Below are 52,643 nucleotides of genomic sequence, written 5' to 3'. Positions count from 1 at the left end.
TCCGACCGTCCGGGGATCGCGTGCGTTCAGCTCCGCTTGAGGGCGCCGACGAAGCTCGCCCAGGCGTCGGCGCCGAAGAGGACTGCGCCGCGCTCGGGGGCCTTGCTGTCCCGGACGGGGACGACGGCGGGCGCCTGGTCGGCGACTTCGAGGCATTCGCCGCCGGTAGTGTTGCTGTAGCTGGACTTGCGCCACGTCACTTGACTCAGGTCGAGGGGTCGCACGGCACTTCCTCCAACATCCGCGTGATGAACTTCTGCGACTCGACCGGAGAAAGCGCCAGGTCGCGCACCGAATCGTACGCATGCTGCAGCTCCTCGACCGAGCCGATTTCCTCGATCAGTTCGCCGCGCACGTCATTCTCCGTGTAGGCCACGGTACGGGCGTCGGGCATGCGAAGGAACATCATCGATGTGTTCATCAGCGGGTGAGGACCGGCGCTGAACGGCAGGACGTGCAGGGTGATTTGCGGCCGCTCAGAGACCCCTACCAGGTGTTCCAGCTGACCCCGCCACGCCAGTGCGTCTCTGAGCTGGGTGCGCAACACCGCCTCCGAAAGGATGGCGCGGAACTTCGGCGCGCCCTTCTCCTCCAGTAACTTCCGTCGCCCCATGCGTGCTTCGACCTGCTGATCCAGCTCCTCCCCCAACAGGCCACCCGCGGTGAGCGCCTCGCGCGCGTAGGCCGGCGTCTGGAGCAATCCAGGCGGCGCGGACACCGCGTAGTGCCACAGGCTCGCCGCCTCGGCCTCCAGGTCCATGTATCTGCGGTACTGCTCCTTGAACTGGCTGTTGTCGCCCATCGCGACTTCCCACAGGGCCAGCAGCAGTCCCGGCGTTCCGTAGTGGGTGTCCAGTGCCTCGACGACCTCCGGGCTGCCCAGGTTCGTTCCGCTCTCCATCTTGCCCAGCGTGGACGCGTCCCAGCCGAGGCGCTCGGCGAGTTCCCGCAGGCTCTCCCCGCGGCCGGTGCGCAGCAGCCGCAGCTCCTCCGCGAAGCGTTTGCGGGGTTGCTGGCTGCGGCCGGTGACCACTCGTCTCGCAGGCATGGGGCGACTCCTTCGCGGCTCTGCGTGGCAGCAGGGACACGAAGAGTAATTCAACTCTCTGTTGACTTCAGCCCACTCGGCCATCCCGGTACTATTTGTCCATTTATGCACTCAAGTTCCGTGACGCGAGGCACTTTCGGCCGCGAATTGCGCATGCAATCCGAGGTGGGGGGCAGGTGGACGCGGTCCCCCGGGTCACCCGGGGGTGACACAGGGGGACGGAACAGGAACGGAAGGCAACGCCGATCATGGCCGACAGGACCGAACCGCTGCACACGCCGGAGCTGCGAGAGCACCGGACGATTCACTCGGGCGGAGAGTGGCTGGAAGCAGTCTCCGGCGGCGTCCGCGAGATCATCGACCCCGCGGACGGCCGCCCCTTCGCCGTGGTCGCCGAAGGCGACGAGAAGGACGCCGACCTGGCGGTCGCGGCCGCCCGTGCCGCCTTCGACGAGGGCGAGTGGCCGCGCACCCCCGCCGCCGACCGCGCCGCCCTGCTGCACCGCGTCGCCGACCTCCTCGTCCGCGACCGCGAACAGCTCGGTCTGCTGGAGAGCCGTGACGCGGGCAAGACGCTCGAAGAGGGCCGCGTCGACATCGACTGCGTCGCCGACGCCTTCCGCTACTTCGCCGGTCTGGTGGCCGCCGAGTCGCCGGGACGGGTGGTGGACGCGGGATCGGCCGACGTCCACAGCGTCGTCGTCCACGAGCCGGTCGGCGTGTGCGCGCTGATCACCCCCTGGAACTACCCGCTGCTCCAGGCGAGTTGGAAGATCGCTCCGGCGCTGGCCGCCGGCAACTCCTTCGTCGTCAAGCCGAGCGAGATCACGCCGATGACGACGGTCGCGCTGATCGGCCTGCTCGCCGAGGCGGGGCTGCCCGCCGGTGTGGCGAACATCGTCACCGGTCCCGGGCACACGGTCGGGGCCCGGCTCGCCGAACACCCCGACGTCGACCTGGTGTCGTTCACCGGCGGCCTGGCCAGCGGCACGAAGGTGGCGCAGGCGGCCGCCCCGACCGTCAAGAAGGTCGCCCTCGAACTCGGCGGCAAGAACCCCAACGTGGTCTTCGCGGACGCCTGCGCCACCGACGAGGGCTTCGACACCGCCGTCGACCAGGCCCTCAACGCGGCGTTCATCCACAGCGGCCAGGTCTGCTCGGCGGGCTCGCGGCTCATCGTCGAGGAGTCCGTCCGCGACCGCTTCGTCGACGAACTCGCCCGCCGGGCCGGGAAGATCCGGCTCGGGCGCGGCACCGAGGACGGCGTCGAGTGCGGCCCGCTCGTCTCCGAGCAGCAGCGCGCCAAGACCGAGGAGTACGTGGCCTCCGCGCTCGCCGAGGGCGCCGTGCTGCGGTCCGGCGGCCGACGGCCCGAACCCTCCCCGCAGCGGCCCGAGTCGGGCTACTTCTACGAGCCCACCGTCCTCGACGGCTGCCACCGCGAGATGCGCGTCGTGCGGGAGGAGGTCTTCGGACCGGTCCTCACCGTCGAGACCTTCCGCACCGAGGACGAGGCCGTCGCCCTCGCCAACGACACCGACTACGGCCTCGCCGGAGCCGTCTGGACCGCCGACGCCGGCCGCGCGCGGCGGGTCGCCGGCCGACTGCGCCACGGCACCGTCTGGATCAACGACTTCCACCCCTATCTGCCGCAGGCGGAGTGGGGCGGCTTCGGCAAGAGCGGCGTGGGCCGCGAACTCGGCCCCGCCGGACTCGCCGAGTACCGCGAGGCCAAGCACGTCTACCAGAACCTCGCGCCGAGGCCCGTCCGCTGGTTCGCGGGCTGATCCGCCCGCAGGCCCCGCCTCTCGCCCCGAACGCACTTCGCACAGACTTCGCACGCCCCTGGAGTACCCCCCATGCCACAGACCTCACCTGTCTATGACTACGTGATAGTCGGAGGCGGAACCGCCGGTTCCGTCATCGCGTCGCGGCTCACGGAGAACCCCGACACCACCGTCGCCGTCATCGAGGGCGGCCCGAGCGACGTGGGCCGCGACGACGTCCTCACCCTGCGCCGCTGGACGGGCCTGCTCGGCGGCGAGCTGGACTACGACTACCCCACCACCGAGCAGCCGCGCGGCAACTCCCACATCCGGCACAGCCGGGCGCGCGTCCTCGGCGGCTGCTCCTCCCACAACACCCTCATCGCGTTCAAGCCGCTGCCGTCCGACTTCGACGAGTGGGAGGCGGCCGGCGCCCAGGGCTGGGGCGCGGTCCCGATGGAGGCGTACTACGCGCGCCTGCTGAACAACATCGTCCCGGTCGACGAGAAGGACCGCAACGCCGTCGCCCGCGACTTCGTCGACGCCGCGCAGCAGGCGACCGGAGTCCCGCGCGTCGAGGGCTTCAACAGCAAGCCCTTCGACGACGGCGTCGGCTTCTTCGACCTCGCCTATCACCCCGAGACCAACAAGAGGTCGTCCGCCTCCGTCGCCTACCTCCACCCGGTGATGGACGAACGGCCCAACCTGACGATCCTCCTGGAGACCTGGGCGCACCGGCTGGAGCTGGAGGGCGCCCGCGCGCGGGGTGTGCACGCACGCACCGCGGACGGCGAGGAGATCCTCGTCCGCGCCCGGCGCGAGGTCGTGCTGTGCGCCGGCGCGGTCGACTCGCCCCGGCTGCTCCTGCACTCCGGCATCGGTCCCAAGGCCGACCTGGACGCGCTCGGCATCCCCGTCGTCCACGACCTGCCCGGCGTGGGCGAGAACCTCCTCGACCACCCCGAGTCGGTGATCGTCTGGGAGACCCACGGGCCGCTCCCTGAGAACTCCGCGATGGACTCCGACGCCGGTCTGTTCGTGCGCCGCGACCCCGACCACGCGGGCCCGGACCTGATGTTCCACTTCTACCAGGTCCCCTTCACCGACAACCCGGAGCGGCTCGGCTACGAACGCCCGGCGCACGGCGTGTCGATGACCCCCAACATCCCCAAGCCGAAGTCCCGCGGACGGCTCTACCTGCAGAGCGCCGACCCGGGCGTCAAGCCCGCCCTGGACTTCCGCTACTTCACCGACGAGGACGACTACGACGGCCGCACCCTCGTCGACGGCATCCGCATCGCCCGCGAGATCGCGCAGACCGAGCCGCTGGCCGGCTGGCTCAAGCGCGAGGTCGCCCCCGGCCCGCACATCACGGGCGACGAGGAGCTGAGCGCGTACGCGCGCAAGGTCGCGCACACCGTCTACCACCCCGCCGGCACCTGCAAGATGGGCGCCGCCGACGACGAACTCGCCGTCGTGGACCCCCAGTTGCGCATCCGTGGACTGGAGGGCATCCGCATCGCGGACGCCTCCGTGTTCCCGACCATGACAGCCGTGAACCCGATGATCGGCGTGCTGATGGTCGGCGAACGGGCCGTGGACCTGATCGGAGGCGATGCCCGATGAGCACCGACGCCAACACCGACGCCGGTACCGACACCGACACCGACACCGACACCGGTACCGACACCGACGCCGGTACCGACGCGAGCGCCCACACGACCATCGAGGAGCGCCCGCCGGTCTTCTCGGTGGACGGCCTGTGGAAGGTGTTCGGCCCGAAGGCCGAGGCCGTCCCCGCCGACCCCGAGCTGACCTCCCTGCCCCCCGCCGAGCTCCGCTCCCGCACCGGCTGCACCGCCGCCGTCCGGGACGTCTCCTTCGACGTGCGCAAGGGCGAGGTCTTCGTCGTCATGGGGCTGTCCGGCTCCGGCAAGTCCACCCTCGTGCGCTGTCTGACCCGGCTGATCGAGCCGACCGCCGGGCACATCGCCATCGACGGCGAGGACGTCCGCGCCATGGACAAGAACCGGCTGCGCGAACTGCGCCGGCGCCGGGCCGCGATGGTCTTCCAGCACTTCGGCCTGCTCCCGCACCGCACCGTCGTCGACAACGTGGCCTACGGCCTGGAGATCCAGGGCGTCGGCAAGGCCGAGCGCCGCGCCCGGGCCCGGCAGGTCGTCGAGAAGGTCGGCCTGGAGGGCATGGAGCACCGCAGGCCCGGCGAGCTCTCCGGCGGGCAGCGCCAGCGCGTCGGACTGGCCCGCGCGCTCGCCGTGGACCCCGAGGTCCTGCTCTTCGACGAGCCGTTCAGCGCCCTCGACCCGCTGATCCGCCGCGACATGCAGGAGGAGGTCGTCCGGCTGCACCGGGAGGAGGGCCGCACGATGGTCTTCATCACCCACGACCTCAGCGAGGCCCTCAAGCTCGGCGACCGCATCGCGCTGATGCGCGACGGCCGGGTGGTGCAGCTCGGCACCCCGGAGGAGATCGTCGGCTCGCCCGCCGACGACTACGTCCGCGAGTTCGTCCGCGACGTGCCGCGCGAGCAGGTCATGACGGTCCGCAGGGCCATGCGGGCCGGCGAGTGCGCCGGCCCCGGCCACCCGGGCGCGATAGCCGCCGACGCGGTGGTCGCCGAGGCGATCCAGATCGTGTCGCGCAGCCACAGGCCCGCGTGCGTCATGGAGGACGGCCGGTGTCTGGGGGTCGTCGACCACGAACGGCTCCTGGACGTCGTGGCCGGAACGGAGCTCCGCAGGGAGGCGGTCTGACATGGCTACCGTCACCGCACCCGCCCCCCGTGTCTGGCTGCCGGGGCTCCTCAAACACCGCTCGGTCGCCAAGCTGGCGCTGCTCGCGCTCGCCGCTGCGGTCCTCGTGCCGCTCGCCGACGCCCAGTGGGCCAGCGGCAGCTGGCCCGCCGCCCTCACCGTCGACCTCACCCAGCCGCTCGGCAGGGCCAGCGACTGGATCATCGACAACCGCGACAGCCACCCGCTGTTCCTCTACGGCTTCGGCTACGTCAGCAACGCGGTCGTGCTCTGCGTGCGGGCCGTCTACCTGGTGCTGCTCGCGGCCGGCTGGGCGGGCGTCACCGCCGCCGCCTCGCTGGTCGCCTGGCGGGTCGCCGGAGTGCGGCTTGCGCTGGGCGCCGCCGTCGCGTTCCTGGCCTGCGGACTGCTCGGCATGTGGATCCCGACCATGCAGACGCTCGCGCTGATGATCGTCGCGGTCCTCGTGTCGGTCGCCGTCGGCGCCGTGCTCGGCCTCGCCGCGGGGCTCTCGGACCGGATGGACCGCATCCTGCGCCCCGTCCTGGACACCATGCAGGTGCTGCCCGCGTTCGCCTACCTGCTCCCGGTCGTCCTGATCTTCGGCATCGGCGTCCCCGCGGCCGTCCTGGCCACCGTGGTCTACGCCGCGCCGCCGATGGCCCGGCTCACCTCGCTCGGCCTGCGCGGCGCCGACAAGGAGGTGCTGGAGGCCGTCGACTCGCTGGGGGCCACCGCCCGCCAGCGCCTGCTCACCGCGCGCCTCCCGCTGGCCCGCAAGGAGCTCCTGCTCGGCCTCAACCAGACGATCATGATGGCGCTGTCCATGGCGGTCATCGCCTCGGTGATCGGCGCGGGCGGCCTCGGCGACCGCGTCTACCAGGCGCTCGCCTCCGTCGACGTCGGCGCGGCCCTCGCCGCCGGCATCCCGATCGTCCTCCTCGCCGTCGTCCTGGACCGGGTCACCGGCGCGGCCGGCGAGTCCGACTCCGCCTCCGACGCCGGATCCCGCGCCGCGACCGGGGGCGGCCTCTCACGGCGCGCCGGCTGGGCGGCCGCGCTCGCCGCCACCGTCGCGGTCGCGGTCGCCGCACGGCTCGCGGGCCGCCTCGACTGGCCCGACGGCTGGACGCTGAACATCGCCGAGCCGGTCAACCGGGCCGTCGACTGGATGACGAACCACCTCTACTCCGGCGTGCCCGTGATCGGCGGCACCGCCGACTGGGCCGGCCACTTCACCACCTGGGTCCTCGACCCGCTGCGCGACGGCCTCCAGGCCCTGCCCTGGTGGTCGGTGCTGCTGATCGTCGCCGCGCTCGCCTGGGTGATCGGCACCTGGCGCACCGCGCTCACCGCCGTCCTCGCGATGGCCGCGATCGGCGTCCTCGGCGTGTGGAAGCCGTCCCTCGACACGCTGTCGCAGGTCCTCGCCGCGGTCGCCGTCACCCTCGTGCTGGGCTTCGCGACCGGCATCGCCGCCGCCCGCAGCGACCGCTTCGAACGGCTCCTGCGGCCCGTCCTCGACGTCTTCCAGACGATGCCGCAGTTCGTGTACCTGATCCCGGTCGTCGCGCTGTTCGGCGTCGGTCGCGCGCCCGCCGTGGCCGCCGCGGTCGTGTACGCACTGCCGGCCGTCGTCCGCATCACCGCCCAGGGCCTGCGCCAGGTCGACCCGGCCGCCCTGGAGGCCGCCCGCTCGCTCGGCGCGAGCAGCGGCCAGCAGATCCGGCAGGTGCAGCTCCCGCTGGCCCGCCCGGCCCTGCTGCTCGCCCTCAACCAGGGCGTGGTGCTGGTCCTCGCCGTCGTCATCATCGGCGGACTGGTCGGCGGCGGCGCGCTCGGCTACGACGTCGTCTTCGGCCTCGCCCAGGGCGACCTCGCCACCGGTCTGGTCGCCGGCGCCGCCATCGTCTGCCTCGGCCTGATGCTCGACCGGGTGACCCAACCGACGCAACGCCGTACGAAGAAGGGGGCGTGACATGCGCATCCGTACCACCGCGACCGTGGCCGGCGCGTCCGCGCTGCTCCTGCTGACCGGCTGCGGGGCCGCCGACATGACCAAGCAGGCCTCGCCGTTCGCGAACGCGCAGGGCGCCAAGAGCCTCACCCTGTCCGTCCAGTCCTGGGTGGGCGCCCAGGCCAACGTGGCCGTCGCCCAGTACCTCCTGGAACACGAGCTGGGCTACCGCGTCGACACCGTGCAGGTCGACGAGGTGCCCGCCTGGGACGCGCTCAGCCAGGGCCGGGTCGACGCGATCCTGGAGGACTGGGGCCACCCCGAGCAGGAACAGCGCTACGTCAAGGACAAGAAGACGATCACGCCGGGCGGCGACCTCGGCGTGACCGGGCACATCGGCTGGTTCGTGCCGACCTACTTCGCGAAGCAGCACCCGGACGTCACGAACTGGAAGAACCTGAACAAGTACGCGGCGCAGTTCGCCACCGCGGAGAGCGGCGGCAAGGGCCAGCTCATGGACGGCTCGCCCTCCTACGTCACCAACGACAAGGCGCTGGTGAAGAACCTGGACCTGGACTTCCAGGTCGTGTTCGCCGGTTCGGAGGCCGCCCAGATCACCCAGATGCGGCAGTTCGCCAAGGAGAAGAAGCCCTTCCTCACCTACTGGTACGCGCCGCAGTGGCTGTTCAAGAAGGTCCCGATGACCGAGGTGAAGCTGCCCCCCTACAAGGAGGGCTGCGACGCCGACCCGCAGAAGGTCGCGTGCGGCTACCCGCACACCCCGCTGCAGAAGTACCTCAACGCCGGCTTCGCGAAGGACGGCGGGAAGGCGGCCGCCTTCCTGAAGAAGTTCCGGTGGACGACCGAGGACCAGAACGAGGTCTCCCTCGCCATCGCCGACCAGAAGATGACGCCGCGGGAGGCGGCGAAGCAGTGGGTGGACGGCCACGAGTCCACCTGGAAGGCGTGGCTGTCCTGAGCGTCGTCCCGGAATTCTTTATCCCGGATAGATTTCCTGGAATTTCCCGGATACAGTCCCACCATGACGAACAGCAATTCCGTGTCCCGCGTGGCGCTCAAGAAGATAACCCCCGACGTCTCCGCCGCGATGGGTTCGCTGCACGCCGCCGCCGTTTCCGCCGCGCGGGACGCCAAGGTCGAACCCGAGATCCTGGAGCTGGTCAGGATCCGCGCCTCGCAGCTCAACGGCTGCGCGTTCTGCCTCGACATGCACACCAAGGACGCCCGCGCCGAGGGAGAGACCGAGCAGCGCCTCTACGCGCTGAACGCCTGGCGGGAGACCCCCTTCTTCTCCGGACGCGAGCGCGCCGCACTGGCGTTGACCGAGGCCGTGACGCTGGTGCACGACGGCCATGTGCCGGACGCGGTGTACGCCGAGGCGGCGGAGGTCTTCGACGAGGCGCAGCTCGCCGCGCTGATCTGGGCGGCCACCGTCATCAACGCCTACAACCGCATCGCCGTCGCGACGCGCATGGTCCCGGGCGCCTACCAGCCGGCGAAGAAGTAGCGAGAAAACCGTCAGCCGACGGAAACGACGGATGACGACGGGGGCGACGGGAAATGACGGCGACGGCCCGGAGAATGGCGAGATAATTCGAGAGAACGCGTGAATGCGGGCGTCGGACACATTGTCCGGCGCCCGTATTTCCGTTCCGTCGGCCGTCCGATTTCTCTCCCTCACACCAGGGGCAGCGATTCCCCCTGCGCATCCAGCCACCGCCGCCATTCGTCCGCCCGCACGGCCGGCCCGGGGGTGAGCGGACCTCCCGCCCAGGCCGTCACCGGGCGGATGCCGTGCAGCGCGTTCACCAGCCACACCTCCCGGCCGTCCAGCTCGGCGGGCGTCCGCTCGCGGTGCACGACACGGACGCCGAGGCGGTGGGCCCGCTCCTGGATCAGCTGTCCGGTCACCCCGGCCAGCACCGGCAGCCGCGGCGGCGGCAGGCACAGCGTGTCGTCCTCCCACCACAGGACGCTCGCGGTGGCCGCCTCCAACACCGCGCCGGAGGGCGCGACCAGCACCGCCTCCGTCGCGCCCGCGTCGGACGCCCGGCGGCGCACCCGGGCCAGCGCGTCGAGGTCGGGCCCCTTGCGGCGCGGCATGGTCCGCGGATCGGGCTGGCCCGCGGCCCAGACCCGGACGTCGGGCTCGAGCTGCGGGGCGTGGCGCAGCAGCAGCCGCAACTCCAGTGAGCCGGCGGTGAGTTCCACCCGGGGGAACCACTCGCCGGTCCGCGGCAGGGCGGCCGTCATGTCCCGCCAGAACTCCACCAGCCGGCGCAGCGGCGGACCGCTGCACTCGCCGCAGGCCCGCAGGAACCGCTCCCGGTGCCGCTCCAGACCGCGCACCCGGCCGTCGCGCACCAGCCACGAGTCCGCGACGAGCAGCCGTCCGCCGGCCTCCGCGGCGGGCGTCAGCCCCCCGGCCGGCGTCCACCCCGACAGCCCCTCCACCGCCGTCGCCCGCGTCATGGTCCGCGTCATCGCCCGTGTCATGGCCTGCGTCATCGCTGTTCCTCTCCGGACGTCCCGCTCAGTACTTGCCCGCGGCCGCCGGCGCCCCGCCGCGGGGCCCGTACGGCGCGTACTCCAGCCATGACCCGCACGAGGGCAGCACCGGTGCGAGGGCCGCCGCCGCCCGCTGCCGGAGCCGTACCGTCCGGCGTCGGGGGCGCAGATGCTCCAGCGCGAGCCCGGCGGCGGCGCTGTTGAACAGCCCCGCCTCCCGGCGCGTCCCGGCGAACTCCTCCACGGCCCGCTCCGTGCCCGCGGCGACGGCGGCGGCCGCCGCCACCGCGTCGGCGATCCCGCTGTTCATGCCGCGCGCCCCGAACGGCGGGAACAGGTGCGCGGCCTCGCCGACCAGCAGCACCCGCCGGTGCGGATCGGTGAACGACGCGGCGACCTTGCGCAGGAAGCGGTACGTCGACACCCACAGGATCCGGTCGTCGTACCCCTCGCCGACGATCGCCGGCAGCCACTGCCGTACGGCCTGCTCGGTGCCGAAGTCCTCCTGGGCGTCGTCGTCGCGGCACTGCAGGTCGACCTGGAAGCCCCCGGTGAACGGCACCCGCATCACGCTGCGTCCGCCCACCCCCGGATGCTCGTAGTGGAAGACGCGTTCCAGCGGCAGCTCGGCGCCGGGCACGTCGGCCACGTCCACGACGACGTGGAAGCCCTCGCCGCGCACGCCCTCCATGGCGATGCCCAGCGCGCGCCGGACCGCCGAGCGGGCCCCGTCGGCGGCGACGACGTGTCCGGCGTGCCACTCCCGCCCGTCCTCGCCGCTCAGCACGACCCCCTCCGGGGAGGTGCGCACCTGCGTGACGCCCGCCCCCCACACGAACTCGACCCCGGCCCGCACGCAGGCCGCGCGCAGGAACCGCTCGGTGTCCACCTGGCGCAGGCTGGTGAAGGGCGGCAGGGCCGTCGACGCGCCGGACCGGGGCGGGAACGTGCGGGCGTACACCTCGCGGCCCCGGTACAGGGTCCGCCGGGTGTGCCAGGTGCGCCCGTAGGAGGTGATCTCGGCGGCCAGTCCCGGCGCCGCCCCGTCGAGCAGCGCGAGGGTCTCGCGGTGCACGAACAGGGCGCGGCTGCCGGGCCGTTCGCGGTCCTCGGGGTCCGCCTCCAGCACCAGCGCCGGCAGCCCGTGCGCGCGCAGCGCGAGCGCCGCCGACAGCCCGACGGGGCCCGCCCCCACGACGACGGCCGGGTTCACGCGGGCACGCTCCGCGGCGTCCCGGTCAGCATGCGGGTGATCTCCACCCGCTTCACCTTCCAGGTCGCCGTCATCGGCAGCTCCTCGAACCGCCACTGCCGGGGCTCGGCCATCGCGGGCAGATCGGCCGTGGCCGCCCGCCAGCGCCCCGGATCGAGCGGACGCTCGCCCCGCACGCACACCACCGGCACCGGCTCACGGTCCGCGCCGGGCACGATGACCACCTCGCGCAGTTCCTCCAGACGCTCCATCAGCGTGTCCTCGACCTCCAGGCTGCTGTGCACGGCGTCGATCCGGTCGATCTCACGGTCGATCAGACGCAGCGCGCCCAGCCGGTTCAGGACGCCCATGTCGCCCATCTGCCACCAGCCGTCGTCGAGCTGGCGCTCGTACTGCGCCCGCGCGCCCAGGTAGGTGAGGATGCGTCCACGGGTGCGCGCCTCGATGCGGCCGGGCGTGCCGGGCGCGACCGGCCGGCCGTCGGCGTCGGTGATCCGCAGCCGGGTGAAGCCGGGGATGCCCGTGCCGACCCGGCGGCCGTCCGCCCGCTGCGCGCTGCGCCGGGTGAACCACTGGACCGCGACCGGCCCGGTCTCGCTCTGCCCGTACAGCTGGACCAGCCAGGGCGCACGCCGTTTCGACGCGTCCAGCAGCCGGCGCACGGTGCGCGGGTGGATCGCGTCGAACGTGGAGCCGTACGACTTCACCCGGGACAGCGGGGCGCCGGGCGCGTCGGCCAGCTCCTCCCAGAGCACGAACGTGTTGGGGTGGGTCTCGACGATGCCGGGCCGGTGGCGGACGAGCAGCGGCCGTACGGCGGCCGGGTCCGGGTCGGTGATCAGCACCAGCGGGCTGCCGAAGTGCAGCAGGACGCCGAGCAGGTGGTAGAAGCGCGAGTGCACGAACGACATGTGCAGCGCGGCCGTCTCGCCGCGGGTGGGCCAGCCCATGGCCTGCTGCGGGACCAGCCGGTTCCACATGGTGTTCGGGCAGTGCACCGCCAGCTTGGGGACGCCGGTGGTGCCGGAGCTGTGGGTGATCAGCGCGGGCTCGCGGGGGTGCAGCCGCACGGGCGCGGGAGGCCCGTCGGCGGTGAACCCGCCCAGCAGCTCGGCGCCGGGCGCGTCGTCGACGGACAGCGTCCGCCGCACACGGACGTCGACGCCCTGCAGCGGCCCCTCCAGCTTGGCCCTGTCGGTGATCAGCCAGGGCTCCCGCAGCCGTTCCAGCAGCTGCCCGACGACCGGGCCCGCGAGGCCGGGGGAGAGCAGCACGGGGACCGCGCCGATACGGGAGACAGCGCAGGTCAGCAGGACGATGTCGACGTTGTCCGTCTTGTGCAGGGCCACCTGCTCGGAGGGCCGCACCCCGGCCGCCCACAGCCGGCCCGACAGCTCCTCGACCACGTCGGCGAGGACGGTGTAGTCGAGGTCGACGCCGAGGGAGGGGTGGGTGTCCAGCGGTCGGTCCAGGGTGACGAACACGGCGCCGTGCCGGTCGGCCGCCCGCCGGAACATGGGGCCCAGATAGAACCCGCGGTCGGCGAGCAGACGTTGCTGCGACATGTGACTGTTCCTTTCGGCCGTGCGGCGGGGACCCGAGGGGGTCACCACGCCCCCTGGCGGACCAGGTGGCGGCGGAGCTTTCCGGTGGGGGTGCGGGGCAGGGACGTCACGAAGCTGACGCTCCTGGGCACCTTGAAGGCGGCGAGACGCTCGCGCGCCAGGGTGAGGAGGTCCTCCTCGAGACCGGCGGAGACCGGACCGGCCGGGACGACGAAGGCGCGCAGCCGGCTGGAGCCGCGCCCGTCGGTGACGGCGGCGACCGCGACCTCGCGCACCCCCGGGCGGGTCCGCAGCACGGCCTCCACCTCCAGCGGGGAGACGGTGATCCCGCCGACCATCTCCATGTCGTCGGTGCGGCCCAGATGCCGGTAGGCGCCGTCCGGCTCGCGCCGGGCCCGGTCGTGGGTGGCCAGCCAGCCGCCGACCAGGGTGCGCCCGGTCTCCTCCGGCCGGTTCAGATAGCCGGACGTCAGCGTCGGCCCGCGCACCCACATCTCCCCTTCCGCGCCGTCCGGCACCGGCCGCCCGGCCCGGTCGCGCAGCTCCACCTCGAACCCGGGCACGGGGCGCCCGACGGTGCCGGGACGGTCGTGGCCGAGGCTGTTGGCGCAGAAGGCATGACCGGCCTCGGTGGAGCCGATCTGTTCCAGCACGGGCGCGCCGAGCAGTTCGGCGACCCGGCCGCCGAGCCCGTCCGGCAGACCCTCGCCGGCCGACACCGCGGCGCGCACCGAGGCGAAGCAGGCGCCGTGGCCGCTGCCCCGGTCGGCGACCAGCGCCGCGTACGCCGACGGCACCGAGTACAGGAGGGTGACCCGGTGCCGGGCGACGAGCTCGTCGACGGCGGCGGGCGTGGGACGCCGGTCCACCAGGACGGCGGACGACCCGGAGAAGAGGGGGAAGGCGAAGGCGTTGCCGAAGCCGTACGCGAAGTACAGCTTCGACACCGACAGGGTGACGTCGTCCTCGGTGATCCCGAGCAGCCGCCGGCCGATCAGGTCGTGGTAGGTCTTCGGGTCGCCGTGCGCGTGCACGACGCCCTTCGGACGGCCCGTGGTGCCGGAGGTGTACTGCACGTACAGCGGCGTATGGGCGTCGACCGGGTGGACGGCGGCGGGCTCGGCGGCGGGGGCCAGCGCGAGGAGCTCGTCGGCGCCGAGCCGCGCCCGCCCGGCGAAGCCGTCGGCCGGCCCCGGCCCCGTCAGGCAGAGCACGGCCTCGGTGTCCTCGGCCATGAACGCGTGCTCGGCGGCGGGCAGTTCGGGGTTGACCAGGACGGCGACGGCGCCGAGCCGGGCCACGCCGAGGAAGGCCGCGATCCAGGCCACCGAGTCGGGCAGCGCGAGCACCACCCGGTCGCCGGGCCGCACTCCGTGGTCCGCGAGCACCCTCGCCGTCCGCGCCCCGAGGTCGTGCACCTCGCCGTGGGTCCAGCGCCGGTGCCCCTGGTGGAACGCGGCCCGCCCGGCCCAGCCCCGCCGTTCGGCGAGGTCGGCCAGCTGCCCGGCGAGGTTGCCGGGGGCGTCGGCGGGCCGCCTCGGCCGGGGCACGCCCGAGGCGCGGGCCGCCGGCGCGGCGGGTGACGGCGGTGCGGCGGCGGGCGCCTGAGTGAGCGGGGAAGCCGCCATGGGTCGCTGCGTCGTCATCGGGAGGCCTCCTCGGCGGTGGCGGGGCCCGGGTGCGGGGCCGCCGCGCCGCCCTCGGCGTCCTCCCGCAGGGCCCGCATCTGCGCGGCCGTCTTCAGCAGCATCTCGTCGTACTCGGCGACCGGATCGGAGTCGAGGACGATCGCGCCCCCCGCCCCGAGCTGCATCGAACCGCCCGCGAGGACCGCGGTGCGGATGACGATGTTCAGGTCCGCGCCGCCGCTGCAGCCCAGATAGCCGAGCGCGCCCGCGTACACGCCGCGCGCCTCGGTCTCCAGCTCGTCGATGATCTCCATCGTGCGCAGCTTCGGCGCGCCCGTCATCGAGCCGCCGGGGAAGCAGGCGCGTACGCAGTCCACCGCGTCAGTACCCTCGCGCAGCCGTCCCTCCACGGTGGAGACGAGCTGGTGCACGGTCGCGTACGTCTCGGCGGCCATGAGCCGCGAGACACGCACGGTGCCGGTCCGGCACACCCGTCCCAGGTCGTTGCGGAGCAGGTCGACGATCATCAGGTTCTCGGCGCGCGTCTTGGCGTCGGCCGCCAGCGCGTCGCGCAGCCGGGCGTCCTCCAGCGGGTCGGCGCCGCGCGGCGCGGTGCCCTTGATGGGCTTGGCCTCGGCGATCCCGTCCCGGGTGATCCGCAGGAACCGCTCCGGCGAGGAGCCCGCCACGTCGAGGTCGCCGAATCGCAGGAAGGCGGCGTAGGGGGCGGGGTTGACGCGGCGCAGCGTCCGGTAGAAGGCGAGCGCGTCGGCCGGTGCGGGTAACCGGGCGGCGTCGGTCAGGCAGACCTCGTAGCTGACGCCCTCGGCGAGCGCCCGCCGGCAGGCGGCGATGTCCGCCAGGTAGGTCTCGCGGTCCCGCACCAGCCAGGGCTCGGCGGCCGCGCGGTCCGCCTCCGCCGACGCCCCGGGGGCCGGGGACGGCGCCCGGTCGGCCTCCGCGGGCAGCGAGGTCAGCCGGGTCAGCGTGCTCTCGAGCCAGTCGGCGGCCTCGAGGGCGGCCTGCGGGGTGTCCTCGGCCAGGCAGACGGCGTAGGTGAAGCCCTCCTGGTGGTCCACCGCGATCAGCCGGTCGGCGAACAGCCAGCAGGCGTCCGGGACGGCGGAGCGGTGCCGGTTCGGGGAGCCGCAGTCGGCCTTCGTCTCGTAGCCGAAGTAGCCGACGTAGCCGCCGGTGAAGTCGAAGGGCAGCCCGGTGGCGTCGACCCGGCGGCCGGCGAGCTGCCGCTTGAGGTAGTCGAAGACGCTCGCCCGGACCTTGCGCGTCGGCCGCCCAGGGCGCTCGATCTCGCAGCGCCCGGCCTCGACGTCGTAGCGGACGAACTCGGAGAGCGGACCGCTGCCGTCGCCGAAGAACGAGAAGCGGGACAGGCCGGGCTCGACACGGGAGCTGTCCAGCCAGAACGCGCGGGGCGAGTCGGCGTACAGCCGGGTGAACGCGGCCTCCGCGTCGATCGCCTCGGCGATGCGGCGGGTGTGCAGCCGGTAGGCGGGCCCGCTCGCCCGGCGCGGGCCGGGGACGGTCACCCTCTGCCGCGGCATCGCGGCCTCCGAGGGCGGGACCGCGGTGTTCTTCGTCCGCGTCTTGCGGGCCCGCTCGGCCGTGAGGTTGCGGAAGTTCACCAGCATCCGGTGGCCGTACTGGGTGAGCACCGACTCCGGGTGGAACTGCACGCCCCACAGCGGCCTTTCGCGGTGCCGCAGACCCATCAGGACGCCGTCCTCCGACCACGCCGTGGCTTCCAGGGAGTCGGGCAGCGGCTCGCGCACGGCCAGCGAGTGGTAGCGCACGGCGGTGAAGTTCTGGGGCAGCCCCTGGAACAGGTCCCGCTCGTCGTGCCGGACGGCCGACAGATGCCCGTGCCGGGGCTCCGGGGCGGCCGACACCTGGGCGCCCTCCCCGAGGGCGATGCCCTGGTGGCCGAGGCAGACGCCGAGCACCGGCAGGGGGGACTCGGCCAGCACACGGGCGCTGATGCCGAAGTCACGCGCCTTCGCCGGATGCCCGGGACCCGGCGACACCACCACGTTGTCGAACGCCGCGAGGTCGGGGACGGCGTCCGCCGGGGCGTCGTTGAGGACCACCACCGGCTCCTCGCCGTTGACCTCGGCGATCAGCTGGAAAAGGTTGTACGTGTACGAGTCGTAATTGTCGATGAGCAGGGTTTTCACCCGCTCACCTCCCTAGGGTCGTTCTCTGGCCTACGCGGTGCGTTTGTGGCGACCGCGGAGCGCCTGGAGCGGTGGATACAGCCATTTCTTGAAGAAACGCTGGAGGCGGGGCATCAGAATCCAGGTGACGAGGGCCGTCACGCACAGACACAACAGCAGCGTGCGGACGAAAGGATTCAGTCCGCCGAGATAAGGAAGCACGATCAGATTGAAAAGGAGCACCGGCGGGAAAACGGCGCTCATATTCACGAACCACAACTTCCATTTCGACGGAGGACCCGGCGGGGCGGGCGGCTTCGGCGCGGGAGCCTGGGCGTCGAACCACGCCTTGGAGCCCTGCACGCTCCGCCGACCTGTCTGCCGGGCGACGCCCTGAGTCCGGGCGTCCCACCGCAACCGGGCGGCTGAGTCCTCCCAGGCGCGTGCCGCACCCTCACTGACGAAGCGATAGACCACATGCCATTCCGCCCCTTCGTCGACGAGCACACCACCTCCCAGGAATCCGGGCTGCTGTGCGCTCGCGCCCAGCATGCCCCATCCCCAGGAATGAAAGTCGGCCTCTCGGCCCGGCACCACGTGATAAGCGGCGGTGACGGTGACGGGATTACTGGTCACACCGTCGAGTACGCGTCAGAGAGCGCTTGCGTTCACAGGTTCTCCAAACTTTTCCAACTGTCACCCGACGTCCGAAAAGGGGCTTACGGCTGGTCTCGTCCGGCCTGGGGACGGAATCGAGGAGAGGAAGCGCGGCCGTGCGTCCGCCCGATCGCCTCGGTCGCCGGAGAAGCGGCCCAGGTCAGCGGACGTCCTCATTCCGGAGGGGCGGCGGGGGCCGTCGTTTCCGGCGCCTCCCCGAACCGGGCGAGCGCCAACGCGCCCGCGACGGCGACCGCGAAGCCCAGCACCGCCAGCCACGCCAGCCCCTCCCGGGTGCGGTCGCCCAGCCACACCACGCCCACCAGCGCCGGCCAGACCGTCTCCCCGATCACCATCCCCGCCGTGGCCGTCGTCACCGACCCCCGCTGCAGGGCCGTGGTGAGCAACAGGAACGCGGCCCCGCCGCCCAGCAGCAGCGCGTACAGGGCCGGATCGGTCAGCAGGGCCACGGGGGACATCGAGTCGATCAACCGCACCGCCACCTCCACCACCCCGAACCCGAACCCCGCGCCCAGGCCCAGCACCAGCGCCCGCCCCCGCTCCGGCAGCCGTCCGCCGGCCAGCCCCAGCAACAGCATCGCGACCGCCGCGCCGAGCATCGCCCACGGCAGAGCCGCCGGCCCGCTCTCCTCGCCCTCCGCGCCGGAGGCCAGCCCCAGCATCGCCAGTCCCGCGCACACCACCGCCACGGCCGCCCACTCGACCCGGCTCAGCCGCACGTGCAGCAGCCGCGCGGCGACCACCGCCGTCACCGCGAGGCTCGACGCGAGGGCCGCCCCCACGGCGTAGATCGGCACCGACCGCAGCGCGACGATCTGGAAGACGAACCCCAGCCCGTCAAGGCCCAACCCGGCCAGATAGCGCCACTGCCGCACGGCCCGCAGCAGCAGCGCCGCGTCCCCGCCGCGGCCGCCCCCCGCGCCCCCCTCGGCGGCCGCCGCCCGCGCCGCCATCGCCTGCAACACCGTGGCGGCGCCGAAGCAGACCGCCGCGCCGAGCGCGCACACCATTCCCAAGAGCACGAAACGGACTGTAGGGGAGCGCGCCGCCGCCGCAGGGCCGCCCGGGCCGCCTTGGGGCGCTGTCACCCCGGTGTCTAGGCTGTCGACCGGAAATCGCCGTAGGGGCGATGCGACCAGGGGGAGACACGGACATGGCGGAAACGCGTCGACGACTTCGTTCGGGCACGGTCGTGCTCGGAGGCGTGGGGCTGCTCGCCACCGCCCTCACCGCCTGCTCCTCCGACCCCGACAAGCGCTGCGTCGACCGCGACAGCTACACCCTCGCCAAGGGCTACAAGGTCGTCGCCGACAAGAACTGCAAGTCCGCCAAGAGCACGTCCAACGGCGTCTGGTACTACGGCGGCGAGAAGAAGGGCTCCTGGGTCGACGGCGGCTCCCTTAGCAAGCCGGGCAAGGGGTCCGGCGGCTCGAGCGGTTCGAGCAGCAGCGGCGGCGGCAGCGGCAGCGGCGGCGTCGACCGCGGCGGCTTCGGCGGGGACGGCGACGGCGGCAGCCACAAGGGCGGCTCCGGCGGCTGAGCGACCCGGCGACCCCGCGACCGGACGACCGACCGGCTGAACAGGACACCGTCACCCATGCGACGTCACACCGTCGAGCCCCGCCCCGGCTGGCAGCAGACCGTCGAGGCACAGGGCCTCGTCTACCCCCTCACCCGTCACCCCGACGGCAGTCTGCGCCCCTACTGGGACGAGAGCGCCTACTACTCCTTCACCCTCGACGAGGTCGAGGCGCTGGAGGAGACCGTCGAGGAGCTGCACGCCCTGTGCCTGGACGCCGCCGCGCACCTGGTGGACGCCGACCGCCTCGCCGACCTCGGCATCACCGACCCGCGGATCGCGGCGGCGGTCGCCGACGCCTGGCGCCGGCGCGCCGAACTCCCCTCCGTCTACGGGCGCTTCGACCTGCGCTACGACGGGAGCGGCCCGGCGAAGCTCCTGGAGTACAACGCCGACACCCCCACCTCCCTCGTCGAGGCCGCCTCCCCCCAGTGGTTCTGGATGGAGGACCGCTTCCCCGGCGCCGACCAGTGGAACTCGCTGCACGAGCGCCTCGTCGCCGCCTGGAAGAAGCAGGCCGCGCTGCTCCCGCCCGGCAACCCCCTCTACTTCGCGCACTCCTCGGCCGACGAGCTCGGCGAGGACCTCATGACGGTCGCCTACCTCAAGGAGACCGCCGAACAGGCCGGCCTGGACACCGACTGGATCTCCATGGAGGAGATCGGCTGGGACCCGCTGTCCGGCCGCTTCGTCGACGGACGACTCCGCTTCATCCGCAGCTGCTTCAAGCTCTACCCCTGGGAATGGCTCAGCACCGACCGCTTCGCCGGCCACGTCCTCGACACCCTCGACAACGGCGGCGGCACCGGCAGCACCCTGTGGATCGAGCCCGCCTGGAAGATGCTCCTCAGCAACAAGGCGCTGCTCGCCGTCCTGTGGGAGCTGAACCCCGGCCACCCCCACCTGCTGCCGGCGTACCTCGACGGCCCGCGAGAGCTCGCGGCGACCACCGGCTACGTCGCCAAGCCGCTGCTGGGCCGCGAGGGGGCCGGCGTCACGATCCACGAGAAGGGCGCCGATCCCGTCGTCCGCGACGACGAGCCCTGCTGCTACCAGCAGCTCGCCCCGCTCCCCGCCTTCGACGGCAACCACGTCGTCCTCGGCGCGTGGGTCGTGGACGGGGAGTCCGCCGGCCTCGGCATCCGCGAGTCCGCCGGCCTGATCACGGACGAGTACGCCCGCTTCGTCCCGCACGTGATCCTGTGATCCGCACCCGGTAGGCTGGCGAGCGGGCCGTGACTGGCGCGCTGGGATGGGACGGACCATCGGGGAGCGGCCCGTGAGCAGTGACAGTGCCGTGCGCCTGGGCCGAACCGAACTCGCCGTACGCCACGTCCGGAGGTCCCGATGCCCGAGAATTCCGCACCCCCGTCCACCGAGTCCGCCGCGTTCCGCGCCGCCCTCGACGTCGTCCGCGCGGTCGAGCCGCGCGTCGCCGACGCCATCGGCCAGGAGCTCGCCGACCAGCGCGAGATGCTCAAGCTGATCGCCTCGGAGAACTACGCCTCCCCGGCCACCCTCCTCGCGATGGGCAACTGGTTCAGCGACAAGTACGCCGAGGGCACCGCCGGCCGCCGCTTCTACGCCGGCTGCCGCAACGTGGACACCGTCGAGTCGCTCGCCGCCGAGCACGCCCGCGAGCTCTTCGGCGCCCGTCACGCCTACGTGCAGCCGCACTCCGGCATCGACGCCAACCTCGTCGCCTTCTGGGCCGTCCTCGCCGACCGGGTCGAGGCCCCCTTCCTGGAGAAGACCGGCGCCCGCCAGGTCAACGACCTCTCCGAGGCCGACTGGGCCGAGCTGCGCCAGGCCTTCGGCAACCAGCGCATGCTCGGCATGTCCCTGGACGCCGGCGGCCACCTCACGCACGGCTTCCGCCCGAACATCTCCGGCAAGATGTTCGACCAGCGCTCCTACGGCACGGACCCCGCGACCGGCCTCATCGACTACGACGCGCTGCGCACGACGGCCCGCGAGTTCAAGCCCATGATCATCGTCGCGGGATACTCGGCGTACCCCCGTCTGGTGAACTTCCGGATCATGCGGGAGATCGCCGACGAGGTCGGCGCGACCCTCATGGTCGACATGGCGCACTTCGCGGGCCTGGTCGCCGGCAAGGTGCTGACCGGCGACTACGACCCGGTCCCGCACGCCCAGATCGTCACCACGACCACCCACAAGTCGCTGCGCGGCCCGCGCGGCGGCATGGTCCTGTGCGACGACTCCCTCAAGGACCAGGTCGACCGCGGCTGCCCGATGGTCCTCGGCGGCCCGCTCCCGCACGTCATGGCCGCCAAGGCCGTCGCCCTCGCCGAGGCCCGGCAGCCCGCCTTCCAGGACTACGCCCAGCGCATCGTCGACAACGCGCGCGCCCTCGCCGAAGGCCTGACGCGGCGCGGCGCGACCCTGGTCACCGGCGGCACCGACAACCACCTGAACCTGATCGACGTCGCCTCCTCCTACGGCCTCACCGGCCGGCAGGCCGAGGCCGCGCTGCTCGACTCGGGCATCGTCACCAACCGCAACGCCATCCCGGCCGACCCGAACGGCGCCTGGTACACGTCCGGCATCCGCATCGGCACCCCCGCGCTGACCACCCGCGGCCTCGGCACGGCGGAGATGGACGAGGTCGCGGCCCTCATCGACCGGGTCCTCACCGCAGCCGAGCCGGGCGTCACGAAGTCGGGCGCGCCGTCGAAGGCCTCCCACGTCCTGGACGGGAAGATCGCGGACGAGATCTCCCGCCGGGCGACCGACCTGGTCGCGGGCTTCCCGCTGTACCCGGAGATCGACCTCGGCTGACCCGCCGGCGTCCCGGGCGGCCGCGCGAGCCGCCCGGGACCCGTTCCGGGTGGTCTCCGCGCTCTGAGACAATAGGGGGCATGGCCTCTGACCGACCCCGTGTGCTCTCCGGAATCCAGCCCACCGCAGGCTCGTTCCACCTCGGCAACTACCTCGGCGCCGTCCGCCAGTGGGTGGCCCTGCAGGAGTCCCACGACGCCTTCTACATGGTCGTCGACCTGCACGCGATCACGGTCCCGCAGGACCCGAAGGAGCTCGGCGCGAACACGCGGCTGGCCGCCGCCCAGCTCCTCGCGGCCGGTCTGGACCCCGAGCGATGCACGCTGTTCGTCCAGAGCCACGTCCCCGAGCACGCGCAGCTCGCCTGGGTGATGAACTGCCTCACCGGCTTCGGCGAGGCCAGCCGGATGACGCAGTTCAAGGACAAGTCCGCCCGGCAGGGCGCCGACCGCGCGAGCGTCGGCCTCTTCACGTACCCGATCCTCCAGGTCGCCGACATCCTGCTCTACCAGGCCCACGAGGTCCCGGTCGGCGAGGACCAGCGCCAGCACATCGAGCTCACCCGCGACCTCGCCGAGCGCTTCAACGGCCGCTACGGCGAGACCTTCACGATCCCGAAGCCGTACATCCTGCGCGAGACCGCGAAGATCTACGACCTCCAGGACCCGTCGATCAAGATGAGCAAGTCGGCGTCCACGCCGAAGGGCCTCATCAACCTCCTCGACGAGCCGAAGACCACCGCCAAGAAGGTCAGGAGCGCGGTCACCGACACCGACACGGTCATCCGCTACGACGCCGAGGACAAGCCGGGCGTCAGCAACCTGCTCACGATCCTGTCCACGCTGACCGGCCGCAGCGTCCCCGAGCTGGAGAACAGCTACGAGGGCAAGCTCTACGGCGCGCTCAAGACGGACCTCGCCGACGTCGTCGTCGACTTCGTGACGCCGTTCCGGGACCGCACCCAGCAGTACCTGGACGACCCCGAGACGCTCGACTCGATCCTCGCCAAGGGCGCCGAGAAGGCCCGCGCCGTGGCCGCCGAGACGCTGTCGCGGACGTACGAGCGGATGGGCTTCCTGCCCGCGAAGCACTGAAGGCGCTCCGAAGCACTCGGGGCGCACCGCACACATGTTCCTCGGGGCAGAGCGCTGCACATCACTCTGTCTGCGCCTGCCCAGAGCACAGCGGCAGTCGTACAGTCGATAGCCGTACGACTGAGTACGAACCCGGCACCACACCCCGCCATCGCGACATGACGACAGGAGAAGACGTGGGGACCGTAACGATCGGCGTGTCGATCGCGGTCCCGGAGCCTCACGGCAGCCTGCTCCAGGAGCGGCGCACAGGCTTCGGCGACGCCGCGGCTCACGGCATCCCCACCCACGTCACACTCCTGCCGCCGACCGAGATCGACGCGGGCGCGCTGCCGGCCGTCGAGGCGCATCTCACCGAGGTCGCGGCGGCCGGCCGACCCTTCCCGATGCGGCTGTCCGGCACCGGGACGTTCCGGCCGCTGTCGCCGGTGGTCTACCTGAGGGTCGTTCAGGGCGCGGAGACCTGCGCCCGGCTCCAGCAGCTCATCCGGGACGCCTCCGGGCCTCTGGTGCGTGAGCTGCAGTTCCCGTACCACCCGCACGTCACCGTCGCGCACGGCATCGACGAGGCCGCGATGGACCGGGCCTTCCAGGAGCTCGCCGGCTACGAGGCCGAGTGGCCCTGCACCGGCTTCGCCCTCGCCGAACAGGGCGCCGACGGCGTCTGGCGCAAGCTTCGCGAGTATCCCTTCGGCGGCACGGTGGTGCCCCCGCAGGCCGCCCACGTCGACCGGGGCTCCCTGCCGGCGCGCTGAGCCCCGGCCGACCGGTTCACAGCGGCAGCCGCCGGAACAGTCCCCGCGGCAGGTGGCGCAGGAGGGACATCACCGGGCGCAGAGTCCCGGGCGCCCACACCGTCTCCGAGCCGCGCCGCAGTCCCAGTTCGACGGCCGTGGCGACCGCCTCCGGGGTGGTCGTCGGCGGCGTCTGCGCCCGCCCGGCCGTCCCCTTCGTCCGCACGAACCCGGGCCGCACGACCATGACGTGGACGCCGGTGCCGTGCAGGGCGTCGCCCAGGCCCTGGGCGAAGGCGTCGAGGCCGGCCTTGCTGGAGCCGTAGATGAAGTCCGAACGGCGGGCCCGCTCGGCGGCGACCGAGGAGAACACGACCAGTGAGCCGTGTCCCTGCGTCTGCAGTGCCTGTGCGGCGATCAGACCGGCCGACACCGCCCCCGTGTAGTTGGTCTGCGCGACGCGCACCGCGGCCGCCGGCTCGCGCTCGTCGTTCGCCTGGTCGCCGAGGACGCCGAAGGCGAGCAGCACCAGATCGACGCCGCCCTCGGCGAACACCTTCCCGAGGGCGCTCTCGTGGGACTCCGGTTCCAGCGCGTCGAACGGCACGGTGTGGACGTCCGCCCCCAGCAGCCGCAGCTTCGTCGCGGCCGACTCCAGCGCCGGGGACGGCCGCCCGGCCAGCCACACCGTGCGGGTGCGGCGGGCGATCAGCCGGCGCGCGGTGGCCAGGGCGATCTCCGATGTGCCGCCGAGGACGAGCAGGGACTGGGGGAGGCCGGAGGCGTCCTTCATACGGGCTCCTGAGGAACGGTGCCGGGAACGGTCTCGGCAGGCATCCCGGCGACCGTATCGCCCCTTCTCGGGCGACTGGCTGTGAAACGTGACGATCATCCCCGAAATGGCCGATCGGCGGGCTGTCGCCCGAATTGCCGGCCCCCGGTTGCGGTGTCCGCGCGCTTGTGCCCGGCCCTCCCGGCGTCATCCGTCGTGAGCAGGGCAGAGTGGGCTCATGGACTGGCTCAGAAAGCTGCCGTGGATCGGGCCGGCGGTCGCGCGCCTCATGGCCACGCACGCATGGCGGTCGTACGAGCGCCTGGACCGCGTGAAGTGGACGCGGCTCGCCGCCGCGATGACCTTCGTCAGCTTCGTGGCGCTCTTCCCGCTGCTCACCGTGGCCGCGGCCGTCGCCGCCGCCACGCTGACCGAGTCCCGGCAGCAGGAGCTCCAGGACAAGATCGCCGACCAGGTCCCCGGCATCTCCGACCAGATCGACGTCCACGGCCTGGTCGAGAACGCCGGCACGGTCGGGTCCATCGCCGGCGCCGTCCTGTTGCTGACCGGCATCGGCTGGGTCGGGCAGATGCGGGACTGTCTGCGCGCGGTGTGGGAGCTGCCCGACAAGGACGAGAACCCGGTCCTCGCCAAGGTGAAGGACGCCGGCGTCCTCGTCGGGCTCGGCGGGGCGGTGCTGCTCACCCTCGCCATCTCCACCGTCGCCTCGGCGCTGGTCGGCTGGATCACCGACGAGCTCGGCATCGACCAGGCCGGCTGGGGCAGCCTCCTGCTGCGGTCCGCCGCGTTCGCCGTCGCCGTCCTCGCCGACTTCCTGCTGCTCCTGTACGTCCTCACCCTGCTGCCGGGCGTCGAACCGGGCCGCCGCCGACTCGTCGTCGCCGCGTTCATCGGCGCCGTCGGCTTCGAGCTGCTGAAGCTGCTGCTGAGCGGCTACATGCAGGGCGTGGCCGCGAAGAGCATGTACGGCGCGTTCGGCGTGCCCATCGCCCTGCTGCTGTGGATCAACTTCACCGCGAAGCTGGTCCTGTACTGCGCCGCCTGGACGGCGACCGGCAGCGCACCCGACGAGCCCGGCGACATCGACGTCAGCGACGACGTCGTACCAGGTCCGGCAGCGGCCAGCGGCGGTTGACCAGCCACGCGCCGCCCGCGAGCAGCACCAGCAGACCGCCGGTGATCCCCAGTGCGATCCACATGCCGCCCGAGCCGGAGCCCGCCACCGCGCCCGCCACCGCCTTCCCCGACGCGTTGCCCGCGCCGCCCGCCTGACCGGCCCCCGCGGACGAGGACGGGTTCGCGCCGGGCTGGGCGCTCGGCTGCGCGGCGTTCCTCGGCGCGACCAGCTCGCCCACCGGCTTCACCTTGCCGGCCGCCTGGAAGCCCCAGTCGAACAGGGCGGCCGTCTCCTTGTAGACCTCGTTGTGGTCGGGCTTCTCCGGGTTCATGACCGTGACCAGCAGCACCTTGCCGTTGCGCTCGGCGACGCCGGTGAAGGTGGCGCCCGCGTTGGTGGTGTTGCCGTTCTTGACGCCCGCGATGCCGGGGTACTGGGAGATGTCGTAGTCGCCGCTGAGCAGCCGGTTGGTGTTCTGGATCTCGAAGGTCCCGCGGCTGGGCTTGCCCTTCTTGTTCTTCGTCGTCGCGCCGGGGAACTTGGCCGAGACGGTCGAGCAGTACTCCCGGAAGTCCTTCTTCTGCAGGCCCGAACGGGCGAACAGCGTCAGGTCGTACGCCGAGGAGACCTGGCCGGGCGCGTCGTAGCCGTCCGGGGAGACGACATGGGTGTCGAGGGCCTGCAGTTCGCCCGCGTGGTCGTTCATCTGGGAGACCGTGGCGGCGACGCCGCCGTTCATCGCGGACAGGACGTGCACGGCGTCGTTGCCCGACCGCAGGAAGACGCCGAGCCACAGGTCGTGGACCGTGTACGTCTCGCCTTCCTTTATGCCGACGAGGCTGGAGCCGGAGCCGATGCCGGCCAGGTCCTTCGGGTCGACCTTGTGCACGGTGGCCCGGGGGAAACGCGGCAGCACGGTGTCGGCGAACAGCATCTTCATCGTGCTCGCCGGGGGCAGCCGCCAGTGCGCGTTGTGCGATGCCAGCACATCGCCCGACTCGGCGTCCGCGACGATCCACGACCGCGCCGTGAGGTTCTTCGGCAGCACCGGCGCGCCGCCCGCGATCGTCACCTGGGTGCCGGCCTGCCCGAGCCGCGCGCCGCCCACGGTCGACATCTTCGCCGGCGGGGTGACCGAGGGAGAGGCGGACGCCGAGGCCCCCTTCGACGCGCCGGCGGACGGCGACGCCGACGCGGAGGCGGGCGGCGACGCCGCAGGCGAACGGGGCGTCGACGGGGGCGGGATCGGCACGGCGAGCGAGGCGGGCGTGGTCAGCGCGAGGGCCGCGAGGGTCGCGGAGGTGACCAGCAGGGAGCGCCTGACGGTCTGCTTCATGGGTGCGGGCACGACGCAGAACGTACCCGGCCCGCGACGCGAAGTCCCGCTCCGCTCCCCACCCCGGTCACGGAACAGGACACCGGGCGGCGATACTGAACGCATGACGCTCAGCCGCCGCCTCTCCTGGTTCCTGCTCGCCTTCGGGGTGTGGAGCTGGATCATCTGGGTCACTTTCGTCAAGAACCTGGTCAAGGACAGCAGCGGGCTCGCGTTCGAGGACGGCGACCCCACCGCGTACTTCTGGGTGCATCTCACGCTGGCCGTCGTGTCCTTCGTATTGGGGACGGTCGTCGGGGCCATCGGGTTGCGTGGTCTGCGCGCACTGGGCCGGACGTCGTAGCCATGGTGATCGTTTTCGCGCTCGTCGCCCTGACCGTCCTGGTCACGGCCAACTGGTACCTGTGGCGCCGGCTGTTCCGCGACACCACCCGCGGCCCCGGCTGGGCCCGCCGCGGCGGCGCCGTCCTCATCGCCGGCGGCTGGGCGCTCGCCTTCGGCGCCCTGGTCGCCGAGCGGGCCGGCGCCCCCTTCTGGCTCCAGCGCGTCCTCGCCTGGCCGGGCTTCCTGTGGCTGGCCCTGTCCGTCTACCTGCTGCTGGGCGTCGTCGCGGGCGAGGCCGTACGGCCGCTGCTGCGCCGCCGCCTGGAGAAGCGGGCGCGCGCCGGGGAACCGGCCGGGACGTCCGCGGGCGACCCGCTGCCGGACCCGGTCCCGGTGGGCGCGCCCGGCGCCGAGCGGTCCGGCTCGGGGAAGGCGCCGGGTGCGGGCACGTCGGGTGCGGGCACGTCGGGTCAGGGGAAGCCGGGTGCAGGAGAGTCCGGGGCGGCGAAGTCCGAGCCGGGACAGCCGGGCCCGGAGCCGTCCGGTACCCGGCGGCCGGCGTCCGGGCGGTCGGCTGCCGCGGAGCCGGGAGCGGGCGAGCCGGACGCCGGGCCGCCCTCGCCGTCCCGTCGGGTGTTCGTCTCGCGGGTGGTGGCCGGAGCGGCGGCCGCGGCCGCGGCGGGGACCGTCGGCTACGGCACCTACGGCGTGCTGCGCGGACCCCGGGTCAAGCGGGTGACCGTCCCGCTCGCCAAGCTGCCGCGGGCCGCCCACGGCTACCGGATCGCGGTGGTCAGCGACGTCCACCTGGGCCCGGTGCTGGGCCGCGGCTTCGCCCAGAAGGTCGTGGACACGATCAACGCGACGCAGCCCGACCTGATCGCGGTCGTCGGCGACCTCGTCGACGGCAGCGTCAAGGACCTCGGGCCCGCGGCCGCCCCGCTCTCCCGGCTGAAGGCCCGGCACGGCAGCTACTTCGTCACCGGCAACCACGAGTACTTCTCCGGCGCCGCGAGCTGGGTCGAGGAGGTGCGCCGGCTCGGCATCACCCCGCTGGAGAACGCCCGCACCGAGCTCGCCTGGTTCGACCTCGCCGGCGTCAACGACATCGCCGGCGAGAGCGAGGGACAGGGCCCCGACTTCGCCCGGGCCCTCGGCGGCCGCGACACCGCGCGCGCCTGTGTGCTCCTCGCCCACCAGCCGGTCCAGATCCACGACGCGATGCGTCACGGCGTCGACCTCCAGCTGTCCGGGCACACCCACGGCGGTCAGCTGTGGCCCGGCAACTTCGTCGCCGCCGCCGCGAATCCCACCCTGGCGGGACTGGAACGCCACGGCGACACCCAGCTGTACGTGTCCCGGGGCGCCGGCGCCTGGGGCCCGCCCACGCGGGTCGGCGCACCCTCCGACATCACCGTCGTCGAGCTGGCCTCCCGGCACGCCTGACGGGCGCCCGCCCAGGCCCGCGAACCGGCCCCTGAACCGGCCCCCGAACCGGCCCCCCAACCGGCCCCCGAACCGGCCCCCCACCCGGCCCCCGATCCAGTCCTGACGCTCCGTCTGATCCCTTGCGGGGAACCTGAGAAGAAGCTGTGAAACCCGGCTGAAACAGTGCGTCGGTAAGTCTTTTCTCATCTCGCCGGACAGCTCTTCCCCCGGTCGAAAGTCCTGTGGTTAGGTGAGCCCGCCGCCATGGGGAGCGGCGTTTTTCATGGACTGGGCCCGTCTGTCGGCCTGGGGAGGCAGGGCGCCACCATGCGATCTGTTCGCATGCGGATTCTCCTGACGCTGCTGGTCCTCGCGGTGATCGGAGCGGGCGGCTGGCAGTTGCTGCCGTCGAAGGAGAAGAGCGACGCGACCATCACGGTCGGCACCACGGACACCGTCACCTCACTGGACCCGGCGGGCGCCTACGACGCCGGATCGTGGGCGCTGTTCAGCAACGTCTTCCAGTCCCTGCTGACCTACGAGCCGGGCGGCGTCTCGCCCGTGCCGGACGCGGCCCGGAGCTGCTCCTTCGCCCAGGGCAGCCTCGTCACGTACACCTGCGAACTGCGCGACGACCTCGCCTTCCCCGACGGCGACAAGGTGACGGCCGAGGACGTGAAGTTCTCCTTCGACCGGGTCAAGAAGATCCACTCGGACGTCGGTCCGGCGTCCCTGTTCTCCACCCTGAAGTCGGTGGACGCCCACGACCTGACCGTCGTCTTCCATCTGTCGTCGCCGGACGCCACCTTCCCGTTCAAGGTGGCCACCGGGGCCGGATCCATCCTCGACCACACCCGCTATCCGGCCGACGCCCTGCGCAAGGGCGACGGCGTCGACGGCACCGGCCCCTACACGCTCACCGGCTACGCCAAGGGCAAGAAGGCCGAGCTGTCGCCCAACTCGCGCTACCGGGGCGCGGTCTCCACCGGCGCGCCCGTCGAGCTGCGCTACTACGCCGACCCGGACGCGCTGCAGAAGGCCTGGAAAGCCAAGGACGTCGACGCGGCCACGCGCCAGCTGCCGCCCGCGGCCCTCGCCGCCCTCAACACCAGCGACCCCGGCCAGCGGGTCACCGAGGCCGACAGCTCCGACATCCGCAACCTGTACTTCGACACCCGCTCCGGCTCGCCGCTGCACGACGTCGACGTCCGCAGGGCGGTGGCCTGGCTGATCGACCGCGGGCAGCTCGCGTCGACCGTATACGACGGGACCGTCGAGCCGCTGTACTCGCTCATCCCGACGGGGATCAACGGTCACACCTCCTCCTTCTTCGACAGCTACCCGGCCCGCGACCCCGCGAAGGCGCGGGAGCTCCTGAAGAAGGCCGGCGTCAGCATCCCGGTGACCTTCACCTACGGCTACGGCCTGGGCAGCGGCGCGGCGGCGGCCGAGGCCGCGGAGATCAAGCGGCAGCTGGAGGCCGGCGGCCTGTTCAAGGTGAACGTCAAGGGCTACAAGTGGACCGACTTCCAGAAGCGGTGGGCCACCGGCAGACTCGACGCCTATGCCGTCGGCTGGGTGCCCGACTACCCCGACCCGGACACCTTCACGGCCCCGCTCGTCGGCACCGGCTCCACCATGAACACCGGCTACAGCGACAAGGCCGTCGACCAGTACATCGCCGACAGCCGGCAGTACGCCGACCGCGGCCGGGTCGCCGACGACTTCCGCGAGCTGCAGCAGGTCATCGCCCAGGACGTGCCGGTCGTCCCGCTGTGGCAGCGCAAGGAGTACGTCGTCACCTCCTCGGAGGTCGGCGGCGGCCAGTACCTGGCGGACGGCAACGGCGTGTTCCGCCTCTGGAAGCTCGACTGGATCTGAGCCCTATCCGCAGGTCTTCGGGCGGGTCGGCAGCGTCACCGTCACCGCCAGACCCTCACCCGGCGCCGTCCGCACGCCGACCTCGCCCCCGTGGGCCCCGACCACGCCCTGCACGATCGCCAGGCCCAGCCCGCTGCCCGCGCCGCCGCCGGCCCGGAAGAAGCGGTCGAAGACCCGCGCCGCGTCCTCGGCGCCCAGCCCCGGCCCCTCGTCCTCCACCCACAGCCGCACCACGCCGTCCACCCGCCCCACGCCGAGCCGCACCGGCACCCCGGCCGGCGTGTGCGTGCGGACGTTGCCGACCAGGTTGCCCAGCACCTGCCGCAGCCCCGACTCGTCGGCCTGCAGCAGCACCGCCCCCTCGGCCTCCACGGTCACCGGCCGGCCGGGCTGCTGCGCCCGCAGGTCCTGCGCCGACTCCCGCACCAGACGGCTCACGTCCACCGTGCGCAGCCGCAGCTCGGGCCGCTGGTCGAGACGGGCCAGCATGAGCAGCTCGTCGACCAGCCGGCCCATCCGGTCCACCTCGCCGTTCATCCGGTCCCAGGCCCGCCGCCGCTCCTCCGGCTCGACCAGCATGCCCTGGTCGTACAGCTGGAGATAGCCGCGGATCGCGGCGAGCGGGGTGCGCAGCTCGTGCGAGGCGTCGGCCACGAAACGACGCAGCTGGGCCGCGCTGTGCTCGCGCGTGCGGTACGCCGTCTCCACCTGGTGGAGCATCGAGTTCAGGGCCAGCCGCAGCTGTTCGACCTCGTGGGTGGGGTGCTCGCTGGACGGCACCCGCCGGGTCAGGTCCCCCTCGGCGATCGCCGAGGAGGTCTCCACCATGTCCTCCAGCGGCCGCATCCGCCGCCGCACGCTGAACAGGGTCAGACAGGCCAGCAGCGCCAGCAGCAGCGTGCCGACGGCGAGATCCAGCCGGAGGGCCTTCGCTATGCCGTTGTGGAGCGCCTCGGTGGAGGTGGCCAGCAGGATGTACGTGCCGTCGGAGAGCCGGGTCGCGGTCGCCCGGTAGGGGACGTCGTGCACGGTGACGTCGCGCGGGCCGTCGGCGGCGGCCAGCGCGGCCGGGTCGCGCACGGCGTCGGCGAGGCCGCGCTGGGCGTCGGTCGGCTCGACGCCGAACAGGCTGAGGGCGGCGCCCCGGCCGTCGACGGCGGTGAACACCGAGTCCGGCGCGGGCGCGTCGCCGCCCCGGGGCGCGAGGCGGTCACTGACGACGCTGAGCGCGCTCAGCGAGTCGATCTGGCTCAGCGTGAGCCGCGAACCGCCCAACGAGTCGCGCAGATGCGTCAGTTCGGTGTCCACCTGGGCGAGCAGGTAGTGCCGCATGCCCATCAGGCTGACGGCGGTCGCCACGACGATGCCGAGCGCGAGCAGCCCGACGCTCGCCGCCGTCAGCTTGGCGCGCAGGGAGTGGACGCCGTGCCGGTGGATCCGTCTCACGCGAGCCCGTATCCCACGCCCCGCCGGGTGGTGATCACCGGCGGCCCCAGGGAGTCCAGCTTGCGCCGCAGATAGCTGATGTAGGTCTCGACGACGGTCGACTCCGGCGGGGTGTGCTCGTACTGCCAGACGTGGCGCAGGAGTTGCTCCTTGGGCACGATCCGGCCGCCGTTGCGCACCAGGAAGCGCAGCAGCGCGTACTCGGTGGGGGTGAGCTCGACCGAGCGGCCGGCCCGGTGCACGCTGTACGTCGTCTCGTCCAGCTCCAGGTCGCCGTAGCGCAGCGGCGGCCGCTGCGGCAGGACGTCGGCCGGCCGGGTGCGCCGCAGGACCGCCGTGATCCGGGCGACCACCACGTCGATGTCGAACGGCTTGGTGATGTAGTCGTCGCCGAAGCCGAGGGCGCCGACGATCTCGGCGGGCGCGTCCCGCGCGGTGAGGAACACCAGCGCCAGGTCCGGCCTGCGGGCCCGCAGTTCGCGCCCCAGCGCCCTCCCGTCGCCGTCCGGCAGCATCACGTCGAGGAGGGCGGCGTCCGGCCTGGTCCGGTCGGCGAGGGCGAGGGCCTCGCGGACCGTGCCCGCGGTCATGACCTCGAAGCGGTGATAGCGCAGGGCGATGGCGAGGACGTCGGCGATGCTCGGTTCGTCCTCCACGACCAGCACGGTGCCACAAGCCGTCGTCATGACCCCAGTATCGGCGGCCCCAGGGCGGCCGGGGACCGGTTCGCGCTTTGGAGTTCCTTGAGAGTCGGCCCGTCCTCATGACCGCCCGGGCGCGCCGCCGCCGATCCTGGACGGACGGACCTGGGGGACCGACCGACGATCTGCAGAAGGAGTTTGAGCGTGGCGGCATTGGCGCGCTGGTGCTATCGGCACCGGCTGGTGGTCCTGTTGCTCTGGGTGGGGGCGCTGTTCGGGCTGGGATTCTCGGCCTCGGCGGCGGGCACGGACTACGCGAACGTCTTCTCCCTCCCCGACACGGACTCCAAGAAGGCGTACGACCTGATGGAGAAGGCGTTCCCCGCGCGCGCGGGCGACACCGACACGGTCGTCTGGAAGGTCGACGAGGGCTCGGTGCGGGACCAGGCGGTACGGTCCCGGATACAGCCCGTCCTCGACGACATCGCGAAGATGAAGGGCGTCGGCGGGGTCGCCGGCCCGTACGCCGGGGGAGCGGGGCAGATCAGCGGCGACGGGCGGATCGCCTACGCCCAGATCACCTTCACCGAGCAGGCCAACGCGGTGCCCAAGGAACTCGTCCAGGACGTCGTCGACACCGCGCGCGGCGCCGGACGGGACGGCCTGGACGTCGAGGTGGGCGGCCAGGCCGTCAAGCGCGTCCAGGCGCCGCCCACCGGCCTCGCCGAGATGGTCGGCCTCGCGGCCGCGGCCGTGGTCCTGTTCCTGGCCTTCGGCTCGCTGTACGCGATGCTGCTGCCGCTCGCCGTGGCGGTCTTCGGCGTCGGCATGGGGCTGTTCTCGACCCAGCTGCTCAGCCACGTCACCGACATCCCGGACCTCGCGCCGCTGCTGTCCTCGCTGATCGGGCTCGGCGTCGGCATCGACTACGCCCTGTTCATCGTCACCCGGCACCGCAAGGGCCTGCTGCGCGGGATCGACCCGGAGGAGTCGGCGGTCACCGCCCTCAACACCTCCGGCCGGGCCGTGCTGTTCGCGGGCGGCACGGTGTGCATCGCGCTCGCCGGGATGCTGGTGACGAACCTGCGCTTCCTGGACGGCGTCGTCGTCGGCACCTCCCTCACGGTGGTCCTGAGCGTCCTCGCCGCGACGACGCTGCTGCCGGCGCTGCTCGGCTTCCTCGGCGTGCGCGTGCTGAGCCGCAGGCAGCGGCGCCTGCTGGCGGAGACCGGCCCGGAGCCGGAGAAGGCGAGCAGCCCGTCGGTCCGCTGGTCGACGGGTGTGCAGCGCCGCCCCCGGACGATCGCCGCGCTCGCCCTCGTCGTCATGGCCGTCCTGGCGCTGCCCGTGCTGTCGCTGCACCTCGGCGCCACCGACCAGGGCAACGACGACGCCTCGACGACCACCCGCCAGGCCTACGACCTGCTCGCCGAGGGCTTCGGGCCCGGCTTCAACGGCCCCCTCCAGGTGGTCGTGGACGGCGGCGACGCCACCGCGTTGACCCAGGGCATCGCGAAGACGCCCGGCGTCGCGCAGTCGGTCGCGCTGCCGCCCGCCGGCGGGGTCACCGTCATCCAGGTGGTGCCCACGACCTCGCCGCAGTCCGAGCAGACCGACGCGCTCATCGACCGGCTGCGCGACGAGGTGATCCCCGCGTCGGGGGCCGAGGCGCACGTGGGCGGTGTGACGGCCGTCTCCAAGGACTTCGCGACGGTCACCGGCGACCGGCTGCCCCTCTTCATCGCCACCATCATCGGCCTCGGCTTCCTGCTGCTCCTGGTCGCCTTCCGCTCGCTGGTCGTGCCGCTGACGGCCGCCGTGATGAACCTGATCGCGGCCGCCGCCTCGTTCGGCGTCCTCGTCGCGGTGTTCCAGTGGGGCTGGGGCCTGGACCTGCTCGGCCTCGGCAAGGAGGGACCGATCAACGCCTTCCTGCCGGTGATCATGCTGTCCCTGCTGTTCGGCCTGTCGATGGACTACCAGGTCTTCCTGGTCAGCCGGATGCACGAGGAGTGGGTGCACACCCGGGACAACGCGCGCGCCGTCCGGGTGGGCCTCGCGGAGACCAGCCGGGTCATCAACTCCGCCGCGCTCATCATGGTGTGCGTCTTCCTCGCCTTCGTGCTCAGCGGCGACTCGGGCGCGGCGATGGCGGGCGTGGGCCTCGCGGCGGCGGTCGCGCTGGACGCGTTCATCCTGCGCACGGCCCTCGTGCCGGCGGCGATGCACCTGCTGGGCGACTCCAACTGGTGGCTGCCCGCGTGGCTGGAGAAGCGGCTGCCGCATCTCGCGGTCGAGCCGAAGGAAGAGGCCGTGCAGCCGTCCGCGGCGGGCGGCGCTGCGGCCACGGTCGTCCACGGCTTCGTCCGCGACACGGCCGGCGACCCGGTCGAGGGCGCCACGGTCACCCTGCTGACGCAGGACGGGGCGGAACGCGACCGGGTGACCTCGCTCGCCGACGGCTCGTACATCCTCACCGTCCCCGCCGCCGGGACCTATCTGCTGGTGACGACGGCCGAGCCGCCGCTGCTGAAACGCACCCGGCAGCTGACGGTCGCCGGGGAGCCCCTGGTGTACGACGTGGAGCTGGAGGAGGGGGCCGAGGTCGGCTGACTCACGCCCCGGCCGGGCCCGGCGGGTTCTCCTGCGCCGGGCCCGGCCGCGGCTTCTTCTGCAGCGGGTCAGGCAGCGCGTTGGACATCCCGGGCAGGAAGTCCGTGAACAGGTCGTGCACCTCCAGGACGAGCGGTCGCAGCACCCGGAAGCGGGCCAGCGCCACCCCGCGCGCGGTGAGGCGCGCACCCCGCCCGGCCAGCCGGTAGCTGCGCTCGCGGCCCTCCGTGCGGTCGTAGATCCAGTACATGACGAGGCCCATCTGCGACAGCCACATCAACTCGGGCAGCACGTCCCGCAGTTCCTCCGGCACCTTCGCCTTCGACCCCGCGAGCACCTCCTTGTGGACGGCTATGGCCTGCACGCGCGCCGGCTCCGACTCGGCGGAGAACGGGCTGAGCGGGCTGTCCGGGTCGGCGGCGTTCTTGAAGAACTGGACGGCGAACTCGTGGTACGGCTCGGCCACCTCCAGCCAGACCCGCAGCACCCCCGCCAGCCGGGCCTCCAGGCTGGTCTCCCGCGCGAGGACGTCCCGGACGGCCTCCCGGTGCTCGGCGGCGAGCCGGTCGTAGAAGCCCTGGATCAGATGCTCCTTGCCGGCGAAGTAGTAGTACGCGTTGCCGACCGAGACCCCGGCCTCCTTGGCGATGGCCCGCATCGTCGTCTTGTCGTAGCCGCGCTCCTGGAACAGCCGCATCGCCGTCTCCAGGATCAGGGCGCGGGTCTGCTCGGACTTGGACGCGGGAGCCCCGGGGGACTCGGTCGGGGGAACGGCCTCGTCGGGACCGTCGTTGTTCGCGGGCACGGAAGGAGAGCCTAGTCAGTGGCGCAGGCGCCGCCCGCACAGGCAGGCGGGTCGTAGAGCCAGCCCACGTGCGGGTCGTAGGACCAGCCGTCGCCGCGCCGGTACACGCCCCCGCCCCAGCCGGCGGCCGGCGCCTGCCCCTGGCGCCACTTGGCGGCGGCGAGCACGGCGGCCCGTGCGACCTTCGCCCCGGCCGGAGTGCTCAGCCGGTGGGACAGCGGGCGGTGCTCGCGCAGCGCCCACAGGGTGACGATCCAGGCGGCGGCGCCCCGGTACACCTGGCCCGCGTCGCCGACGACGGTGATCTCGTCGAGGGTGGTCCGGTGGTCGAGGCCGGGATAGCGGGCGTGCGCCTGCGCCGACCCGGCCGGGACGAACTCCAGGGGCACCAGCTGCGACTGCCGGCGCAGCCAGTCGCACAGGAAGCCGCACAGCGAGCACTCGGCGTCGTGCAGGACGGTGAGCCGGCGGACCGGGACGCGGCGGGCGTCCCGGCCTGCGGCGGCCTGCGCGGCCGGTGAGCCCTGCGCGATCGGCGAGCCCTGCGCGGCCCGGTCGGCCGTCACGGTGCTCACGCCCCGGTCGCGGGCGCCGCCGGGGCGGTCCAGCCCTGCGGGGCCACGGGCGGCAGCTGCTCGCGTTCCATGATCCCGCGCCGCCGGATCCGGTTGAGCACGTACACGTTGCCCAGGTGCATCGCGCCGAGCACCAGCAGCACCACGCCCAGTTTGGTCGACAGGGCCTCGAAGATGCCCCGGGTGTCCTCGATGGTGTCGTCACCGCTCAGGTACAGGGCGACGAACCCGAGGTTGACCAGGTAGAACCCGACCACCAGCAGGTGGTTGACGGCGTCGGCGAGCTTCTCGTCGCCCTGGAGGACGTCGGCGAGGAAGATCCGGCCGTTGCGACTGAGGGTTCGGGCCACCCAGACCGTCAGCCCGATGCTGACGATCAGGTAGACGACATAGGCGATGACCGTGCGGTCCATGTTCCCCACCTCTTCTTGAACGCGTTCAAAACGCTGTCGAGGATGACTGTAGACCTGTTTTTGAACATGTTCAACTCAGGGGGCGAAGGGCGAAAGGGCTTGTGCGCCGGGGGTATCCGTGAAAGATGGCCGCATGTGGATCGATCTCATCTCCTCGCTCAGCGCCGACGTGAAGCTCGGCGGTCCCGCATGCGAGGAGGAAATGCGGGCGACCGAGGCCGTGCTCGGGCATCCTCTTCCGGCCGCCCTCAAGGACTTCTGGCGGCTCGCCGACGGCGCGCACGACGAGAACGGGTCCGCCGTCGTCTGCTCGGTCGGCGAAGTGATGGGCCGCAACCTGGAGTTCCGGAGCTCGGCAGCCTTCCGCGACCTCTACATGCCCTTCGATCCGCTGGTGCTCTTCGGCGAGAGCGGCGGCGGCGACCTGTTCGCCTGCGTCGTCAGGCCGCAGCGGCCGGACGTCTTCGTCTGGGACCACGAGAACGACAGCCGCCGCTGGGCGGCGAACAGCCTGGAGGACTATCTGCGCCGACGGCTCGGCGAGGACCCGGAGTGGTACGCGTCCTGGTGACGCAGAGTCAGCCGCTCGTCCTCGGCCGGCCCGCCCCGAGAATGTCGGCTGCGCTCAGAGTGACCTCGGCGCCGATCGAGTAGGGCAGAGTGAAGGACTGGCCCGGGGCGTAGAACCGGTGATGGTCGTAGCCGCCCTTCTTCGGTCCGGTGAGGACGTGAACGCGCTGATGCCTGCGGTCGACGACGACGTAGACGGGGATCTGGGCCTCGGCGTACGCGGGGACCTTGGTCTTCATGTCGTCTTTCCAGTTCCCGGAGGTGACCTCCAGGACCAGGCGGAAGCAGGCCGGGTCGTACGCGTTGTTGCGCACGAAGTGGTCGTCGATGTCGGAGTCGACGATCACCAGGTCGGGGATGACGTAGTCCTCCTCGCCGGTCGGCAGCCACAGGCCGATGTTCTGGAGGACCTCGGTTTCCGTGCCATGCAGTCCGGCGGCGATGAACGGAATCATCAACTGGGTCAGGGCGCGGGCGTGTGGGGCATCCGGTGACGGGGTCACGAGGAGGTAGCCTCCGATGATCTCGACGCGGTAGCCCGGATGGCGCTCCATGATCTCGTCGGCGATCGCCGTCAGGGAGAACGGCTCGTCGGCGTAGGACTGCTCGACGGATGCAGCGGACATCGCGTGCCTCCTCGGGGCTGGTGTCGAGAGCATCATCGTAGGCCGGACGACGCCCTGGTGTCCTTCTTGATCACGTTCACCCGATCGTGGCGCGCCGCCGGAACGCCCGAGGGCCCCGCCCCCGGTGGATACCGGGAGACGGGGCCCTCGACGACGTGCCGTCGGACCGGCGGACGACGTCAGAAGCGGCGCGTGATCAGCGCCTTCTTGACCTCGGCGATCGCCTTCGTGATCTCGATGCCGCGCGGGCAGGCGTCCGTGCAGTTGAACGTGGTGCGGCAGCGCCACACGCCGTCCTTGTCGTTCAGGATCTCCAGCCGCTGCTCGCCCGCCTCGTCACGCGAGTCGAAGATGAAGCGGTGGGCGTTGACGATCGCCGCCGGGCCGAAGTACTGGCCGTCGTTCCAGAACACCGGGCAGGACGAGGTGCAGGCTGCGCACAGGATGCACTTCGTCGTGTCGTCGAACCGCTCGCGGTCCTCCGCCGTCTGCAGACGCTCGCGCGTCGGCTCGTTGGTGTCCTTCGTGATCAGGAAGGGCATCACGTCCCGGAACGCCTGGAAGAACGGCTCCATGTCGACGACCAGGTCCTTCAGGACCGTCAGGCCCTTGATGGGCTCGACCGTGATCGGCTTCTCGGGGTTGATGTCCTTGATCAGCGTCTTGCACGCCAGGCGGTTCTTGCCGTTGATCCGCATCGCGTCCGAACCGCAGATGCCGTGGGCGCAGGAACGGCGGAAGGTGAGCGTGCCGTCGAGCTCCCACTTGATCTTGTGCAGACCGTCGAGGACGCGCTCCTTGGGGTCGATCTGGAGCTGGAAGTCGTCCCAGACCGCCTCCGCCGAGACCTCCGGGTTGAACCGGCGGATGCGGAAGGTGACGGTGATGTACGGGGAGTCGGCGAAGCCGGGCTCGGGGGCGCCGGCCGCGTCCGCCTTGTCGAGGGTCGGGGTAGCCATCAGTACTTACGCTCCATCGGCTGGTAGCGGGTCTGGACGACCGGCTTGTAGTCGAGACGGACGGTCTCGGCGCCGTCGTCGCCCACCTCGCGGTACGCCATGGTGTGGCGCATGAAGTTGACGTCGTCGCGGTTCGGGTAGTCCTCGCGGTAGTGGCCGCCGCGGGACTCCTTGCGGGCCAGCGCCGACACGGCCATGACCTCGGCCAGGTCGAGCAGGTTGCCCAGCTCGACGGCCTCCAGCAGGTCGGTGTTGAACCGCTTGCCCTTGTCCTGGATCGAGACGTTCTTGTACCGCTCGCGCAGCTCGGCGATCTTCTCGACCGCCGTCTTGATCGTCTGCTCGGTGCGGAACACCATGACGTTCGCGTCCATGGTCTCCTGCAGCTCGCGGCGCAGCACCGCCACGCGCTCGGCGCCCGTGGAGGCCCGCAGCCGCTCCACCTGGTCGACGACCAGCTGCGCCGGGTTCTCCGGCAGCTCGACGAAGTCCGCCTTCTGGGAGTACTCGGCGGCGGCGATGCCGGCCCGCTTGCCGAACACGTTGATGTCCAGCAGCGAGTTGGTGCCCAGGCGGTTGGCGCCGTGCACCGACACACAGGCGACCTCGCCGGCCGCGTACAGGCCAGGGACGACCGTCGTGTTGTCGCGCAGGACCTCGCCCTCGACGTTCGTCGGGATGCCGCCCATGGCGTAGTGCGCGGTCGGCTGGATCGGGATCGGGTCCGTGTAGGGCTCGATGCCGAGGTAGGTCCGCGCGAACTCCGTGATGTCGGGCAGCTTGGCGTCCAGCTGCTCCGGCGGGAGGTGGGTGAGGTCGAGGTAGACGTGGTCGCCCTCGGGACCGCAGCCGCGGCCCTCGCGGATCTCGGTGTAGATCGAGCGCGAGACGACGTCACGGGACGCGAGGTCCTTCATGACCGGCGCGTACTTCTCCATGAAGCGCTCGCCGTCCTTGTTGCGCAGGATGCCGCCCTCACCGCGGGCGCCCTCCGTCAGCAGGATGCCCATGCGCCAGATGCCGGTCGGGTGGAACTGGAAGAACTCCATGTCCTCCAGCGGCAGCCCGCGCCGGTACACGGCCGCCTGGCCGTCGCCGGTCAGCGTGTGCGCGTTCGACGTCACCTTGAAGAACTTGCCGCAGCCGCCGGAGGCGTAGATCACGGCCTTCGCCTGGAAGACGTGGATCTCCCCGGTGGCCAGCTCGTACGCCACGACGCCGGCGGACTTCATGACGCCGTCGACCTCGGTGACCAGCTGGTCGAGGACGTAGAACTCGTTGAAGAACTCCACGCCCTCCTTGACGCAGTTCTGGTACAGCGTCTGGAGGATCATGTGACCGGTGCGGTCGGCCGCGTAGCAGGAGCGGCGGACCGGGGCCTCGCCGTGGTTGCGGCTGTGACCGCCGAAGCGGCGCTGGTCGATCGTGCCGTTCGGGGTGCGGTTGAACGGCAGGCCCATCTTCTCCAGGTCGAGGACGGAGTCGATGGCCTCCTTCGCCAGGATCTCGGCGGCGTCCTGGTCGACCAGGTAGTCACCGCCCTTGACCGTGTCGAAGGTGTGCCACTCCCAGTTGTCCTCCTCCACGTTGGCGAGCGCTGCGGCCATGCCGCCCTGCGCGGCGCCCGTGTGGGAGCGGGTGGGGTAGAGCTTGGTCAGCACGGCGGTGCGGCTGCGCTTGGTCGACTCGATGGCGGCGCGCATACCGGCTCCGCCGGCGCCGACGATGACGGTGTCGTACTTGTGGATCTTCATGATTCTCGCAACCCCGTGCCTAGCGGATGTTCGGGTCGAAGGTGAAGATCACCAGCGTGCCCAGCAGGATGGTGAACACCGTGGCGGTGTAGAGCAGGCCCTTCAGCCACAGCCGGGTGTTCGCGCGCTCCGCGTAGTCGTTGATGACCGTGCGCAGGCCGTTCGCCCCGTGCAGCATCGCGAGCCACAGCATCAGCAGGTCCCAGACCTGCCAGAACGGGGACGCCCAGCGGCCCGCCACGAACGCGAAGCCGATCTTCGACACGCCGCCGTCCAGCACCAGCTGGATCAGCAGGTGGCCGAGGACCAGCACGACCAGCACGACGCCCGACAGACGCATGAACAGCCAGGCGGCCATCTCGAAGTTGCCCCGGGTGGACTTCGGGGTCTTCTTGGTGCGCTTGCGCGGGGCCTCGATGAAGGGCGCCGGGTTGTCGACGCCGTAGCCGGAGCCGTCCTCGACGGGGCCGATGCCGGCTGCGGTGGATTCAGTGGTCGCCATGGGTGTCAGCTCCCGAACAGTTCACGAGCGGCGTGTCCGAGGACGGGGTAGACCGCCCCGAGCATCAGCACGAGCCACAGGCCCACGACGGTCCAGAGCATCTGCTTCTGGTAGCGCGTGCCCTTCGACCAGAAGTCGACGGCGATGACGCGCAGGCCGTTGAGCGCGTGGAAGAGGATGGCGGCGACGAGGCCGTACTCCAGCAGCGCGACGATGGGGGTCTTGTAGGTGGCTACGACCTTGTCGTAGTCCTCGGGGGAGACACGCACGAGGGCGGTGTCCAGCACGTGGACGAACAGGAAGAAGAAGATGAGGACGCCGGTGACTCGATGAGCCACCCAGGACCACATTCCTTCCCGGCCGCGGTACAGCGTTCCAGCCGGCACGGAAGAACCCTCCGGGAGCGGGGATTGGGGCCTGCCGGCTTGGGTGTCGGACGGGCCCGGCCGGGTACGGTCCACCGGCCCCCAGCATCGTAGCGAGGCGTCGGCGTCGGGCTTACGCCGGGCCTACCGGTGTGATCAAAGTGGCACGCGTATGGGTGAGCGCGGGTGGCGTCTGCAACGGTCTCGGCCGTTATGCGCGGAATGCGCCGGAGCGCGAAGGAATGCAGCGGAATGTAGCGTCGCGCGGCGGCCGGTCGCAGCCGCTCGTGGCCGGTCGCAGCCGTGCGGCGGCCGCCGCAGCGGCCACGACCGCCCGTCGACTACCGCCCGGCGCTCCGCACGGCGCCGGGCAGCCGCCCCTTGGCCAGGCGGCGGAGTTCGTCAGCCGCCACCACGCGCTCTTCCTCCGGATCGTTCGCCAACCGTGACCGGATGCCCGCCAGCACATGGTCCAGGGCCTCCGTCGGCGCCAGCCCGTCCAGGCAGATCACGAACGCGTGCCCGAATCTGGCCTCGTAGGCGGAGTGGGCCGCGCCCAGCGCCATGTGGGCCGCCTCGTACGCGTCGTCCGGCAGCGCGGGGAGGGTCTCCGCCGCCAGTGCCTGGGCCAGGTCCTCCGGCGTCAGGTCGTACGCCGCCTCGTCGGACGCGGCCAGCAGCGAGTCCATCGTCGGATAGGGGCGGTGGTCGGCGAGGCGACCGGCCCAGCGGGGACTGTGCAGGCAGGTCAGAAGCACACGGCGGGCCTCGTCGGCGGACGCGGTGTTGAAGCCGTGCAGCAGGGGCACCGGCGATGTCCGGGTCTGCGCCGGTATGGCGAGGCGGCCGGAGAGGTGGGGAAGGCGGTGCGCAGGCAGCGTGGATCCTCGCGTCACGTGTGTGGTGGCAGGGGATGCAGTGAAGGATGTGTCATCACGTTATCGAGAGCGGTCGAAGTGTGTCCGACCGATGCCTGAATTTCACTCGAACGAGAGAGTTTCAGAATGTGTCGTGGACCCCTTCGCGGGGACTTCGGCGCGCCCCGGCCGCGCGCGGGTCGTACGGTTGGCCGAGTGAGCAGGCACAGGCACCGGCGCCGCGCGCCGCAGACGCAACCGCACCGCCGAGTCGTGACACGGGCGGTGATGGCGGGCGGGCTGGTCGCCGCGCTCGGTGTCGGAGGGGGCCTGTGGGCCTCCTCGGGCGACGACGGGACGCCGGCCGGGTCGTCGTCCTCCCAGCAGGTCGCCGAGGGCGCCTCCGCCGGACGCCCGGGTGTGGCCCGCGCCCCGTCCCCGAGCCCCACGCCCACCCGCACCTACCCCCTGTCCACCGCCCCCCGCACCATCCCCGCCGTCCGCTCCCACACCCCGGCCCGCGGCCCGGGCTGGCGTCCCGCGGCCGGACGCCGGGTCGTGGTCGGCGACGCCGGACTCGCCGACGAGGGACGCCTGATCGCCGGCGAGCTGGGACTGACCTACGCCGGTCTGAGCAACGACGTGCGCGCCGGCGACCTGCGCCTTGCCCGGGGAGGGGACCGGGGCGCGAACCCGGAGTCGTACACCATGACCGTGCGCGGCGGGCGGGTCACCGTCAGCGCGCCCTCCGACGCCGGCGTCTTCTACGGCACCCGCACCCTCAAGCAGGAGGTGCGCGGCGGCGGGACGGCCCCCGAGGGCGTCGTGCGCGACCAGCCGGCGAAACCGCAGCGCGGGTTCACCCTGGACATCGCGCGCAAGAACTTCAGCGCGGGCTGGATCGAGGACCGGGTGCGCGAGCTCGGCGACCTCAAGTACAACCAGTTCGGCCTGCACTTCTCCGACGACCAGGCGTTCCGGATCCAGTCCGACACCCATCCGGAGATCGTCGCCCGGGAGCACCTGACCAAGGCCCAGGTGAAGAAGATCGTCGCGCTGGCCGCGCAGCGGCACATCACCGTCGTGCCCGAGATCGACTCGCCCGGTCACCTGGGCGCCGTCCTGGCCGCCCACCCCGAGCTCCAGCTGCGCAACGCGCAGGGGGCGGCCACCCGCGGGGCGATCGACATCTCCAAGAAGGCGTCCGCGAACCTCCTCGACGACCTGCTGAACGAGTACGCCGGCCTCTTCCCCGGCGGCTACTGGCACCTCGGCGGCGACGAGTACCAGGCGCTGACGGTGCGCAACCCGGCTGCCTCCTATCCCCAGCTCGCCGCGGCCGCGACGGCCCGGTACGGCCCCGGCGCGAGCGTCTCCGACCTCGCCACGGGCTGGCTCAACGACCGCGCCGCCACCGTCCGCGCCCACGGCCGGACGATGCGGGCGTGGAACGACGGGTTCTTCCGCGGCGCCTCGGTGAAGCCGGCCCCCGACCTGGTGGTCGCCTACTGGACGGGCAAGGAGTTCGGCGCCCGCACGCCGACGGAGTACCTGAGCGCGGGACGCAAGATGCTCAACTACAACGACAAGTACCTTTACTACGTCCTCGGCGAGCCCAACCAGTTCGTGTACCCGACCGGACGGCGCATCTACGAGGAGTGGACCCCGCGCGTGCTGCGCGGCACCACCCCGGTCGCCGCGAGGTACGACGCCCAGATCCTCGGCGGCTCCTTCTCGGTCTGGTGCGACCTCGCGAACTCCCAGACACAGGCGCAGGTCGCGGCGGGCGTGCGGATGCCGCTGCGGGCCACCGCGCAGAAACTGTGGGACGCGCGGACGCCGACGCTGACCTGGGCGCAGTTCACGTCCCTTGCGAACAGACTGGGCTGAGTCCGGCGCGTCTGTCATGCTCGGCCGACTGTGCGCCGGTTCCTCGGGGTTGGCTGAAAAGGTCTCCTGTGACACTCCCGGGCCGTCGCACGCTGTAAGGGGAAGTGCGGGCTCCGTCAGGTCGGGCCCTGGCGAGGGAGGCGTGCATGAGCCTGGTGGAACTGATCGCGCAGGCCGACGAACGCGGACTGGCCGCCAGCGGGTTGGCTTGTTTGGATCGGTGCGTGCCCCTGCTCGGCGGCGATGACGAGTCGCTGCGTCCGCTGTGGGGAAACCTCGCGGACGCCTCCGACCCGGCCGACTGGGGCGAGCTGCTCGAGCAGACGCGCGGCAAGCTGGACTCCGCCGAGGGCGAGGACGACGAGGCCGTGCAGCTGGTCCGCCGCATGCTGCTCGCCGCCCCGGCCGACCGGCGCGCCGCCGAGGTGCGGACGTGGGCCGACGCGTGCTCCGTCGCCTCGCTCCAGATCCACCGCCTGCTGGACCCGGCGGCGGACTCCGGCCCGGTCGACCCGGGGCGCGAGGGCCGCACGGCGGGCATGTCACCCCTCGTCGCCGCCGAACTGCGCCGCCAGGTCATCGTCCTGGAAGTGCTCGCCGGTCACGGCGCGGGCGGACTGCGGCGGGCGCTGGAGGTGTCCACGGAGGGACGCCGCGTCCTGCGCGCGGTGGTCTCGCGGCGGGCTCGTGGACGGTCGTGAGCGTTTCGCGGCGGAGCCGGGGCGGTCCTGCACCGGTCTGGCGTCCGCCGCGCGATGGTGGGGAATTCGAGTACGACGAAATTCGTCGAAGTAGACTTAGACGTAATCCGTCGTGGTCGAGGTGTAGGAGGGCGAGTGACGAAGAGCCTGCCGGCCAAGCCGGACGACGTGGTCCACCGGGACCGGGAGTGGGATCTGCTCGCCGAGTTCCTCACTGATCCGGACCCGGCGATGCGGCTCGGCATCGTGTCGGGGCGGCGACGGCATGGGAAGTCGTACCTTCTGCAGGCCCTGTCCGAGCAGGTCGGCGGTCTGTATGTCACAGCGGTCCGGGAAGAGGGGAGGCTGCCCGCGATTCAACGGTTCAGTGACGCGGTCGCCACGCATGCCAGTCTGAGGCCGGGCAGTCTGCGCCTGACCGACTGGCGTGACGTGTTGTCCAATGCACTTGATGTGACGGCCCGCTCGGCGCATCCGCTCCTGGTGATCGACGAGTTGCCCTATCTGCTCCAGCACTCGCCCGAGATCCCGGGACTGCTTCAGCAGCTTTACGACGAACGCCAGCGCGGCGCCCGGCGTGGTGACGGGCCTGGTCCGCGGCTGATCCTGTGCGGCTCCGCGATGAGCGTCATGCACGAACTGCTCTCGGGAACCAAGCCGCTACGGGGACGTGCCGTGGTCGATCTACGGCTGGGCGCCTTCGACTACCGGGACAGCCGGGACTTCTGGCAGATCGCAGACCCGTTGACCGCACTGAAGGTGCACGCGGTCCTGGGTGGCGCCCCCGGCTACCGGCCGGTGGCGGGTCGGCCCCATCCGGACGACGGCTTCGACACCTGGCTCACCCGGACGCTGCTCGACCCGGGGCGGGCGGTGTACTCGCGCACCGAGACCGAGTACCTGCTGCGCGAGGACCCGAGGATCACGCAGCACACCCTCTACTACGACATCCTCACCGCGATCGCGAACGGCGCCAGCACCCCCAGCAAGATCGGTGCCGCCCTGGAGCGTCCGCGCAACGCCGTCGCCCACCCTCTCGGAGTGCTGGAGTCCACCGGCTACATCCGACGGGAACAGGACATCCTCCGCTCCAAGCACCCCGTCATCACGCTCGCCGACCCCGTCATCCGCTTCAACCAGCTCGTCACCCTCCCGCAGGCTGCCGCCGTGGAGCAGGGCTTCGCCGAGCAGGTGTGGCGGCAGGCCGCTCCGACTTTCAACTCCAAGATCCTCGGACCGCACTTCGAGGATCTTGCCCGCGACTTCACCCGCCGCTACGCCCACACCCTGCTGCCCGCTGGACTGCCCGGCCCGGTCGGCACCGCAGAGGTCGCCGACCAGGCCGCCCGGACGAAGCACGAGGTCGATGTCATCGCCCTGGCCGCCGGTGAGCGCCCGCAGGCTCCCCGTGCGAGGATCGCGCTGCTGGGCGAGGCCAAGGCGACTGCCGCCCGTCGGGGAACCGGTGACCTGGAGCGCCTGGAACGTATCCGTGCCCTGCTTGCTGATCAGGGGTACGGCACCGCCACCACCACCCTGGCCCTGTACTCCCTGCACGGGTTCTATCCCGACTTGGTCGACCTGGCCGAGCGTCGTGACGACCTCCTTCTGGTTGATCTGTCCGCCCTCTACGGCAGCTGACATCGACAGCCTGCGCTTGTGCCGACACTCGCTGAGCCACGGGTGGAACCTTCTTGAGCCGTCCTGTCCCGCCGAAGACACCGGCCTCCCTCCCGGTCGGCTCGCCGCCGTCAACAGGGCCTCCGCCGACGTTCCAGGTCCGGGCGGCGGTGTCCTCCCGAGCGGCGTGAATCATGCCCCTGGTGTCTGCCGCACCCCACGTTCTTCCCTCAGCTGGACCGACCGGTGCGGAGAGATTTCATCCTCGCGGACGTAGAGGTTGCCGAGACGGTCGGGGCGGGCGCACAGTCAGTTACCGGGGACGACTGACCGTACCGCCAGGGCCACCAGACGTGTGAAACTCGCTGCGTAGATCTGCATACGGGGGAGGGACGTTGGCGAGCACTCATCCCATCGCGGACCGGCAGGAGAGCGCCGCGGCCATGCGCGTGCTCAAGGCCATCGCCGTGGCCCATTTCCGCAACCAGCGGGCGCAGACGCTGAGTCTGGGAGTCTTCGGTCGCCCTGGCCGTCGCCGGTCTGCTGACCGGCTCGGGTTCGCGGTACGGCACCGCCATCACTCTCGGTGGCACGCTTTGGGCCGCACTCTACATAGGAGTGATGGCGCCCTGGGCCGAGCGGTACCTGCGGATCGCTGCGACTCCTCAGGAGATGTTCGACGCCGATGTGCTCGGCCTGCCGTGGAACAGCGTGGCGGTCGGAAACCGGATCGGCGACGACGAGGTGAGCCGGCTCAGTCGGCGCTTTCGCGGCGCTGAGGACCGGCTGCGGGGCTACTACCTCGCGGTGGACGCCGCCGCGCCTTATGACGTGCTCTTCTGCCTGGAACAGAACCTGGCCTGGGGGTCCCGGATCCGGCTTCGCTTCGCTCAGCTGATGCTCGGCGTACTGGTGCTGTGGTCTGCGGCGGGTGTCCTGCTGACCCTCGCCGCTGGCGGGACGTTGAGCCGGCTGGTCACCGGGTGGTTCGTTCCCTCGCTCGGCCTGCTGCTCCTGTGCCTGGAGATGTACCGCCCGCAGATGACGAGCGTTCGGGAAAGGCTGCGCGTCCTCGGGCTGGTGCGTGCGGTCATCGACGACCCCACGTCACCGGTGATCACGGCACAGGACGCGCTGACCCGCTTCGCCCGCCAGGTCCAGGACACGCTCTATCAGCTGAGACGGCTCCAGCCGCGTCTGCCGGCCTGGTACTTCCGGCGCTACCACGACCAGGACAAGGGCGATTTCCAGATCAGGATGCGCGAGCTGGAATCGAGGTTCCCCCGGTCATGACCGTCCTGGAGGAGCTGACCCGTGAGTTCGGAGACCCCGACGTAGCGTCGGTGATCATCGAGTCGTTGCGCGACAACGACCTCAAGATCCGTAGCGGCACCATTGAGGAAGGCAGTCACGGCTTCACCGGGGCACGGCTGGCGAAGGCGCTGGTGGAACACTCCTCAGGGCCGCCCGAACCGAGTTGGTGTGTGATCAAGTACTGTCCGGCGGTGCCGCTGAAGCACAAGCGGGAGAGCCGACGGCATTGGGCGGCCCTGCGGGAGGCACCCGAAGAATTCCGCCGACAGCATCTCGCCGAGATCGCCTTCCCAACGGTCAGCTGTTCCCAGGACGCTTTCGTCGTCGGCCAGTTCAAGGCCGACGGCATTCCGCTGGGGAAGGCGGATCCCGGCCAACTCGCCGACGCCTGCAAGACGATCTGGCGCACGATGCTCCTGGGGTGGACCGGTAAGGACTACAACAGTGAGCAGACGACGGTGGCAGGGTTGCTGACCCGCGAACTGGGCGACGGCTTCAAGACCGACGGGTGGCTGCACGATTGGGCGCGAAAGCGCGGCCTGTTCACGCCCGATCTCCTGGAACTGCCGGGTGAGAGCGAGCCGTTGCCCAACCCGTGGCGGCTGTTCACCAAGGACACGCCCGCGACACGGAGGGAGATCCACTGTCTGGTGGGCCGGACGCACGGCGACCTGCACGGGGACAACATCCTTGTACCTACGTACGACGGGATCGCCGACGCGAACCACTTCCGGCTGATCGACCTGGCCACCTACGAAGCGCGAGCACCGCTGAGCCGGGATCTCGCCGCTCTGCTGGTCTCGCTCTGCTGGCGGGAGATCGGAAAGTGCTCTCCGGGCATCCAGTCGACGGTTCTCACCTATCTGGAGCGCGACAAGCGCAACAAGCGCGACAAGCGCCTCGATGACGGTATGCACGGCTGGGTGCGAAAGATCATTGACGCGCTTCGGGGGCCCGCATTCCAGTTCGTCCTCGACAGACGCGGCGATCCGGAGCACTGGCACAGGCAGTTGAAGGTCTCTCTGCTCGCGCAGGCGATGCTGCACAGTGCGTACTCGACCGGTACGCCGGATGCCCGCCGTTGGTGCGCACGGCTCGCGGGGCGGCTCACCCGGGTTCTCCTGGGGCCGGTGAACCCGTCGGCAGCCAGGCCGGAGTTCTTCGACGCGGGAGAGGACCTCGGCAAGACCGGCAAGGCGGCCGGTGTTATTCGGTCCTCGTCGGCGACACGGAACCCGCGACGGCACTGGAGGCGTTCCGTCGGGCACGCCCTGAGCCGGCCGAGCGGACGCCCGGACTGGACGACCGGCTGAGGTTCATGGTGGAGGTCCTGGCCAACGGCGATCCACGCCTCGAACCAGTCCTCACGCAGCTGGCGCGCATGCGACCGGGCCGCTCCGGCTAGGGCCTGTCCGGCGGATCAGGTCGCAGGAAAGCAACGGTGACTCATCGGCGCAGATGGGCGTGGAACGCCCCGCGTCTGCGACAGGATCCGTCGGACAGGCCCTAGTTCTCGAACCAGCCCTTGTCGTGCGCCAGCATGATGGCCTCCAGCCGGGTATTGACACCGATCCGCTGGTAGAACGCCCGCAGCAGCCGGTACATCGCCCGCTCCGAGTAGCCGGTGTCCGAGGCCAGCCGGGACACGGTCCAACCGTCGGAGAGCCGGCGCAACCAGGCGATCTGCTCCGCGGAGGGAACCGGGCCGCGCGGGGCCCGGCCGCCCCGGCCGGTCACCAGGAGATCGGCCACTTCGCCCGGCATCACCGCCTCGCCGTCCAGGGCCGCGGACACCGCCCGCTGCAACGTCGGCACCGTCGCCTCGCGCGCCACGACCGACCGGGCACCGGCCCGCATGGCCCGCATGGCCCGCACATCCAGGGAGGCATCGCCGGCGGACGGCAGCGCGACGACGAGCGGGCGGGGCCGTAGGCGGCACAGAGCGGTCAGCCGGTCCAGGTCCTCCGCGGAGCGCAGGGTCATCAGCACCACGCCGCCCGGGCGTTCACGCAGCCAGGCTTCGGCGTTCGCGGGCTCCTCGACGAGGTGCCCCAGGCTCGACAACGACGCTGCGACACCATGCCGGAACACCGGCAAGGGGTCCAGGACCGCGACATGAACGGTTGCCGTGATCTCCGTCCCTCCCTGTGACCGCCGCGCTACCGGCCGGAACGCAGCCGACAGCTTAGAGCCGGTCAGGAACCTGCCGGCGGACGGTCATGGGTGCGCACGATCAGTCATGGACCTGCGCCGCTCCGCTCCCCTAGCGTCTGATCCACCATCGACGCGTGGGGGGAGTCGCGCGTGGTCTACTCCGACAACTCCGGTCGCCGCATCCGGCGGCGCATCAAGCGCCGCAGGCAACCAGCGGGCAGTCACCCCGACGAGGCCCGGTACATCCGCCAGGTCGCGGAGGAGAACCCGGGGGCCACGCCCGAAGAGGTGCACGCGGAGATCTATTACGTCCGGGGCCGCCACGACATTTCCAAGGACATGGTGCGCAGGGTTCTCGGCGAGCCCCGCCCCAGGGTGCCATGGTGGCCCTTCGGCCGATGACCGGCCTGGGACCCGACAGCTTCTTGCATGGAGCGGCGACCGGTCGCGAGCACCCCTGGTGGACAGGGCGAGCAGGGCCTGACGCGCGGTGGAAGGCTGCCGCTGCCCTGTCCCGATCTCCTGCCGCCGGGCAGCCTCGGCGTTGCGTAGGGCAGCCAACACACGGCCAATCTCATCAGTTTGACAAAGGCTCACTGGTCGGACCGCGCCCAAGGCACAGCACGGCGAGCGCCGAGTCGAGGGGGCGCGAGAGTCGACATCTGCGACGGGTCCGGGCCTACTGCCGCATAGGATCACATGAGGTGTCTGGCCCGCTGGTCACGCGCTGGTCGCGCTGGCTACGGGAACCAGGTAAAAGCCCAGGTCAGAGGCGGTAAACCGAGGCAACGGCCGGGGCCGCCACCCCCCACAGGAGAGGCCCCGGCCGTCGCGCGGCACGGGCCGCGCGGCGACCCGTACTCCCTACAGCGCCGGGAGTGCGGTTTCCGTCACACCTTGCGCGCGTCACGAAGTAGTTGCATGTTCTATGGACATGGACGGGCGGCGGTTTCAGGTCGTAACGTGCCTTTCGCGCCGGACGGCCAAGCGGAAGACCACCGCTACGACCTGCGGTCCCGAGACCGCGAAGCATCGACCGAGGAACCACGACGTGGGGGACGACGCGGAGCTGACAGCCGCGGTGCTCGCGGCACAGCACGGGGACGAGACCGCGTTTCGGACCGTGTATCGCGCGGTGCACCCGCGGCTGCTGGGATACGTGCGCACACTGGTCGGTGATCCCGACGCCGAGGACGTGACGTCCGAGGCCTGGCTGCAGATCGCCCGCGACCTCGAGCGGTTCGCCGGAGACGCGGACCGGTTCCGCGGCTGGGCCGCCCGGATCGCGCGCAACCGTGCCCTGGACCACATCCGCATGCGCGGTAGACGGCCGGCGACCGTCGGCGACGAGACCGAGCTGGCCGGCCGGGCCGCCGATTCCGACACCGCGGGCGAGGCCATCGAGGCGCTGGCCACCGACCGCGCCCTCGGCCTCATCGCCCGGCTGCCGCAGGACCAGGCCGAGGCCGTCGTGCTGCGGGTGGTCATGGGACTGGACGCCAAGACGGCCGCCGACACCCTCGGCAAGCGGCCCGGCGCGGTGCGCACCGCCGCCCATCGAGGCCTGAGGAGACTCGCCGAGCTGCTCGGCGACGACCCGGAGACGGCCGGCGTGCTCGACGCGCTGCCGCCCCAGCGAGGACCGCGGCCCCGTACCGTGACGTCCGCCGGTGTGACGCATGTGCGCACCCGGACGCAGAGGGACATGTGATGGCCGACAAGCAGGACAGGTGGCTCGACCGCGAGACGTCGGAGCGTCTGCTGCGCGGTGAGTCACCCGACGACGCTGTCGCCCACGCGGCCCGCGAAGACGCCGAACGGCTCGCCAGGACGCTCGGCGCGCTCTCGGCGTCGGTTGCCGCCGTGCCGCCCGCCGACGAGGAACTGCCCGGCGAGGCCGCGGCCCTGGCCGCGTTCCGCAAGGTGCACGCCGACCGTCATGACCTCGCGGCCCGCCCCGGCCGCAGGGGCGCCGCGGGTCTCTCCGACGTCGCCGGGCACACGGGTTCGGCCGCCCGGGCCGCCCGGGCGGCCCGAGCCGCGGCCCCGGACGCGCCGTCGCCGGACGGCGGCGACGCGGGCCTGGTCCGCATCGGCGGGCGGGTCGCGCAGAGCGGACGCCGTCCGCGCCGGGGCCGGCCCGTGCGGCTGGGGCTCGCCGCCGCGTTGGCCGTCGGGATGGTCGGCGGGGTGTCGGCCGCGACGGCGGCCGGTTATCTGCCGACGCCGTTCGACGATCAGGCGCCCGGGCGGCCCGTGACGTCGGTCTCCGCGCCCGCGCCCTCCGACGGCCGTCCGCTCGGCTCGCCCTCCCCGACCGTGCCGGCCGGCGACGGCGAGGCGTCCGCGCCGGGGCCCGGCGCGGGCGCCCCCGGCCGCGGCGCGGGGGGGCAGAAGGCGGGCGGCGGCGCCGAGATCGGG

47 protein-coding genes, 1 pseudogene and 1 riboswitch are annotated in these 52,643 nt (G+C 71.9%); of the genes and pseudogenes, 25 read left to right on the top strand and 23 right to left on the bottom strand.

The features are described from left to right. Positions 1 to 26: 26 nt before the first annotated feature. On the bottom strand, positions 27 to 224 hold the full coding sequence (locus ABT300_RS14045; protein WP_351674754.1) for a DUF397 domain-containing protein: 198 nt from the start codon (positions 222 to 224) through the stop codon (positions 27 to 29). Then, positions 206 to 1,048 carry a helix-turn-helix domain-containing protein gene (locus ABT300_RS14040; protein ID WP_351674753.1) on the bottom strand — a complete coding sequence of 281 codons (843 nt, stop codon included), beginning with the start codon at positions 1,046 to 1,048 and terminating at the stop codon, positions 206 to 208. Before ABT300_RS14040 ends, ABT300_RS14045 begins: the two co-directional genes overlap by 19 nt. A 248-nt stretch (positions 1,049 to 1,296) precedes the next feature. On the opposite strand from ABT300_RS14040, the gene ABT300_RS14035 reads away from it, so the two are divergent. From ABT300_RS14035 to ABT300_RS14010, 6 genes are all read left to right on the top strand, one after another. Beyond that, on the top strand, positions 1,297 to 2,835 hold the full coding sequence (locus ABT300_RS14035; RefSeq protein ID WP_351674752.1) for an aldehyde dehydrogenase family protein: 1,539 nt from the start codon (positions 1,297 to 1,299) through the stop codon (positions 2,833 to 2,835). 72 nt (positions 2,836 to 2,907) lie between these two features. Beyond that, entirely contained in the window at positions 2,908 to 4,440 is a 1,533-nt protein-coding gene (locus ABT300_RS14030) for a GMC family oxidoreductase (RefSeq protein ID WP_351674751.1), read from the top strand. Next, a complete protein-coding gene (locus ABT300_RS14025; RefSeq protein ID WP_351674750.1) occupies positions 4,437 to 5,588 on the top strand; it encodes a quaternary amine ABC transporter ATP-binding protein in 1,152 nt (383 codons plus the stop codon). Before ABT300_RS14030 ends, ABT300_RS14025 begins: the two co-directional genes overlap by 4 nt. A gap of 1 nt (position 5,589) precedes the next feature. After that, positions 5,590 to 7,566, top strand: coding sequence for an ABC transporter permease (locus ABT300_RS14020; protein ID WP_351674749.1), 1,977 nt, complete (start codon positions 5,590 to 5,592; stop codon positions 7,564 to 7,566). A 1-nt stretch (position 7,567) separates the two neighbouring features. Next, the gene (locus tag ABT300_RS14015; protein WP_351674748.1) at positions 7,568 to 8,524 is read left to right on the top strand and encodes an ABC transporter substrate-binding protein; all 957 of its coding nucleotides are present in this window, start codon (positions 7,568 to 7,570) and stop codon (positions 8,522 to 8,524) included. A gap of 63 nt (positions 8,525 to 8,587) precedes the next feature. Further along, positions 8,588 to 9,073 (top strand): carboxymuconolactone decarboxylase family protein, encoded by a 486-nt coding sequence (locus ABT300_RS14010; protein WP_351674747.1) that lies wholly within the window; start codon positions 8,588 to 8,590, stop codon positions 9,071 to 9,073. Between the two features lie 170 nt (positions 9,074 to 9,243). Here the strand turns inward: ABT300_RS14010 and ABT300_RS14005 are convergent, their stop codons facing one another. The 7 genes from ABT300_RS14005 to ABT300_RS13975 form a co-directional block, all read right to left on the bottom strand. Continuing rightward, the gene (locus ABT300_RS14005) at positions 9,244 to 10,074 is read right to left on the bottom strand and encodes an aminotransferase class IV (RefSeq protein ID WP_502977934.1); all 831 of its coding nucleotides are present in this window, start codon (positions 10,072 to 10,074) and stop codon (positions 9,244 to 9,246) included. Positions 10,075 to 10,099: 25 nt separating this feature from the next. Beyond that, positions 10,100 to 11,287 carry an FAD-dependent monooxygenase gene (locus ABT300_RS14000; RefSeq protein WP_351674746.1) on the bottom strand — a complete coding sequence of 396 codons (1,188 nt, stop codon included), beginning with the start codon at positions 11,285 to 11,287 and terminating at the stop codon, positions 10,100 to 10,102. Continuing rightward, a complete protein-coding gene (locus ABT300_RS13995; RefSeq protein WP_351674744.1) occupies positions 11,284 to 12,852 on the bottom strand; it encodes a class I adenylate-forming enzyme family protein in 1,569 nt (522 codons plus the stop codon). Before ABT300_RS13995 ends, ABT300_RS14000 begins: the two co-directional genes overlap by 4 nt. A 41-nt stretch (positions 12,853 to 12,893) precedes the next feature. Beyond that, positions 12,894 to 14,498 (bottom strand): AMP-binding protein, encoded by a 1,605-nt coding sequence (locus tag ABT300_RS13990; protein WP_351674742.1) that lies wholly within the window; start codon positions 14,496 to 14,498, stop codon positions 12,894 to 12,896. Continuing rightward, the gene (gene pabB, locus ABT300_RS13985) at positions 14,495 to 16,672 is read right to left on the bottom strand and encodes an aminodeoxychorismate synthase component I (protein WP_351674740.1); all 2,178 of its coding nucleotides are present in this window, start codon (positions 16,670 to 16,672) and stop codon (positions 14,495 to 14,497) included. Before pabB ends, ABT300_RS13990 begins: the two co-directional genes overlap by 4 nt. Before the next feature lie 30 nt (positions 16,673 to 16,702). Next, complete coding sequence (locus tag ABT300_RS13980; protein ID WP_351674738.1) at positions 16,703 to 17,287, bottom strand: antibiotic biosynthesis monooxygenase; 585 nt, start codon at positions 17,285 to 17,287, stop codon at positions 16,703 to 16,705. Positions 17,288 to 17,481: 194 nt separating this feature from the next. Next, on the bottom strand, positions 17,482 to 18,339 hold the full coding sequence (locus ABT300_RS13975; RefSeq protein ID WP_351674760.1) for a DMT family protein: 858 nt from the start codon (positions 18,337 to 18,339) through the stop codon (positions 17,482 to 17,484). Positions 18,340 to 18,482: 143 nt separating this feature from the next. Between ABT300_RS13975 and ABT300_RS13970 the strand changes: the two genes are divergently transcribed. From ABT300_RS13970 to ABT300_RS13950, 5 genes are all read left to right on the top strand, one after another. Next, positions 18,483 to 18,869, top strand: a complete 387-nt coding sequence (locus tag ABT300_RS13970) for a hypothetical protein (protein WP_351674736.1) — start codon at positions 18,483 to 18,485, stop codon at positions 18,867 to 18,869. A gap of 57 nt (positions 18,870 to 18,926) precedes the next feature. Beyond that, positions 18,927 to 20,114 (top strand): glutathionylspermidine synthase family protein, encoded by a 1,188-nt coding sequence (locus tag ABT300_RS13965; protein ID WP_351674734.1) that lies wholly within the window; start codon positions 18,927 to 18,929, stop codon positions 20,112 to 20,114. 19 nt (positions 20,115 to 20,133) lie between these two features. Next, positions 20,134 to 20,224: riboswitch (ZMP/ZTP riboswitch) on the top strand. 31 nt (positions 20,225 to 20,255) lie between these two features. After that, entirely contained in the window at positions 20,256 to 21,710 is a 1,455-nt protein-coding gene (locus ABT300_RS13960) for a glycine hydroxymethyltransferase (RefSeq protein ID WP_351674733.1), read from the top strand. An 80-nt stretch (positions 21,711 to 21,790) separates the two neighbouring features. After that, positions 21,791 to 22,804, top strand: a complete 1,014-nt coding sequence (gene trpS, locus ABT300_RS13955) for a tryptophan--tRNA ligase (protein WP_351674732.1) — start codon at positions 21,791 to 21,793, stop codon at positions 22,802 to 22,804. Between the two features lie 176 nt (positions 22,805 to 22,980). Continuing rightward, positions 22,981 to 23,559, top strand: coding sequence for a 2'-5' RNA ligase family protein (locus ABT300_RS13950; protein WP_351674730.1), 579 nt, complete (start codon positions 22,981 to 22,983; stop codon positions 23,557 to 23,559). Between the two features lie 16 nt (positions 23,560 to 23,575). On the opposite strand, the gene dprE2 is transcribed toward ABT300_RS13950, so the two are convergent. Then, positions 23,576 to 24,331, bottom strand: a complete 756-nt coding sequence (gene dprE2 / locus ABT300_RS13945; protein WP_351674728.1) for a decaprenylphospho-beta-D-erythro-pentofuranosid-2-ulose 2-reductase — start codon at positions 24,329 to 24,331, stop codon at positions 23,576 to 23,578. A gap of 217 nt (positions 24,332 to 24,548) precedes the next feature. Here dprE2 and ABT300_RS13940 point away from each other — a divergent pair, with 217 nt between their 5' ends. Beyond that, entirely contained in the window at positions 24,549 to 25,466 is a 918-nt protein-coding gene (locus ABT300_RS13940; RefSeq protein WP_351674726.1) for a YihY/virulence factor BrkB family protein, read from the top strand. Here ABT300_RS13940 and ABT300_RS13935 read toward each other — a convergent pair. Continuing rightward, positions 25,420 to 26,796, bottom strand: coding sequence for a D-alanyl-D-alanine carboxypeptidase family protein (locus ABT300_RS13935; protein WP_351674724.1), 1,377 nt, complete (start codon positions 26,794 to 26,796; stop codon positions 25,420 to 25,422). The two genes, ABT300_RS13940 and ABT300_RS13935, sit on opposite strands and share 47 nt — an antisense overlap. On the opposite strand from ABT300_RS13935, the gene ABT300_RS13930 reads away from it, so the two are divergent. The 3 genes from ABT300_RS13930 (at position 26,783) to ABT300_RS13920 (ending at position 30,417) form a co-directional block, all read left to right on the top strand. Continuing rightward, complete coding sequence (locus tag ABT300_RS13930; RefSeq protein ID WP_502977935.1) at positions 26,783 to 27,127, top strand: SCO4848 family membrane protein; 345 nt, start codon at positions 26,783 to 26,785, stop codon at positions 27,125 to 27,127. The two genes, ABT300_RS13935 and ABT300_RS13930, sit on opposite strands and share 14 nt — an antisense overlap. A gap of 2 nt (positions 27,128 to 27,129) precedes the next feature. After that, the gene (locus ABT300_RS13925) at positions 27,130 to 28,554 is read left to right on the top strand and encodes a metallophosphoesterase (protein ID WP_351674722.1); all 1,425 of its coding nucleotides are present in this window, start codon (positions 27,130 to 27,132) and stop codon (positions 28,552 to 28,554) included. A gap of 324 nt (positions 28,555 to 28,878) precedes the next feature. Beyond that, on the top strand, positions 28,879 to 30,417 hold the full coding sequence (locus ABT300_RS13920; protein ID WP_351674720.1) for an ABC transporter substrate-binding protein: 1,539 nt from the start codon (positions 28,879 to 28,881) through the stop codon (positions 30,415 to 30,417). A 3-nt stretch (positions 30,418 to 30,420) separates the two neighbouring features. On the opposite strand, the gene ABT300_RS13915 is transcribed toward ABT300_RS13920, so the two are convergent. Both ABT300_RS13915 and ABT300_RS13910 read right to left on the bottom strand, forming a co-directional pair. After that, positions 30,421 to 31,863 carry a sensor histidine kinase gene (locus ABT300_RS13915; protein ID WP_351674718.1) on the bottom strand — a complete coding sequence of 481 codons (1,443 nt, stop codon included), beginning with the start codon at positions 31,861 to 31,863 and terminating at the stop codon, positions 30,421 to 30,423. Continuing rightward, positions 31,860 to 32,549, bottom strand: coding sequence for a response regulator transcription factor (locus tag ABT300_RS13910; RefSeq protein WP_351674716.1), 690 nt, complete (start codon positions 32,547 to 32,549; stop codon positions 31,860 to 31,862). Before ABT300_RS13910 ends, ABT300_RS13915 begins: the two co-directional genes overlap by 4 nt. Positions 32,550 to 32,717: 168 nt before the next feature. Here ABT300_RS13910 and ABT300_RS13905 point away from each other — a divergent pair, with 168 nt between their 5' ends. Continuing rightward, the gene (locus tag ABT300_RS13905; protein ID WP_351674758.1) at positions 32,718 to 35,117 is read left to right on the top strand and encodes an MMPL family transporter; all 2,400 of its coding nucleotides are present in this window, start codon (positions 32,718 to 32,720) and stop codon (positions 35,115 to 35,117) included. Between the two features lies 1 nt (position 35,118). Here ABT300_RS13905 and ABT300_RS13900 read toward each other — a convergent pair whose 3' ends face one another. The 3 genes from ABT300_RS13900 to ABT300_RS13890 are packed head-to-tail and all read right to left on the bottom strand — an operon-like array spanning position 35,119 to position 36,910. Then, positions 35,119 to 35,922 (bottom strand): TetR/AcrR family transcriptional regulator, encoded by an 804-nt coding sequence (locus ABT300_RS13900; protein WP_351674714.1) that lies wholly within the window; start codon positions 35,920 to 35,922, stop codon positions 35,119 to 35,121. 11 nt (positions 35,923 to 35,933) lie between these two features. Then, positions 35,934 to 36,455 carry a thiol-disulfide oxidoreductase DCC family protein gene (locus tag ABT300_RS13895; RefSeq protein WP_351674757.1) on the bottom strand — a complete coding sequence of 174 codons (522 nt, stop codon included), beginning with the start codon at positions 36,453 to 36,455 and terminating at the stop codon, positions 35,934 to 35,936. 38 nt (positions 36,456 to 36,493) lie between these two features. Continuing rightward, positions 36,494 to 36,910: a hypothetical protein gene (locus ABT300_RS13890; protein ID WP_351674712.1), complete on the bottom strand. Its 417-nt coding sequence runs from the start codon at positions 36,908 to 36,910 to the stop codon at positions 36,494 to 36,496. Between the two features lie 133 nt (positions 36,911 to 37,043). On the opposite strand from ABT300_RS13890, the gene ABT300_RS13885 reads away from it, so the two are divergent. Beyond that, positions 37,044 to 37,481, top strand: coding sequence for an SMI1/KNR4 family protein (locus ABT300_RS13885; RefSeq protein ID WP_351674710.1), 438 nt, complete (start codon positions 37,044 to 37,046; stop codon positions 37,479 to 37,481). Positions 37,482 to 37,488: 7 nt separating this feature from the next. Here ABT300_RS13885 and ABT300_RS13880 read toward each other — a convergent pair whose 3' ends face one another. The 6 genes from ABT300_RS13880 to ABT300_RS13855 all read right to left on the bottom strand — a co-directional run bounded on the left by ABT300_RS13880 (position 37,489) and on the right by ABT300_RS13855 (position 42,582). Next, on the bottom strand, positions 37,489 to 38,106 hold the full coding sequence (locus tag ABT300_RS13880) for a Uma2 family endonuclease (protein WP_351674708.1): 618 nt from the start codon (positions 38,104 to 38,106) through the stop codon (positions 37,489 to 37,491). A gap of 179 nt (positions 38,107 to 38,285) precedes the next feature. Beyond that, positions 38,286 to 39,065: a succinate dehydrogenase iron-sulfur subunit gene (locus ABT300_RS13875; protein WP_351674707.1), complete on the bottom strand. Its 780-nt coding sequence runs from the start codon at positions 39,063 to 39,065 to the stop codon at positions 38,286 to 38,288. After that, the gene (gene sdhA / locus ABT300_RS13870) at positions 39,065 to 40,819 is read right to left on the bottom strand and encodes a succinate dehydrogenase flavoprotein subunit (protein WP_351674705.1); all 1,755 of its coding nucleotides are present in this window, start codon (positions 40,817 to 40,819) and stop codon (positions 39,065 to 39,067) included. Before sdhA ends, ABT300_RS13875 begins: the two co-directional genes overlap by 1 nt. A gap of 19 nt (positions 40,820 to 40,838) precedes the next feature. Then, complete coding sequence (locus ABT300_RS13865; RefSeq protein ID WP_351674703.1) at positions 40,839 to 41,321, bottom strand: succinate dehydrogenase hydrophobic membrane anchor subunit; 483 nt, start codon at positions 41,319 to 41,321, stop codon at positions 40,839 to 40,841. Between the two features lie 5 nt (positions 41,322 to 41,326). Then, a complete protein-coding gene (sdhC, locus tag ABT300_RS13860) occupies positions 41,327 to 41,707 on the bottom strand; it encodes a succinate dehydrogenase, cytochrome b556 subunit (RefSeq protein WP_079041644.1) in 381 nt (126 codons plus the stop codon). A 320-nt stretch (positions 41,708 to 42,027) separates the two neighbouring features. Continuing rightward, a complete protein-coding gene (locus tag ABT300_RS13855) occupies positions 42,028 to 42,582 on the bottom strand; it encodes a 2-oxo-4-hydroxy-4-carboxy-5-ureidoimidazoline decarboxylase (protein WP_351674701.1) in 555 nt (184 codons plus the stop codon). Positions 42,583 to 42,831: 249 nt separating this feature from the next. On the opposite strand from ABT300_RS13855, the gene ABT300_RS13850 reads away from it, so the two are divergent. From ABT300_RS13850 to ABT300_RS13830, 5 genes are all read left to right on the top strand, one after another. Beyond that, a complete protein-coding gene (locus tag ABT300_RS13850) occupies positions 42,832 to 44,433 on the top strand; it encodes a beta-N-acetylhexosaminidase (protein WP_351674756.1) in 1,602 nt (533 codons plus the stop codon). A 146-nt stretch (positions 44,434 to 44,579) separates the two neighbouring features. Further along, positions 44,580 to 45,134: a hypothetical protein gene (locus ABT300_RS13845; RefSeq protein WP_351674699.1), complete on the top strand. Its 555-nt coding sequence runs from the start codon at positions 44,580 to 44,582 to the stop codon at positions 45,132 to 45,134. Positions 45,135 to 45,269: 135 nt separating this feature from the next. Further along, positions 45,270 to 46,775, top strand: a complete 1,506-nt coding sequence (locus tag ABT300_RS13840) for an ATP-binding protein (RefSeq protein ID WP_351674698.1) — start codon at positions 45,270 to 45,272, stop codon at positions 46,773 to 46,775. Between the two features lie 504 nt (positions 46,776 to 47,279). After that, positions 47,280 to 48,047: an S-4TM family putative pore-forming effector gene (locus ABT300_RS13835; protein ID WP_351674755.1), complete on the top strand. Its 768-nt coding sequence runs from the start codon at positions 47,280 to 47,282 to the stop codon at positions 48,045 to 48,047. A gap of 50 nt (positions 48,048 to 48,097) precedes the next feature. Next, on the top strand, positions 48,098 to 49,381 hold the full coding sequence (locus ABT300_RS13830) for a hypothetical protein (protein WP_351674696.1): 1,284 nt from the start codon (positions 48,098 to 48,100) through the stop codon (positions 49,379 to 49,381). 193 nt (positions 49,382 to 49,574) lie between these two features. On the opposite strand, the gene ABT300_RS13825 is transcribed toward ABT300_RS13830, so the two are convergent. After that, entirely contained in the window at positions 49,575 to 50,132 is a 558-nt protein-coding gene (locus ABT300_RS13825; protein ID WP_351674695.1) for a hypothetical protein, read from the bottom strand. A 240-nt stretch (positions 50,133 to 50,372) separates the two neighbouring features. On the opposite strand from ABT300_RS13825, the gene ABT300_RS13820 reads away from it, so the two are divergent. The 3 genes and pseudogenes from ABT300_RS13820 to ABT300_RS13810 form a co-directional block, all read left to right on the top strand. Further along, positions 50,373 to 50,624: a hypothetical protein gene (locus ABT300_RS13820; RefSeq protein ID WP_351674694.1), complete on the top strand. Its 252-nt coding sequence runs from the start codon at positions 50,373 to 50,375 to the stop codon at positions 50,622 to 50,624. Between the two features lie 649 nt (positions 50,625 to 51,273). After that, on the top strand, positions 51,274 to 51,933 hold the full coding sequence (locus ABT300_RS13815; RefSeq protein ID WP_351674692.1) for an RNA polymerase sigma factor: 660 nt from the start codon (positions 51,274 to 51,276) through the stop codon (positions 51,931 to 51,933). Further along, positions 51,933 to 52,643: pseudogene (locus ABT300_RS13810) on the top strand (extensin); the annotation flags it as partial. The gene ABT300_RS13815 and the pseudogene ABT300_RS13810, both read left to right, overlap by 1 nt.

This window comes from Streptomyces sp. NPDC001027 (genome assembly GCF_040299045.1).
Taxonomy (GTDB): Bacteria; Actinomycetota; Actinomycetes; order Streptomycetales; family Streptomycetaceae; genus Streptomyces.
The sequence above is the reverse complement of the archived record's forward strand: the minus strand, read 5'-3'. Positions and strand labels throughout refer to the sequence as shown.

Excerpts from the sequence above, each read along its gene's own strand:
- ABT300_RS14040 (WP_351674753.1), bottom strand. The coding sequence starts at position 1,048 with ATGCCTGCGAGACGAGTGGTCACCGGCCGCAGCCAGCAACCCCGCAAA.
- ABT300_RS14035 (WP_351674752.1), top strand. The coding sequence starts at position 1,297 with ATGGCCGACAGGACCGAACCGCTGCACACGCCGGAGCTGCGAGAGCAC.
- ABT300_RS14030 (WP_351674751.1), top strand. The coding sequence starts at position 2,908 with ATGCCACAGACCTCACCTGTCTATGACTACGTGATAGTCGGAGGCGGA.
- ABT300_RS14025 (WP_351674750.1), top strand. The coding sequence starts at position 4,437 with ATGAGCACCGACGCCAACACCGACGCCGGTACCGACACCGACACCGAC.
- ABT300_RS14020 (WP_351674749.1), top strand. The coding sequence starts at position 5,590 with ATGGCTACCGTCACCGCACCCGCCCCCCGTGTCTGGCTGCCGGGGCTC.
- ABT300_RS14015 (WP_351674748.1), top strand. The coding sequence starts at position 7,568 with ATGCGCATCCGTACCACCGCGACCGTGGCCGGCGCGTCCGCGCTGCTC.
- ABT300_RS14010 (WP_351674747.1), top strand. The coding sequence starts at position 8,588 with ATGACGAACAGCAATTCCGTGTCCCGCGTGGCGCTCAAGAAGATAACC.
- ABT300_RS14005 (WP_502977934.1), bottom strand. The coding sequence starts at position 10,074 with ATGACGCAGGCCATGACACGGGCGATGACGCGGACCATGACGCGGGCG.
- ABT300_RS13995 (WP_351674744.1), bottom strand. The coding sequence starts at position 12,852 with ATGTCGCAGCAACGTCTGCTCGCCGACCGCGGGTTCTATCTGGGCCCC.
- ABT300_RS13990 (WP_351674742.1), bottom strand. The coding sequence starts at position 14,498 with ATGACGACGCAGCGACCCATGGCGGCTTCCCCGCTCACTCAGGCGCCC.
- ABT300_RS13975 (WP_351674760.1), bottom strand. The coding sequence starts at position 18,339 with ATGGTGTGCGCGCTCGGCGCGGCGGTCTGCTTCGGCGCCGCCACGGTG.
- ABT300_RS13970 (WP_351674736.1), top strand. The coding sequence starts at position 18,483 with ATGGCGGAAACGCGTCGACGACTTCGTTCGGGCACGGTCGTGCTCGGA.
- ABT300_RS13965 (WP_351674734.1), top strand. The coding sequence starts at position 18,927 with ATGCGACGTCACACCGTCGAGCCCCGCCCCGGCTGGCAGCAGACCGTC.
- ABT300_RS13960 (WP_351674733.1), top strand. The coding sequence starts at position 20,256 with ATGCCCGAGAATTCCGCACCCCCGTCCACCGAGTCCGCCGCGTTCCGC.
- trpS (WP_351674732.1), top strand. The coding sequence starts at position 21,791 with ATGGCCTCTGACCGACCCCGTGTGCTCTCCGGAATCCAGCCCACCGCA.
- dprE2 (WP_351674728.1), bottom strand. The coding sequence starts at position 24,331 with ATGAAGGACGCCTCCGGCCTCCCCCAGTCCCTGCTCGTCCTCGGCGGC.
- ABT300_RS13940 (WP_351674726.1), top strand. The coding sequence starts at position 24,549 with ATGGACTGGCTCAGAAAGCTGCCGTGGATCGGGCCGGCGGTCGCGCGC.
- ABT300_RS13930 (WP_502977935.1), top strand. The coding sequence starts at position 26,783 with ATGGGTGCGGGCACGACGCAGAACGTACCCGGCCCGCGACGCGAAGTC.
- ABT300_RS13925 (WP_351674722.1), top strand. The coding sequence starts at position 27,130 with ATGGTGATCGTTTTCGCGCTCGTCGCCCTGACCGTCCTGGTCACGGCC.
- ABT300_RS13920 (WP_351674720.1), top strand. The coding sequence starts at position 28,879 with ATGCGGATTCTCCTGACGCTGCTGGTCCTCGCGGTGATCGGAGCGGGC.
- ABT300_RS13910 (WP_351674716.1), bottom strand. The coding sequence starts at position 32,549 with ATGACGACGGCTTGTGGCACCGTGCTGGTCGTGGAGGACGAACCGAGC.
- ABT300_RS13890 (WP_351674712.1), bottom strand. The coding sequence starts at position 36,910 with ATGGACCGCACGGTCATCGCCTATGTCGTCTACCTGATCGTCAGCATC.
- ABT300_RS13885 (WP_351674710.1), top strand. The coding sequence starts at position 37,044 with ATGTGGATCGATCTCATCTCCTCGCTCAGCGCCGACGTGAAGCTCGGC.
- ABT300_RS13880 (WP_351674708.1), bottom strand. The coding sequence starts at position 38,106 with ATGTCCGCTGCATCCGTCGAGCAGTCCTACGCCGACGAGCCGTTCTCC.
- ABT300_RS13875 (WP_351674707.1), bottom strand. The coding sequence starts at position 39,065 with ATGGCTACCCCGACCCTCGACAAGGCGGACGCGGCCGGCGCCCCCGAG.
- sdhA (WP_351674705.1), bottom strand. The coding sequence starts at position 40,819 with ATGAAGATCCACAAGTACGACACCGTCATCGTCGGCGCCGGCGGAGCC.
- ABT300_RS13865 (WP_351674703.1), bottom strand. The coding sequence starts at position 41,321 with ATGGCGACCACTGAATCCACCGCAGCCGGCATCGGCCCCGTCGAGGAC.
- ABT300_RS13850 (WP_351674756.1), top strand. The coding sequence starts at position 42,832 with ATGGCGGGCGGGCTGGTCGCCGCGCTCGGTGTCGGAGGGGGCCTGTGG.
- ABT300_RS13845 (WP_351674699.1), top strand. The coding sequence starts at position 44,580 with ATGAGCCTGGTGGAACTGATCGCGCAGGCCGACGAACGCGGACTGGCC.